At 72.0% G+C, this 56578-nt stretch carries 48 protein-coding genes, 1 pseudogene and 1 riboswitch (2 of these 50 running past the window's edge); of the genes and pseudogenes, 17 read left to right on the forward strand and 32 right to left on the reverse strand.

What is annotated here, in order from left to right; translation table 11 throughout:
* Positions 1-49, forward strand: a riboswitch (cyclic di-AMP (ydaO/yuaA leader); it begins 122 nt to the left of the window's first position.
* 7 nt (positions 50-56) lie between these two features.
* Both ACIRU3_RS01290 and ACIRU3_RS01295 read left to right on the forward strand, forming a co-directional pair.
* On the forward strand, positions 57-1160 hold the full coding sequence (locus tag ACIRU3_RS01290; RefSeq protein ID WP_404049687.1) for a C40 family peptidase: 1104 nt from the start codon (positions 57-59) through the stop codon (positions 1158-1160).
* A 71-nt stretch (positions 1161-1231) separates the two neighbouring features.
* The gene (locus ACIRU3_RS01295; RefSeq protein WP_404049689.1) at positions 1232-2200 is read left to right on the forward strand and encodes a tellurite resistance/C4-dicarboxylate transporter family protein; all 969 of its coding nucleotides are present in this window, start codon (positions 1232-1234) and stop codon (positions 2198-2200) included.
* 3 nt (positions 2201-2203) lie between these two features.
* Here the strand turns inward: ACIRU3_RS01295 and ACIRU3_RS01300 are convergent, their stop codons facing one another.
* Positions 2204-2557 carry a hypothetical protein gene (locus ACIRU3_RS01300; protein ID WP_404049692.1) on the reverse strand — a complete coding sequence of 118 codons (354 nt, stop codon included), beginning with the start codon at positions 2555-2557 and terminating at the stop codon, positions 2204-2206.
* A 417-nt stretch (positions 2558-2974) separates the two neighbouring features.
* Here ACIRU3_RS01300 and ACIRU3_RS01305 point away from each other — a divergent pair, with 417 nt between their 5' ends.
* A complete protein-coding gene (locus tag ACIRU3_RS01305) occupies positions 2975-4039 on the forward strand; it encodes an NlpC/P60 family protein (RefSeq protein ID WP_404050525.1) in 1065 nt (354 codons plus the stop codon).
* Positions 4040-4059: 20 nt separating this feature from the next.
* Here the strand turns inward: ACIRU3_RS01305 and ACIRU3_RS01310 are convergent, their stop codons facing one another.
* Together ACIRU3_RS01310 and ACIRU3_RS01315 are read right to left on the reverse strand one after the other, a co-directional pair.
* Positions 4060-4791: a LuxR C-terminal-related transcriptional regulator gene (locus tag ACIRU3_RS01310; RefSeq protein ID WP_404049696.1), complete on the reverse strand. Its 732-nt coding sequence runs from the start codon at positions 4789-4791 to the stop codon at positions 4060-4062.
* Positions 4788-6077 carry a PspC domain-containing protein gene (locus ACIRU3_RS01315; protein WP_404049699.1) on the reverse strand — a complete coding sequence of 430 codons (1290 nt, stop codon included), beginning with the start codon at positions 6075-6077 and terminating at the stop codon, positions 4788-4790. Before ACIRU3_RS01315 ends, ACIRU3_RS01310 begins: the two co-directional genes overlap by 4 nt.
* Positions 6078-6277: 200 nt before the next feature.
* Here ACIRU3_RS01315 and ACIRU3_RS01320 point away from each other — a divergent pair, with 200 nt between their 5' ends.
* Entirely contained in the window at positions 6278-7714 is a 1437-nt protein-coding gene (locus tag ACIRU3_RS01320) for a PspC domain-containing protein (protein ID WP_404049702.1), read from the forward strand.
* Positions 7701-7910 carry a hypothetical protein gene (locus ACIRU3_RS01325; RefSeq protein ID WP_404049704.1) on the forward strand — a complete coding sequence of 70 codons (210 nt, stop codon included), beginning with the start codon at positions 7701-7703 and terminating at the stop codon, positions 7908-7910. The genes ACIRU3_RS01320 and ACIRU3_RS01325 overlap by 14 nt, the downstream gene beginning before the upstream one ends.
* 11 nt (positions 7911-7921) lie before the next feature.
* On the opposite strand, the gene ACIRU3_RS01330 is transcribed toward ACIRU3_RS01325, so the two are convergent.
* Entirely contained in the window at positions 7922-8443 is a 522-nt protein-coding gene (locus ACIRU3_RS01330) for a DoxX family membrane protein (protein WP_404049707.1), read from the reverse strand.
* A 120-nt stretch (positions 8444-8563) separates the two neighbouring features.
* Positions 8564-9850, reverse strand: a complete 1287-nt coding sequence (locus ACIRU3_RS01335; RefSeq protein ID WP_404049709.1) for a hypothetical protein — start codon at positions 9848-9850, stop codon at positions 8564-8566.
* A gap of 190 nt (positions 9851-10040) precedes the next feature.
* On the opposite strand from ACIRU3_RS01335, the gene ACIRU3_RS01340 reads away from it, so the two are divergent.
* Positions 10041-10928: a DUF4429 domain-containing protein gene (locus tag ACIRU3_RS01340; protein ID WP_404049712.1), complete on the forward strand. Its 888-nt coding sequence runs from the start codon at positions 10041-10043 to the stop codon at positions 10926-10928.
* Here the strand turns inward: ACIRU3_RS01340 and ACIRU3_RS01345 are convergent.
* Positions 10921-11715, reverse strand: coding sequence for a class II aldolase/adducin family protein (locus ACIRU3_RS01345; RefSeq protein WP_404049715.1), 795 nt, complete (start codon positions 11713-11715; stop codon positions 10921-10923). The genes ACIRU3_RS01340 and ACIRU3_RS01345 overlap by 8 nt on opposite strands.
* A 140-nt stretch (positions 11716-11855) precedes the next feature.
* Here ACIRU3_RS01345 and ACIRU3_RS01350 point away from each other — a divergent pair, with 140 nt between their 5' ends.
* Positions 11856-12317, forward strand: a complete 462-nt coding sequence (locus ACIRU3_RS01350; RefSeq protein ID WP_404049718.1) for a pyridoxamine 5'-phosphate oxidase family protein — start codon at positions 11856-11858, stop codon at positions 12315-12317.
* 18 nt (positions 12318-12335) lie between these two features.
* Here ACIRU3_RS01350 and guaA read toward each other — a convergent pair whose 3' ends face one another.
* Positions 12336-13916 carry a glutamine-hydrolyzing GMP synthase gene (guaA, locus tag ACIRU3_RS01355; RefSeq protein ID WP_404049721.1) on the reverse strand — a complete coding sequence of 527 codons (1581 nt, stop codon included), beginning with the start codon at positions 13914-13916 and terminating at the stop codon, positions 12336-12338.
* A gap of 383 nt (positions 13917-14299) precedes the next feature.
* On the opposite strand from guaA, the gene ACIRU3_RS01360 reads away from it, so the two are divergent.
* Positions 14300-14566 (forward strand): chorismate mutase, encoded by a 267-nt coding sequence (locus ACIRU3_RS01360; protein WP_404049724.1) that lies wholly within the window; start codon positions 14300-14302, stop codon positions 14564-14566.
* Between the two features lie 697 nt (positions 14567-15263).
* On the opposite strand, the gene ACIRU3_RS01365 is transcribed toward ACIRU3_RS01360, so the two are convergent.
* From ACIRU3_RS01365 to ACIRU3_RS01380, 4 genes are all read right to left on the reverse strand, one after another.
* Positions 15264-17069, reverse strand: a complete 1806-nt coding sequence (locus tag ACIRU3_RS01365) for a GMC family oxidoreductase N-terminal domain-containing protein (RefSeq protein WP_404049727.1) — start codon at positions 17067-17069, stop codon at positions 15264-15266.
* Between the two features lie 42 nt (positions 17070-17111).
* Complete coding sequence (locus ACIRU3_RS01370; protein ID WP_404049730.1) at positions 17112-18725, reverse strand: succinic semialdehyde dehydrogenase; 1614 nt, start codon at positions 18723-18725, stop codon at positions 17112-17114.
* A gap of 126 nt (positions 18726-18851) precedes the next feature.
* Entirely contained in the window at positions 18852-19781 is a 930-nt protein-coding gene (locus tag ACIRU3_RS01375) for a serine/threonine-protein kinase (protein ID WP_404049733.1), read from the reverse strand.
* Positions 19782-19827: 46 nt separating this feature from the next.
* On the reverse strand, positions 19828-20730 hold the full coding sequence (locus ACIRU3_RS01380) for an MBL fold metallo-hydrolase (protein WP_404049736.1): 903 nt from the start codon (positions 20728-20730) through the stop codon (positions 19828-19830).
* A gap of 71 nt (positions 20731-20801) precedes the next feature.
* Here ACIRU3_RS01380 and ACIRU3_RS01385 point away from each other — a divergent pair, with 71 nt between their 5' ends.
* The gene (locus ACIRU3_RS01385; protein WP_404049739.1) at positions 20802-21737 is read left to right on the forward strand and encodes an AraC family transcriptional regulator; all 936 of its coding nucleotides are present in this window, start codon (positions 20802-20804) and stop codon (positions 21735-21737) included.
* Here ACIRU3_RS01385 and ACIRU3_RS01390 read toward each other — a convergent pair.
* The 5 genes from ACIRU3_RS01390 to ACIRU3_RS01410 form a co-directional block, all read right to left on the reverse strand.
* The gene (locus ACIRU3_RS01390) at positions 21724-23358 is read right to left on the reverse strand and encodes a serine/threonine-protein kinase (protein WP_404049742.1); all 1635 of its coding nucleotides are present in this window, start codon (positions 23356-23358) and stop codon (positions 21724-21726) included. The genes ACIRU3_RS01385 and ACIRU3_RS01390 overlap by 14 nt on opposite strands.
* Positions 23359-23411: 53 nt before the next feature.
* The gene (locus ACIRU3_RS01395) at positions 23412-25106 is read right to left on the reverse strand and encodes a serine/threonine-protein kinase (RefSeq protein ID WP_404049745.1); all 1695 of its coding nucleotides are present in this window, start codon (positions 25104-25106) and stop codon (positions 23412-23414) included.
* Between the two features lie 65 nt (positions 25107-25171).
* Positions 25172-26944 (reverse strand): serine/threonine-protein kinase, encoded by a 1773-nt coding sequence (locus tag ACIRU3_RS01400; protein ID WP_404049747.1) that lies wholly within the window; start codon positions 26942-26944, stop codon positions 25172-25174.
* A 162-nt stretch (positions 26945-27106) separates the two neighbouring features.
* Positions 27107-29905, reverse strand: a complete 2799-nt coding sequence (locus tag ACIRU3_RS01405; protein ID WP_404049750.1) for a protein kinase — start codon at positions 29903-29905, stop codon at positions 27107-27109.
* 134 nt (positions 29906-30039) lie between these two features.
* Positions 30040-32136 (reverse strand): serine/threonine-protein kinase, encoded by a 2097-nt coding sequence (locus tag ACIRU3_RS01410; protein ID WP_404050527.1) that lies wholly within the window; start codon positions 32134-32136, stop codon positions 30040-30042.
* Positions 32137-32305: 169 nt separating this feature from the next.
* On the opposite strand from ACIRU3_RS01410, the gene ACIRU3_RS01415 reads away from it, so the two are divergent.
* Entirely contained in the window at positions 32306-33400 is a 1095-nt protein-coding gene (locus tag ACIRU3_RS01415; protein ID WP_404049753.1) for a serine hydrolase domain-containing protein, read from the forward strand.
* A gap of 165 nt (positions 33401-33565) precedes the next feature.
* Here ACIRU3_RS01415 and ACIRU3_RS01420 read toward each other — a convergent pair whose 3' ends face one another.
* Positions 33566-35275, reverse strand: coding sequence for a glycerol-3-phosphate dehydrogenase/oxidase (locus ACIRU3_RS01420; protein ID WP_404049755.1), 1710 nt, complete (start codon positions 35273-35275; stop codon positions 33566-33568).
* A 280-nt stretch (positions 35276-35555) separates the two neighbouring features.
* Here ACIRU3_RS01420 and ACIRU3_RS01425 point away from each other — a divergent pair, with 280 nt between their 5' ends.
* Entirely contained in the window at positions 35556-36764 is a 1209-nt protein-coding gene (locus ACIRU3_RS01425; protein ID WP_404049758.1) for a nucleotide sugar dehydrogenase, read from the forward strand.
* 138 nt (positions 36765-36902) lie between these two features.
* Complete coding sequence (locus ACIRU3_RS01430; protein WP_404049761.1) at positions 36903-37466, forward strand: hypothetical protein; 564 nt, start codon at positions 36903-36905, stop codon at positions 37464-37466.
* A gap of 69 nt (positions 37467-37535) precedes the next feature.
* Here ACIRU3_RS01430 and ACIRU3_RS01435 read toward each other — a convergent pair whose 3' ends face one another.
* The 4 genes from ACIRU3_RS01435 to ACIRU3_RS01450 form a co-directional block, all read right to left on the reverse strand.
* Positions 37536-38660, reverse strand: coding sequence for a GuaB3 family IMP dehydrogenase-related protein (locus ACIRU3_RS01435; protein ID WP_404049764.1), 1125 nt, complete (start codon positions 38658-38660; stop codon positions 37536-37538).
* A gap of 116 nt (positions 38661-38776) precedes the next feature.
* Entirely contained in the window at positions 38777-40279 is a 1503-nt protein-coding gene (gene guaB, locus ACIRU3_RS01440; protein ID WP_404049767.1) for an IMP dehydrogenase, read from the reverse strand.
* A 163-nt stretch (positions 40280-40442) separates the two neighbouring features.
* A complete protein-coding gene (locus ACIRU3_RS01445; protein ID WP_030641278.1) occupies positions 40443-41030 on the reverse strand; it encodes a sigma-70 family RNA polymerase sigma factor in 588 nt (195 codons plus the stop codon).
* 682 nt (positions 41031-41712) lie between these two features.
* Positions 41713-42324, reverse strand: coding sequence for a response regulator transcription factor (locus tag ACIRU3_RS01450; protein ID WP_003948568.1), 612 nt, complete (start codon positions 42322-42324; stop codon positions 41713-41715).
* Positions 42325-42705: 381 nt separating this feature from the next.
* Between ACIRU3_RS01450 and ACIRU3_RS01455 the strand changes: the two genes are divergently transcribed.
* Entirely contained in the window at positions 42706-43035 is a 330-nt protein-coding gene (locus ACIRU3_RS01455) for a WhiB family transcriptional regulator (RefSeq protein WP_404049769.1), read from the forward strand.
* A 69-nt stretch (positions 43036-43104) separates the two neighbouring features.
* On the opposite strand, the gene ACIRU3_RS01460 is transcribed toward ACIRU3_RS01455, so the two are convergent.
* Entirely contained in the window at positions 43105-44013 is a 909-nt protein-coding gene (locus tag ACIRU3_RS01460) for a LysR family transcriptional regulator (RefSeq protein ID WP_404049772.1), read from the reverse strand.
* Positions 44014-44093: 80 nt separating this feature from the next.
* Here ACIRU3_RS01460 and ACIRU3_RS01465 point away from each other — a divergent pair, with 80 nt between their 5' ends.
* The 3 genes from ACIRU3_RS01465 to ACIRU3_RS01475 all read left to right on the forward strand — a co-directional run bounded on the left by ACIRU3_RS01465 (position 44094) and on the right by ACIRU3_RS01475 (position 46369).
* Positions 44094-44762 (forward strand): MOSC domain-containing protein, encoded by a 669-nt coding sequence (locus ACIRU3_RS01465; protein WP_404049775.1) that lies wholly within the window; start codon positions 44094-44096, stop codon positions 44760-44762.
* A 52-nt stretch (positions 44763-44814) separates the two neighbouring features.
* Positions 44815-45588, forward strand: coding sequence for an SDR family NAD(P)-dependent oxidoreductase (locus ACIRU3_RS01470; RefSeq protein WP_404049778.1), 774 nt, complete (start codon positions 44815-44817; stop codon positions 45586-45588).
* Positions 45589-45661: 73 nt separating this feature from the next.
* On the forward strand, positions 45662-46369 hold the full coding sequence (locus ACIRU3_RS01475) for an ester cyclase (protein WP_404049781.1): 708 nt from the start codon (positions 45662-45664) through the stop codon (positions 46367-46369).
* A 70-nt stretch (positions 46370-46439) separates the two neighbouring features.
* Here ACIRU3_RS01475 and groL read toward each other — a convergent pair whose 3' ends face one another.
* The 4 genes from groL to ACIRU3_RS01495 all read right to left on the reverse strand — a co-directional run bounded on the left by groL (position 46440) and on the right by ACIRU3_RS01495 (position 50497).
* Positions 46440-48062, reverse strand: coding sequence for a chaperonin GroEL (groL, locus tag ACIRU3_RS01480; protein WP_404049784.1), 1623 nt, complete (start codon positions 48060-48062; stop codon positions 46440-46442).
* Positions 48063-48183: 121 nt separating this feature from the next.
* A complete protein-coding gene (gene groES / locus ACIRU3_RS01485; protein ID WP_057584642.1) occupies positions 48184-48492 on the reverse strand; it encodes a co-chaperone GroES in 309 nt (102 codons plus the stop codon).
* A 215-nt stretch (positions 48493-48707) separates the two neighbouring features.
* On the reverse strand, positions 48708-49517 hold the full coding sequence (locus ACIRU3_RS01490; RefSeq protein WP_404049786.1) for a polysaccharide deacetylase family protein: 810 nt from the start codon (positions 49515-49517) through the stop codon (positions 48708-48710).
* A 47-nt stretch (positions 49518-49564) separates the two neighbouring features.
* Positions 49565-50497 (reverse strand): polysaccharide deacetylase family protein, encoded by a 933-nt coding sequence (locus ACIRU3_RS01495; RefSeq protein ID WP_404049789.1) that lies wholly within the window; start codon positions 50495-50497, stop codon positions 49565-49567.
* 90 nt (positions 50498-50587) lie between these two features.
* Here ACIRU3_RS01495 and ACIRU3_RS01500 point away from each other — a divergent pair, with 90 nt between their 5' ends.
* Positions 50588-51763 carry a methyltransferase domain-containing protein gene (locus tag ACIRU3_RS01500; RefSeq protein ID WP_404049792.1) on the forward strand — a complete coding sequence of 392 codons (1176 nt, stop codon included), beginning with the start codon at positions 50588-50590 and terminating at the stop codon, positions 51761-51763.
* 70 nt (positions 51764-51833) lie between these two features.
* On the opposite strand, the gene ACIRU3_RS01505 is transcribed toward ACIRU3_RS01500, so the two are convergent.
* The 6 genes and pseudogenes from ACIRU3_RS01505 to tsaD all read right to left on the reverse strand — a co-directional run.
* Positions 51834-53093 (reverse strand): RNA polymerase sigma factor, encoded by a 1260-nt coding sequence (locus tag ACIRU3_RS01505; RefSeq protein ID WP_404049795.1) that lies wholly within the window; start codon positions 53091-53093, stop codon positions 51834-51836.
* A 61-nt stretch (positions 53094-53154) separates the two neighbouring features.
* A complete protein-coding gene (locus tag ACIRU3_RS01510; protein WP_404049797.1) occupies positions 53155-53511 on the reverse strand; it encodes a YciI family protein in 357 nt (118 codons plus the stop codon).
* Between the two features lie 212 nt (positions 53512-53723).
* Positions 53724-54719, reverse strand: a complete 996-nt coding sequence (locus ACIRU3_RS01515) for an LCP family protein (RefSeq protein WP_404050530.1) — start codon at positions 54717-54719, stop codon at positions 53724-53726.
* A gap of 386 nt (positions 54720-55105) precedes the next feature.
* A pseudogene (locus tag ACIRU3_RS01520) lies at positions 55106-55657 on the reverse strand (substrate-binding domain-containing protein); the annotation flags it as partial.
* A 245-nt stretch (positions 55658-55902) separates the two neighbouring features.
* Positions 55903-56169 carry a hypothetical protein gene (locus tag ACIRU3_RS01525; protein WP_404049800.1) on the reverse strand — a complete coding sequence of 89 codons (267 nt, stop codon included), beginning with the start codon at positions 56167-56169 and terminating at the stop codon, positions 55903-55905.
* Positions 56166-56578 carry the final stretch of a tRNA (adenosine(37)-N6)-threonylcarbamoyltransferase complex transferase subunit TsaD gene (gene tsaD / locus ACIRU3_RS01530; protein ID WP_404049803.1) on the reverse strand. 673 nt of this gene lie beyond the right edge of the window, so only the last 413 of its 1086 coding nucleotides appear in the window; the start codon falls outside the window, past its right edge; it ends in the stop codon at positions 56166-56168. Before tsaD ends, ACIRU3_RS01525 begins: the two co-directional genes overlap by 4 nt.

Raw genomic sequence — 56578 nt, forward strand, 5'->3', positions numbered from 1 at the left:
CCGCCCGAACCCGACAGCTAACCCGGTAGGCGGCACATTGGAAGGAGTCGCCACCCTTGGCGTCGCACCGCAAGCCGCGCCCCGGCGGAACCGGGGGACCGGGCCTCCGCACGCCCGCTCTCGCCACCGCCGCCCTCACCTCCGTGGCCGTACTGTCCCAGACGGCCGGGACCGCCCACGCCGACGACGGCAGGCCGAGCCTGGAGGAGATCGAGAAGAAGGTCGACGAGCTCTATCGCCGGGCGGACTCGGCCACCGAGCGGCCCGAGGAGGCCACGGAGCGGGCCGACCGGCAGCGAGGGCGTCCGGACGCCCTCCGCGGGAAGGCCCTGTCCGCGGACGCCCCGCAGGAGCATGCGGAACGCCCGCCGGACTACTTCGCCCAGAACCGGCTGATGGACCGGCTGGCCTCGACCGTGAAGAAACGGCAGGAGACGACCAGGAGCCTGGAGACACCGGTCGCGCCGCCCGCCGTGCCGCCGGTTGCGACGACCCTCGTGCCGCCGGTCGCGCCGCCCGCCGTGCCGCCGGTTGCGACGACGCTCGTGCCGCCGGTTGCGACGACGCTCGTGCCGCCGGCCGCGACGGCCCCCGTGTCGCCGATCACGCCGCCGCTTGCGACGCCAGCCGCGACGCCGCACGACCCCAAGAGCGCCAAGGCAGCCGTCCAGAGGAAGCTCGCCTCCGCCCGTGAGCTGCTGTCCCGGCCGACCGCCCCGGAGCAGGTGCGGCAGTCCACGCTCGGGCAGTGGCCGCAGGAGGAGGCCGGTACGCCGTCGTACGGGTCCTCCGGCGCGCAGGCCACCAAGGCCGAGAAGGCGATCGCCTTCGCCCGCGCCCAGATCGGCAAGCCGTATGTGAACGGGGCCAGCGGCCCGGGCTCCTACGACTGCGCCGGCCTCATCCAGGCCGCCTGGAGGGCCGCCGGCGTCACCCTGCCGCGCACCGCGCGCGACCAGGCCGCCGCGGGCACCGCGGTCTCCCTCGCCGACGCGCACCCCGGTGACCTGGTCTTCTTCCATGACGACCACAGCCATGTCGGCCTCTGCACCGGCGACGGGATGATGATCCACTCACCGAGACCTGGCGCGTACATCCGCGAGGAGTCCGTCCACCACGGAGGAGAATCGATCATCCGCAGCGTGGTCCGGCCTGCCTGACGTGCTCTTTTCGAGCCCCACGCGCGCGTGCCCTGCGCGTGGGGCGCGCGGGGATACCTAGCATCGGGCGCATGCCCAGGATCTCGGCTCTGCGTGCGTGGTGGGTGGGGCGTCCGCCGGCGGCGGGGGCCGCCGTCATGGCGACCGGCATTGTGTCGGTCGGCCTGCATCTGACGGGTGCCGAAACGGTGTCCCTGGTCTTCCTGTGGCTGGCCTGTGTCGCCTGGCTGGCGCTGGCCGCCGACTTCCTCGTACGGCTGGTGACGCAGCGGCGGCGCTGGGTGGCCGAGGCGAAGAGCCCGGGCGCACTCACCGCCGTCGCCGCCACGGCGGTGCTGGGCACCCGGTTCTCGGCGCTGGGCCGGCAGACGCCGGCCGGGGCACTGCTGGCGCTGGCGGTGCTGTTGTGGCCGGTGCTGCTGTTCCTTGTCCTACGACACTGGGAGCGGCGCATGCCGGGGGCGGTGTTCCTGTGCTGTGTGGCCACACAGGCGCCGGCGGTGCTGGCGGCCACGCTGGCCGCGGCCGAGACGGTGGCATGGCTCGCGCGTGCGGCGCTGGTGCTGTTCTGGCTGGGCCTGGTGCTCTACTGCCTGGCCCTGCCGCGCTTCGATCCGCGGCAGGTCTTCGAGGGGGCCGGGGACCACTGGATCGCGGGCGGGGCGCTCGCCATCTCGGCGCTGGCCGGGGCGAAGCTGCTCTCCGCCGACAGTGCGCGGCTGTACCTGTGGAACGACGACGACCGGGGCGTGCTGCGCAACGTGACCGTCGCACTGCTCGTCCTGGACCTGGTCTGGTACGTGGTCCTGCTGGCCGCCGAGGTGGCCCGGCCGCGGCTGCGCTACGACCTGCGGCGGTGGGCCACGGTGTTCCCCCTGGGGATGACGGGGACGGCCACGCTGGCGGTCGCGGCCGCCCTGGGCGTCGGATGGCTGAAGGGGCCGGGGCAGGTGCTGGTGTGGGTGTCGGTGGCGGCGTGGCTCGCGGTCGCGGCCGGCGCGGTCCTCGCGACCCGCGCCGGGATCAGCGGACGGCGCTGAGCGTCACGTCCACAGCACGGCGATGAAGATGTTCGCGATGGTCAGCGCGCCGACCAGACCGAAGAGGCGCTTGTCCACCTGCTCCTCGTCGCGCTTCACGTACACCAGTCCGAGGATCACGATCAGCAGGGCCAGCTTCACGCCGATCTTGACGGTGTCGACGTGGTGGTCGTCGGCCTGGTTGAGCCCGACCAGGGCCACGCCGGTGACCAGCATGGTGAACGCGCCGTGCAGCATCCCGGGGACGAAGCGGGCCGTGCCCTGGCCCATCGCCTTCATCTGAGTGAGGAAACCGCCGAGCAGCGCGGCGATGCCGATGATGTGCAGGCCGACGAAGAGATGGATGAGTACGTCCATGAGCCCGGAGCCTAACGAGGGGCTCCGGGGGCTCCTGTCACCGGGACCGCCCACAGCAGGCATGGATCTTGCATATATGCGCCCCATAGCACTACCCGACTTCCGCGTCCCCCGCATTCCGCGCATCGGTCACCACGCTGCGTGAAGGCGACGACTCCGGATCCGTAATCCGGTCGCATGTGGTCACTGCTCGATCCGTCTGAGCCAGTTCCGTACTCCGCGTTACCTTCCTGTCACAGACGGGCCTAGCGTCCTCCCCCAGGTGACCGGCTCCCCACCGCCGCCCGGGCCAGGGGCGGCAGTCGGCCACCACCGCCGAGAAAGGCCCGGTGGCGGCCCGCTCCCCCTGTGCGGGCCGCCACCGGACGCTCCGACCGCTCGGTCGCAGGAGCCCTAGGGAAGGACGTGACGGTCCAGGTGGCAGCGCACCGCAAGCCCCGAGAGCGCTCGCTCGGCGGCACCACGGCCCGGACGGCCGCCACCCTCGCTCTGGCGGGCGCGGCCACCGCGACGGCCTTCGACGGGACGGGCAACGCCGAGCCGCAGCTGACACCGGCGCAGGTGAAGGCCAAGGTGGACAAGCTGTACCAGGAGGCGGAGGCCGCCACCGAGACGTACAACGGAGCCAAGGAGAAGGCGGATGCGGCCCAGCGACGGCTGCACTCGCTGCAGGACGAGACCGCCCGCAGGCAGCAGAAGCTCAACGCGGCCCGGGACGCGCTGGGTTCCTTCGCCGCTGCGCAGTACCGCGAGGGCGGGATCGACTCCGCCTGGCAGCTCGCCCTGTCCAGCGACCCCGACCGGTACCTGGACAGTGCCGCGTTCGTGGAGCGGGCCGGCGCACGGCAGGCAGGGGCGGTGGCACGGGTACGCGAACAGCTGCGGGAGATCGAGCAGTTGCGCGGTGCCTCCCGCATCGAGCTGAAGTCACTGCGGTCGCGGCAGGCTGAGCTGAAGCGGCAGAAGAAGACCATCACCGGGAAGCTGGCGGAGGCACGCGGGCTGCTGGCACGGCTCACTCCGCCGGAGCGGGCGCAGGTCACCGGCGACGGCAGCGCGCAGGGGCGCGCCTCACGGTCGGCGTCGGACACGCGGGCGGCCCTGGAGCAGGCTGGATCCGTCGCGGCCCCCGGCTCCCGCGCGTCGGCGGCCATCGGCTACGCCTACCAGAAGCTCGGCAGCCCCTATGTGTGGGGCGCGACCGGCCCGGACGCCTTCGACTGCTCGGGCCTGGTCCAGGCCGCCTACCGCTCCGCCGGCATCTCCCTGCCCCGCACCACCTACGCCCAGATCAACGCGGGCCGACGGGTCACCCGCTCCGAACTCCAGCCCGGCGACCTGGTGTTCTTCTACTCCGGCATCAGTCATGTCGGCATCTACGTCGGCAACGGCCAGATGATCCACGCCCCGAACCCGTCGGCACCGGTCCGTCTGGCCCCCATCGACCAGATGCCGTTCGCGGGAGCCACCCGGGTGGTGTGAGGACGGCCCCCGGGCAGGGGTCAGACCAGGCGGCGGGCCGTGGCCCAGCGGGTCAGCTCGTGGCGGTTGGACAGCTGGAGCTTGCGCAGGACCGCCGAGACATGGGACTCGACCGTCTTCACCGAGATGAACAGCTGCTTGGCGATCTCCTTGTACGCATAGCCGCGGGCGATCAGCCGCAGCACCTCCCGCTCGCGCTGGGTGAGACGGTCCAGGTCCTCGTCGACCGGCGGCGCGTCGGTGGAGGCGAAGGCGTCCAGGACGAACCCGGCCAGGCGTGGGGAGAAGACGGCGTCGCCCTCCTGGACGCGGAAGATCGAGTCGACCAGATCGGTGCCGGTGATGGTCTTGGTGACATAGCCGCGGGCGCCGCCGCGGATCACACCGATCACGTCCTCCGCCGCGTCCGACACGGACAGCGCGAGGAAGCGGACGGGCTGCTCGGCGTCCGCCATCATCCCGGCGCACCTGCGCAGCACTTCGACACCGCCGCCGCCCGGCAGGTGGACGTCGAGCAGGACCACCTCGGGACGGGTCGCGGTGATGACCGTGACCGCCTGGTCGACGTCGGCGGCCTCCCCGACCACCTCCACCCCGGTCTCGGCGGTCTGCCCGATCTCGGCCTGCACACCCGTGCGGAACATCCGGTGGTCGTCGACGAGCACCACGCGCACGTGCCGCTTCCCGGCGGGGCCGGACCCGGCCGGCTCCGCCGCTCCCGCCGTACCGCTCGCCTCGGTCGCGTCGCTCATGACGTCTTCTCCGCCCTCTCCATCTCCAGCTCGACCTCCGTGCCGCCGTCCGGCACCGCCCGCAGCCGGGCCGTGCCGCCGTGACGCTCCATACGGCCGATGATCGATTCTCTAACGCCCATACGGTCGGCGGGTATCGAGTCGAGGTCGAAGCCCGGGCCGCGGTCGCGGACCGACACGAACACCGTCCTCCCCTCGACTTCGGCGTAGACCTGTACGGCACCGCCCTCGCCACCGTACTTGGCCGCGTTCACCATCGCCTCGCGCGCGGCCTGCATCTGCGCGCCCGTCCGCTCGTCGAGCGGGCAGTCGCCGACCACGACCACCTCGATGGGTACGCCGTGCTTGTCCTCGACCTCGGCCGCGTTGCGCCGCACCGCCTCGGCGACCGTGTCCGGCTCGTCGGCCTCGTCCTTGCCGGTGCCCTCCGGCTTGTACAGCCAGGTACGCAGGTCCCGCTCCTGGGCACGGGCCAGGCGACGCACCTCACCGGCGTTGTCCGCGTTGCGCTGGATCAGGGTGAGGGTGTGCAGCACCGAGTCGTGGACGTGGGCGGCGACCTCGGCGCGCTCCTGGGCGCGGATGCGCATCAGGCGTTCCTCGGACAGGTCCTGGGTCATCCGGACCAGATAGGGGCCGGCGAGCAGCGTGATGCCGACGAGGACGACGAGCGCGGCCTGCAGGACCGCGCCGAGATGGGCGGCCGAGCCCTGCATGACGAAGACGGCCGAGACACCGGTGGTGACCAGCAGGACGCCGGCACCCGCCCGCAGCAGGGTGAGGGTGCGCCGGCGGCTGCCGACCTCGACCCAGCGGGCCCTGCGGGCGTTGTCGGCCTGGCGCCAGACGAGGGCGACACCGGCCGCGACCAGGACGGTGGGCAGGAGATACGCCTTGGCCGCGCTGCTCAGGTTGACGCTGCCCACGAAGACCATGGACACGATGACCATGAGGAGCAGGGCGACGATCTGCCCCCGGTCCGGCTTGCGGGCCACGAGCCGACGGCGGCCGCCCGGCCCGGTCTCGGCGGCGACCAGTGGCGGTTTCTGCCCGCCGACCCCGCCGACGCCGAGCGGGACGAAGAACCAGAACGCCGCGTAGAGCAGCGCGCCGAGTCCGTTGGCCATGAACAGGCCGACGAAGGCGAGCCGGACCCAGATCACGGGCAGCCCGAGGTGCCCCGCGAGGCCTCGCGCCACTCCGCCGAGCCAGCGGCCGTCGCTGCTGCGGTAGAGCTTGCGCGGTGGCCGCGGTTCGTCGAGGGGCAGTGCTGCGGCTTCCGGCATGGCATCGATGGTCACACGGCCACGGGTGCGGGGCATCAGGGTCGGCCCCCTAGAGTCCCCTGATCTTCGGGACGGCCCGTCCGAGAACGGGGCCGGCCGGGCGTCGAACAGCTCCCGGCCCCCGCCTCAGGGCCGATCTCAGGGTTCGTCCAGGGTCATCCCGACTGCCGTCGCGGCGGCCGGGCCGTCACCATGGACGCATGACGGATCACGAGCACGCCGCGACGGGTCCGGGACCCGGTCCCGGCCCGCGCCCGGCCCCGGGCACCGGACCGACGGACACCGCGCGCGCCGCGACGGGAGGGACGGGAGCGACTGGAGCGACTGGAGAGACAGGATCGGCACCGGAGCAGGACACCGCCGAGGCACCCCACCGGTTCAGGCGCGACCGCCGGCACAAGATGATCGCCGGGGTGTGTGCCGGGCTCGGGCGGCGGACCGACATGGACCCGGTGATCTTCCGGATCACCCTGGCCGTGCTGGCCGCGACGGGCGGCATCGGCCTCATCTTCTACGGCTTCGCCTGGCTCCTCGTGCCCTACGAGGAGGAAGAGGAGAACGAGGTTCGCAGGCTGCTGACGGGACGGGTCGACGGCCAGGCGCTGGCCGCCGTGCTGTTCGCCCTGGTCGGCTGCGGGATCTTCCTGACCATGCTGAGAAACGGCGGAGTGCTGGCCTTCGCCGTGGTGCTCTCGCTGCTGCTGGCCGGCGCCGGGTACTGGTCGCGGCGGCGCGGTGCCGCCGACCCCGATCCGCTCGCCGCGCAGGCCGCCGCGGACGCCCCGCCGGAGGCCCAGGCGCCGCCGGTCGTCACCACCTATCCCTCCTGGTGGCGGGACCCGATCGTCAAGGACGGCACCCATGTCGGTGGCACCGGCTATCTCTGGGGCCCCGGCGACACCCACGACCGGGACCTCGGCCCGGCCGTCGACGTCGGCATCGCCACCCCCTGGGCCCACCAGGGCCCGACGCAGCCGCCGCGCACCGCACCCCCGAGACCGCGCGGCCCGCGCTGGATCGGCGGCTGGATATTCCTGCTCGCCCTGCTGGCCGGGGGCCTGGGCACGGGGCTGACCTGGGACACGCACCCGCTGGGCACCAGCCTGCAGGCCGGCCTGGCCTGTGCGCTCGCGGTGTTCGGCCTGGGCATCACGTTCAGTGCGTTCCTCGGGCGGACAGGGGCCGGGTCGGTGTTCCTGGCGCTCGTCACGGCGGCCCTGCTCGCGATCGCCACGGCCCTGCCCAAGGACATCACGACCCACTGGAGAGAGACGTCCTGGAAGCCGGCCGCGACGGCGGACGTGCGGTCCGCGTACGACCTCGGTACCGGCGTCGGCACCCTGGACCTGACCGGAGTGCGCCTCTCCAAGGGACAGACGGTGGGCACGGACGCCGAGGTGGGTGCGGGGCAGCTGAAGGTGATCGTGCCGGCGGACGCGACGGTGAGGCTGAGCATCGAAGTGGGGATGGGCGACATCCGGTTGCCCGGCGACAACAGGAAGGACGTGGACGTGGAGCCCGGCAGGCACAAGACCGTGACGCTGTATCCGGTCAAGGGCGGCAAGGACGCCGGCACGCTGGACCTCGGTCTGCGGGTGGGCGTCGGACAGGTGGAGGTCAGCCGTGCTGCGTCATGAGTTCCAGCCCGGACGGCTGGTCGCCGGACTCTTCCTCACCGCCGCCGGAGCCGCCTACGCCGGTGACGCGGCCGGCCTGTGGGACACCCCCTGGTTCGCGGTGATCCCACTGGTGGCCGTCGGGCTTTTCCTGGCCGGTGTCACGGCGGCCGTGACCCGGGGCATACGCAGACGGCGCGGGGCCGAGAGCGGTTAGCTGCCGAGCGGTCAGCGGTAACCGCCCGCCGGTTGCCTCCGCCGCTGCCAGACCGCGTCCAGGGAGAGATAGGGGGCGCCGGCGAGGACCAGGGGGAGCCAGGCCATCAGGTAGGCGAGGTCGTTGCCGTAGTAGTAGGGCGTCGAGGCCCAGCTGACGGTCAGCCACAGGCTGAGCGAGATCAGTGCACCGCCGAGGGCGGCCAGTCGGCCGAGCAGGCCGAGCAGGGTGCCGATGCCGACGGCCAGCTCGCCGAGGGCGATGGCGGAGCCGAAGCCGACCGGATTTTTCAGGGCCAGGTCGACCAGGGCCGGGATGGCGGCGGAGTCGCGGGCAGCACGCATCGTGTCACCGATCGAGCCGGCGCCGCCGGACTTCATGAAGGCGCTGTCGGTGAGCTTGTCCAGGCCGGCGTAGATGAAGGTGACACCGAGGAAGACACGGAGCGGAAGGAGGGCGTAGCGGGTCGCGGTGTCCCGCCAGCCGCGGTTCGGATAGGCCGTGTGCGTGTCCGTCCGAATGCCGTGAGTCATCACTGTCAGCCGCCTCTCACCCGCCGTACCGACCCCTCACCCGACGATACGTACGACGAACGCGGTCGGTTCAATCCTCGCCCGGCGTTTTTCCGGATTTCGGGTCGGCGTATGGCGCCCTCACTCCGTGACCTGGACTATGCACCGGTTCGTCGCCACTCCGGCCGCGGTGACCACCTGCACCTCCGCCGACCCGGGCTCCACCTCGGCGGGTACGGGCACGGTCAGGACGGTGTCCGTGGGATTGCGGAAACCGCCGGAGACGGGGACCAGCGGGACGTGGACGTCGACAGCGCCGATGCGCACGACCATCCGGGAGAGGCGGTCGGCGCTCCGGGCACCGGGCGGGACGAAGCCGGTGCCGCGGATCTCGATGTCGTCGCCGGTGCGGATCGGCCCGTCCAGGTCGCCGGGCTCGCGGGCGCGGACGACGGAGAGGATCACCGGCCGGCCGCCCTCGGCGTACTTGCCGGCCAGATAGGTCGCGGCTGAGATCAGCACCACGACGGCGAGCCCCCAGGGCAGGTCGGGCAGCTGGTCGGGGCGGCGGGCCAGCCGTACGGCGGCGAAGAGCACGGCGACGGCGCTGACGACGACGTACTGGATGTCGGCGAAGGCGCCCCGGCCGGAGTCGTCGGTCAGCAGGTCGGCGGCGCGCGGCCGGTGGGCCGGTACCTTCTGCAGGCGCAGGCCGAGGATGCGCAGACCGACCACCCGGCGGACCAGCACGGCGATGCCGCACACCACGGCGAGGACGGTCACCGTGCCCGCCCCGCGCGCGAGGTCGAGGCCGGCGAGCAGCACGTCGCGTTCGGCGTGGTCGGAGGCGGCGGCCAGCCGGCCCGCCAGCAGCAGGACCGCGTAGGCGACGAAGAGCACCCACCCGGCGGCCACCGTACGCGAGGTGGACATCCGGTTGTCCTCGCCGACCACCGGGGCCAGGGCTCCGCCGCGCGCCCGGTGGAACCAGGAGGCGGCGGTCAGCACTCCGGCGACGACGAGCGCGGCGAGCAGTGCGGCGGTTCGGGCACTGCTCCAGCCCGCGCCGACCGCGGTGAACGACTCGGCGAGCAGCAGGACGACGACCGCGCCCCACACCGTGCACGCGGTGCGCAGCCACAGCCGGGCGAGCCATGCCTCGCCCTCCTCCCGGCCCCGTTCGGCGACAGCCTCCGCCTGCTGGGTCAGCTCCTCGGACACCCACTGCCGGGAGGCGGAGGCCGAATGCGCCACGGCCGGGGGCAGTCCCTGCCCGGCCGCGAACTCGTCGCGGGCGCGCAGGAACGCGGCGACGGCCCGCCGGTGCCCCTCGCGGGCCCCGTGCGGACAGTCCCCGCAGGCGCAGCCGCCTCCGTGTGCCCCGTGGGCCGCTGTTGCCGCGCCCTGTCTCGCCTCCTGCACCGCCACGCCCGACGCCCGCCTTCCCCAGACCCGAGACACGGCCGGCGGGTCCCTGGTACGGGCCGTTCCGCTGCCGTGCAACTCCCCTGTGACGAGAGCGAATTGTGCCCTACGCAAGCCCCTCAGGGCTCGCCGGGCGGGGTCACGGCGGGTGAAGTTCGGGCCGCTGTGTTGACCCGGCTGCGAGAATCTCCCCATGGCCGAGATCATCCAGCGGGACGGCACCTGGGCGTTCGACGGCAGCACGATCCGGATCACCCCCGGGCTCCACCGTTCCGTGCCGCTGTTCCGGCAGACGTACGGGGAGATCGCCGTACCGCTGGAAGCGGTCTCCGGCGTCGTCTACGAACCCGAGCGCAAGCGGGGCCGGCTGCGGATGCGGCTGCGCGAGGGCGCCGATCCGCTGCTGCAGGCCACCGGCGGCCGGCTGCCGGAGGCGGCCGATCCCTACCGGCTGACCGTGGACGCGGACCGCGGCGGGGTGGCCGAGTTCGTCGCCGAGGAGATCCGGCACGCGCTGCTGCTCGACCAGGTCCCCAAGGAGCCGACGGCGGCCTATCTGCTGCCGGGGCCGCCGGTGCCGGTCTCGGTGCGGTCCTCGGACGGCACGGTGTCCTTCGACGGCGCCCAGGTGCGCATCGACTGGGCCGACACCTCCGACCGGGTCAAACGTGCGACGGGCCCGCGGATCATCGACCGCGCCGACCTGGTCCAGGTCGAGTGGCTGCCCAATTCCGGCTTCGAGGACGGATTCCTGCGGTTCGTGACCCGGGAGACGGCGTTCTCCAAGCTGCCGCCCGAGCGGGACCCCTACACCCTCGACCTGTGGGGCAGCGTCCGGCGCGACCTGCTGACCGCGCTGGTCGCGGCGGCCGTCACCGCCCGGCTGCCGCATCCCTCCACCCGCACCGGGGGCGCCTTCGCGGACCGGGAGACGCCGCCGGCCGCCGTACCGGCGCAGGCCGGCCACCATGACGTCCTGCTGCGCCGGCTGCGGGAACTGGGCGAACTGCACCGCGACGGGGTGCTCACGGATGAGGAGTTCGCGACGACCAAGGCGGCGGTGCTGAGGGGGTTCAGCTGAGCAGGTCCGGTTCGCTGCGGCTGATGTCCTGCCACAGCGGCTGGTAGTTGATCCAGGCCACCAGGTCGCCGCCGAGCTGTTCGCGGGTGGCGACGGCCAGTTTGTGGTCGATGAGGACCGGCCGCCCGGCCGCCCTGGCCATCAGCTGCACCTGACAGGACCGCTCCATCGACAGGAACCACCAGGCCGCCGCGTCCACCGAGTCCCCGACGGTGAGCAGCCCGTGGTTGCGCAGCACGAGCGCCTTGCGGGAGCCGAGCGCGGCGGCGATACGGCGGCCTTCCTCGGCGTCGACGCTGACGCCGGTGTAGGCGTCGTAGAGCGCCACGTCCTCGTAGAAGGCGCAGCTCTCCTGGGTGATGGGGTCGATGAGGTCGCCGAGCGCGGCGACGGCCCGGCCGTGCACGGAGTGGCAGTGGGCGACGGCGACGACATCGGGGCGGGCGGCGTGGACCTGGGCGTGCACGGTGAACGCGGCCTGGTTGATGTGGTAGCGGCCCTCGACGACCTGTCCGTCCTGGTTGGTGAGGACCAGGTCGCTCACGGTGACGTGCTTGAACGGCATCCCGAACGGGTTGACCCAGAAGCAGTCGGTGAACTCCGGGTCGCGCGCGGTGATGTGTCCCGACACCCCGTCCTCCAGCCCGGTGCGTCCGAAGATCCGCAGTGCGCCGGCGAGCCGCTCCTTGCGGTGCCGGCGTTCGTCCTCGACGGAGTCGTACATCGGCGGCATGGCGAACTGCAGCTGGTCGGTGGGCAGCGGCAGGGGCGGGGTGGGCCCGTGCATAGGTCCTCCAGCGTGGGGTTTGCTGTACGGGCCGGAAGTTACCGCCGGTCAGCGCAAAAGGGCAGAGCTGTTTTGTAAAGATGACGTACGCAGTGAATACCCGACAGAGGATGTCCGGTTTGCCCGTGAGACTGACGCGTATGAACTGGGCAGCCCTCACCACCGCAGCACCCGAACTGGCAGCGATCGCCGAGAAGCGTTTCGGCGCCCACCGCCATCACGTCCTCGCGACCCTGCGCAGGGACGGATCCCCCCGGACCTCCGGCCTGGAGGTGCGTTTTTTGGGCGGAGAGCTGTGGCTCGGCATGATGCCGAACTCCCTCAAGGCCCTCGACCTGCTCCGCGACCCGCGCTTCGCGCTCCAGGCGAATCCGGGCGCCGGCGTGGACAGCGGGGACGTGCGTGTCGGCGGGCGTGCGTTCGAGGTCCTCGACCCGGCGGTGAAGGGGGTGTACGTCGAAGAGGTGGAACCGCCGCAGCCGTTCCACCTCTTCCGCACCGAACTGACGGAGGTCGTACTGACCTACGTCGAGGACGAGAAGTACCTGGTCACCCAGGTCTGGAAGCCCGGAGAGCCGGTGCGCACCCTCAAGCGGACATGACCTTCGACAACGGCGGGACTACTCCCACTCGATGGTGCCCGGCGGCTTCGACGTCACGTCGAGGACGACCCGGTTGACGTCCCGGACCTCGTTGGTGATCCGGGTCGAGATACGGGCGAGGACCTCGTACGGCAGTCGCGACCAGTCGGCGGTCATGGCGTCCTCGGAGGAGACCGGGCGCAGGACGATCGGGTGGCCGTAGGTGCGGCCGTCGCCCTGGACGCCGACGGAGCGGACGTCGGCGAGCAGGACCACCGGGCACTGCCAGATGTCCCGGTCGAGGCCGGCCGCGGTCAGCTCCTCGCGGGCGATGGCGTCGGCGTCCCGGAGCAGGTCCAGACGCTCCTTGGTGACCTCGCCGACGATACGGATGCCGAGGCCGGGGCCCGGGAAGGGCTGGCGCTGGACGATCTCCTCCGGCAGGCCCAGCTCCTGGCCGACCATCCGGACCTCGTCCTTGAACAGCTTGCGCAGCGGCTCGATCAGCTGGAACTCGAGGTCCTCGGGCAGGCCGCCGACGTTGTGGTGCGACTTGATGTTGGCGGTGCCGGTGCCGCCGCCGGACTCGACCACGTCCGGGTACAGGGTGCCCTGGACCAGGAACTCCACGGCCGGGCCCTCGTCGGCGATGATCTCGGCCTGCGCCTGCTCGAAGACGCGGATGAACTCGCGCCCGATGATCTTGCGCTTCTCCTCGGGCTCGCTGACCCCCTTGAGCGCGGTCAGGAAGCGCTCCTCGGCGTCGACGACGACCAGCTTGACGCCGGTCGCGGCCACGAAGTCCTTCTCGACCTGCTCGGTCTCGCCCTTGCGCATCAGACCGTGGTCGACGTACACGCAGGTCAGCTGGTCGCCGATGGCCCGCGCGACGAGGGCGGCGGCGACGGCGGAGTCCACGCCGCCGGACAGACCGCAGATCGCGCGCTTGTCGCCGACCTGCTCACGGATCGCGGCGACCTGCTCCTCGATCACGTTGCCGGTGGTCCAGGACGGGGTCAGGCCCGCGCCGCGGTACAGGAAGTGCTCCAGCACCTGCTGGCCGTGCGTGGAGTGCATGACCTCGGGGTGGTACTGGACGCCGTAGAGCTTCTTCTCGTCGTCCTCGAAAGCGGCGACCGGGACCACGTCCGTGGACGCGGTGACGGTGAAGCCCTCGGGGGCGGCGGAGCAGGCGTCGCCGTGCGACATCCACACGTGCTGCTCGGCCGGGGTGCCCTCGAACAGGGTGGAGGACGTCCGGGAGACGTGCAGGTCGGTACGGCCGTACTCGCGGGCGCCGGTGTTGTCGACGGTGCCGCCGAGGGTCTGCGCCATCAGCTGGAAGCCGTAGCACATGCCGAAGACGGGGACGCCGGCCTCGAAGAGCGCGCGGTCCAGGCGGGGGGCGCCCGCCTCGTACACGGACGAGGGGCCGCCGGAGAGGATGATCGCCGCGGGGTTCTTGGCGAGCATCTCCGCGACCGGCATGCTGCTCGGCACGATCTCGCTGTAGACCCGCGCCTCGCGGACGCGACGGGCGATGAGCTGGGCGTACTGCGCGCCGAAGTCGACGACCAGAACGGTGTCGGGGGTGGCGGCAGCGGGAGTCGCTGATGACACGGGGTGCCTTCCGGCGGTGGGGCGGGGGTCTTGTGCTGACGATTCTACCGGGGTGGCCGTGGGCGACCTCCCCCTCGTCCTGGGGGCTGCCGCACCCAGACCCCTGCTTCGGCCTGGACGGCCTCGTCCTCAAACGCCGGACAGGCTGGATGACCCCGGCCGGCACCCAGAGGTCCCGTGCCATACTGACCCCATGCTCACGCAGACGACCCGATTCTTTACCTATGGCACCCGGCCCGCCGGCTGCCATGGTCGTCCTGCTTGAGCCAACCGCCAAGCGACTTCCCAGGCGCCCCGGGCCGACAAGGCCCGGGGCGCCTGTCGTTTTCCGGGTTCTGCCGTTCCGGGGCATCCACCAGCCACCTTCACAAGGAGCCCCCAGCATGACCGCCGCCACCACGACCAGCCCGGAACAGACCATCGCCGACGCCCGCGAGCGCATCGACACGCTCGACGACCGGATCATCGGCCTCATCCAGGAGCGGATGGCCGTCTCCGGCGTCGTCCAGGAGACCCGTATCGCCTCCGGCGGCCGGCGCGTGAACCTCTCCCGCGAGATGGAGATCCTCGGCCGCTACCGCGAGGCCCTCGGCAAGCCGGGCACCTCCCTGGCGATGACCCTGCTGGAGCTGTGCCGGGGTCGCATCTGAGTTCGGTCCGGCTCTCACCCGTTAGGCGCGTGACCGGCCCGCGCCCCGCTTCGTTGAGCCCGTTGTCCGTGCCAGCCAGGGGCGGGCCCGACAGAACCACGCGTGGCTCGCTGGAGCGATGAGGCGTACGGGTCGTGCCGTGCACCGTGGGACCTCGCTCCGGAGAAGTGACCGGACGGCAGGGGACAGCAGCCCGGTCACCCAAGAGAACGGTCGGCCCCGGGGACGCCCGGGGCCGACCGGCGGAAAATTGCAAAAATGCACCAGTGCCGGGTCAAACGGTTGCGGATGCCTCGCTCATCCAGCACGATGCGTAGAAAGCCCCAAGTCCCCTCGCAGACAACGGCATTGTCCTGACCAGCCTGTCCGCCCGAGGTCGAGACCACACCACAAGCGGCGCAACCCCCCGGCGCCGCTCCCAGGCACCGGCGCTGCCCTGACGTCGGTGCTGACGAAAGAAGGGCCCCGCGGCTCAAGTCCCGCGGGGCCCTTCGTCGTGTTCCCGCATCCCACTCCGCTCACCGGCCCCACCCGCTCCACCCTCCACCTGTGACCCACCCCACACAGAAATCCCGTGAGGCGACGCAACCGTTCGGGGGCCTCGCTGATCAAACCTGCTGCCGGACTCAAGAAGACGGTAAGAAGCGAGGGACCTGCGTTCGGAGGGGGATGCAGGTCCCTCGCTTCTCGAATTCCGCTACTTCTTCGGCGGTACCGCCGGCATCCCCAGGAACGGCAGCTTCAGCGCACCGAACGCGTCCGCGGGGACCGCCGCGTTGCCCGGCTCCACCGGCTTCAGCCGCTCGTACGCCGCTCCCGATGCCGGCCGGGGATCCTCCTCGCCCTTGTTCGGCCAGTACGACATGGCCCGCTCGGCCTGGGCGGTGATCGTCAGCGACGGGTTCACGCCCAGGTTCGCCGAGACCGCGGCGCCGTCCACCACCGAGATGCCGGGGTGACCGTAGAGCCGGTGGTAGGGGTCGATCACGCCCGTCTCCGGGGAGTCGCCGATGGGGCAGCCGCCCAGGAAGTGCGCGGTCAGCGGGGTGCCCATCAGCTCGCCGACATTGCTGCCGGCGAAGCCGTTGATCTCGGTCGCGAGCGCCGACGCGGCCTCGGAGGCGGCCTTGATCTGCTTGGGGTTGGGGGCTCCGTGCCCCTGCCTGGCGGTGAGCAGGCCCTTGCCGACGCCGCCGGGCTTCAGATACGTCGTCAGCGAGTTGTCCAGCGACTGCATCACCAGGCCGATGATGGTCCGCTCCGACCAGCGCCGGTTGGACAGGGAGCGGGCGACCAGCACGGGGTGGCGGGCCGCGTTCGCCAGCCAGGCCAGGACCGGAGAGGAGCCCTCGGCGTAGGGGACCTGGAGGATCGACAGGCCGCCCATCGAGTTCGAGCCCTTGCCGTAGCGGACCGGCTCGATGTGGGTGTTCTCGTCGGGGTGGATGGAGGACGTGATGGCGACCCCGCGGGTGAAGTCGGCCCGCTGCTCTCCGGTGGCCTTGCGGTAGCGCCGGTTGTCGGTCTGCGCGCCGACCACTGCCTCGGAGTTGGTGCGGGTCAGGTCGCCCAGCCGTGCGGAGAGGTGGGGCAGCTGGCCGCCCGACTTCATGCGGTGCAGCAGCGTCTGGGTGCCGTACGTACCGGCCGCGATCACGACCTGCCGCGCGGTGAAGAGCCGCCCCTTGCCCTTCTTCTTCTCGTCGGTCGGCAGCGTCGCCACCGCGTAGCCGCCCCGCGAGTCGTCGGTGACGGACACGACCGTCGTCATGGGGTGGACCACCGCGCCCGCCTTCTCGGCGAGGTACAGGTAGTTCTCGTTGAGGGTGTTCTTGGCGCCGTGCCGGCAGCCGGTCATGCACTCGCCGCACTCGGTGCAGGCCTTGCGGGACGGTCCGGCCCCGCCGAAGTACGGGTCCGCGACCTCCCCGCCCGGCTTCGCCTTCGCCTTCCCGTCGGCGTCCTCGCCGTCGCCGAAGAACACGCCGACCGGCGCGAGGTGGAAGGTGTCGCCGACGCCCATCCGCTGCGCCGCGGCCTTCAGGTGCACGTCGGAGGGGGTCATGGTGGGGTTGAGCCGTACACCGAGCATGCGCCGCGCCTGGTCGTAGTACGGCTTCAGCTCCTCCTGCCAGTCGGTGATGCCCCGCCACTGGGGGTCGTCGAAGAAGGCCTTGGGCGGTACATAGAGGGTGTTGGCGTAGTTGAGCGAGCCGCCGCCCACCCCGGCGCCCGCCAGCACCATCACGTTGCCCAGCAGATGGATGCGCTGGATGCCGTACATACCGAACTTGGGCGCCCAGAGGTAGTTCTTCAGGTCCCAGGAGTTCCTGGGGAGCGTGTCGCGGGTGAAGCGGCGGCCGGCCTCCAGGACGCCCACCTTGTAGCCCTTCTCGGTGAGGCGCAGGGCGGACACGGAACCGCCGAACCCCGAACCGATCACGACGACGTCGTAGTCGTACCCGTCCTCGTCCCGGGTCTGGACAGACTTCTCCTGCGGCACGTGCTCTCCTCGTTGAGAACCGGGTTGTCCGAACTCGGTTGGCTAGCGGAAACGGAACGCCTTCATCAGGCGCAGGCTGCGGCTCATGAAGGCCGCGTACTTCTCGTCGTCCATCCCCAGCGACGGCGCCATCGGCAGCAGCCGCTGCTCGGCCACCGTCTGGGCCTCGGTGTACTTGAGGATGCCCTCGGAGCCGTGGCGCCGGCCGAGGCCGGAGTCCTTCATGCCGCCCATCGGGGACTGGACGCTGCCGTAGGCCGGCGCGTAGCCCTCGTTGACGTTGACCGTGCCGGTGCGCAGCCGGGAGGCGACGTCCTGGCCGCGGCGGGTGCTCTTGGTCCACACGGACGCGTTCAGGCCGTACGGCGTGGAGTTGGCCCGCTCGACCGCCTCGTCGTCGGTCTTGAAGCGGTAGACGGACACGACCGGTCCGAAGGTCTCCTCCTCGCACACGGCCATGGAGTCCTCGACACCGTCGAGGACGGTCGGCTCGAAGAAGTACGGGCCGATGTCCGGGCGGGACACACCGCCCGCGACCACCTTCGCGCCCTTGGCGACCGCCTCCTCCACATGCCGTTCGACGGTCTTCAGCTGCCGCTCCCCGACCAGCGAGCCCATGTCGGCGCCGTAGGCGAGGGAGTTGCCGAGCCGCATGGCCCTGGTGCGGGCGGCGAAGCGCTCCAGGAAGGCGTCGGCGACGGACTCGTGGACGTACAACCGCTCGATGGAGATGCAGAGCTGTCCGGCGGAGGAGAAGCAGGCGCGTACGGCACCGGCGGCGGCCTTCTCGATGTCGGCGTCGTCGAGCACCAGCATGGCGTTCTTGCCGCCGAGTTCGAGGGAGACGCCGACCAGGCGGGCGGCGGCACCCTGGGCGACCTCGCGGCCGGTGCGGGTGGAGCCGGTGAAGGAGACGTAGTCCGCGTGCCTGACGACCTCGGGGCCGACGACGGGGCCCTCGCCGAGCACGACCTGGAAGACGTCGGCGGGCAGTCCGGCCTCGATGAGCAGGTCACGCGCCCACAGAGCCGTGAGGCAGGTCTCGGTGTCCGGCTTCATCACGACCGCGTTGCCGGCCACGAAGGCGGGCAGCGCGTCGCCGACGGACAGCTCCAGGGGGTAGTTCCAGGGGGCGATCTGGCCGACGACCCCGCGCGGGTGGCGGAGTTCGGTGACCTTCGTCAGGGTCGGCATGGCGCCGGCGTGCCGCTTGGGCCGCAGATAGGCGGGGGCCTTGCGGCCGTAGTGGCGGGCCGCCACGGCGACGGCCTGCACCTCCTCGTGCGCGTGCAGCCGCGCCTTGCCGGTCTCCAGCTGGATCAGGTCGAGGACCTCGGCCTGGCGGGCGAGCACCAGGTCGTGGAAGCGGAGCAGCACGGCGGCCCGCTGCCGCACCGGCGTCCTCTCCCACACCGCCTGTGCGGCGCGGGCGGCCTGGAAGGCCCCCCGCACGTCCTCGGGCGTGGACTCGGGCAGGTCGGCCAGCTTCTCGCCGGTGAAGGGGGTGTGGTTGGCGGTGCGGCCGGAGCCGACGACGCCCTTGGTCAGCTGGGCCACCAGCTCCGGGGTGACCACATCGGCGGCGGTGCGGGCGCCTTCGGGAGCGGGCGCGAGGGGGTTGGTACCGGTGAGTGCCGGGGCCTGCGAGTCCGTCATGAGGCGCAGGGTATGCCGCGGCGGAGGCTTTGGGTACCCGTCGGTAACGGAGATTCACGGAGTGCTCACACGACGCCAGTGATCACTGGCAGCGAATGTGCTGATCAGGGCGTTGTCGGGTGACGATCATTCGGTTCCGGGTTTTTTCGTGAGGAGGAGACCGAGGGCGGCGAGCGGGGTGCGTCGGCGCGGGCCGGGAGTGGGGGCAGGGGCGGAAGGGGCAGACACGGGCCGGGGCGCCGGCTCGGGCCCGGGTGCCGGCTCCGGTACGGGCTCGGGTGCCGCCTCCGGTACGGGTGCCGGCTCCGGTACGGGCGGCACTCCCCCGCAGGCCGCCAGCGCCGCCGCGACCTCCGCCGCGCCCGGCCGTGCCTCCGGCTCCGGCGCGTGCAGCCGGGTGAGCAGCGGGCCGAGCGGACCGGCCTCCCCGCCCTCGACGGCGGCGGCGAGCAGCGCCCCGAGGGACCACAGGTCGGAGGCGGGCCCGGCACCGGGCCCCGACGCCCGCTCCGGGGCGACGAATCCGGCGGGGGCCGCTTCGGTGTGCCCGTCCCCGATCCCGAAGTCGGTGACGACGACCCGCCCGGTGCCGGCCTCGATCAGGACGTTGGCGGGCTTGATGTCCCGGTGCACGATCCCCACGGCATGCGCGGCCCTGAGCGCGCCGAGCACGGCGAGCCCGACGCGGGCGGCCTCGGCGGGCTCCAGGGGCCCGCGCCGGACGGCCTCCCGCAGCGACTCGCCCTCGACCAGTTCCATGACGATCCAGGGGAGTCCGTCCTCCGTGACGACGTCGTACAGGGTGACGGCCGAGGGATGCCGCACCCGGGCGGCGGCCCGCGCCTCCCGGTAGCGCCGGTGCGCGATCCGCCGGCTCTCCTCGTCGTCGGCCGGATCCCCGGGCAGTTCGGGCTCCTTGACGGCGACGTCCCGCTGGTCGTGCTCGTCCCACGCCCGCCAGACGGTCCCGGACGGCCCGGCGCCGAGGGGCTCGACGAGCCGGTAGCGCCCCCCGATCAACCGTCCGTCGGGCGGGTGTTCGCCGTCTCGAGTCATGTCACATGAGTACCGTGCGCACCACGCCCTTGTCGAAGCCGGGCGGTCAGACGGCCCAGCGGTGCAGGGTGAACCCCCCGCGCCCCTTGCGCACTTCCACCGCGCCCCCGCCGCCGAAGTGGGCGGGAACGACCAAGGACCGTTCGTCGGCGGCGCGTTCGAGCACCCGGAGCCGGGTCTCGGCCGCCTGCCGGGGGTCGAGGCAGAAGCAGCTGCTGCACTCGGGGTGCAGGATCTGTACCGGACTGTGCAGGAGGTCACCGGCGAACACGGCCCGCTCGCCCCGCGATTCGAGGCGCAGGACGGAGGATCCCGGGGTGTGGCCGGGGGCGGCCTCCAGGACGAGGTGCTCGTCGATGCGGTACTCGCCGTCCCACACCACCGCCTGCCCGGCCCGGTGCACGGGCGCGATGCTGTCCTCGTAGAGGAGCCGGTCGTCCACGCGCACCCCGCCCCCGTAGCCGCCCTCGGGACCGAAGTGGTGGGCGTCGGCGGCCGGCACGAGGTACCGGGCACCCGGGAAAGTGGGCGCCCACTCGCCATCGGCGTCGTGGGTGTTCCAGCCGACGTGGTCGGCGTGGATGTGGGTGTTCACCACGACGTCGACCTCCCGGGGATCCACGCCGGCCCGCAGCAGCCGCCCCGGAAGATCGCTCTGCCGCCGGTGGAACAGCGGATTGCCCGGCCGTTCGCGGTCCCTGCCCACCCCGGTGTCCACGAGAACGGTCCGCCCTGCACTGCGCACCACCCAGGTCTGCAGTGCCATCACGGCCATGCCGCCGTCGGGCTCCCAGTGACCGGGGACGAGCTGCTCCTCGTCCTCCTTCCACACCTCGGGACCGCAGCCCGGGACGAGCTGCCGGGCCGGTACGAACGCCCCCTGCCATTCCATGATGCGAAGGACCTCGACGTCCCCGATCACGAAGCTCTGCACGTTGTCGTCAGTCATGGACACGACTCTAGGCATCGAGGATGAGCATCCCAATGCTCATCCGGCTCGATTGGATACGCTCACGTCTCATGGATGTGGTGAGCGATGCGATCGCCGCGGTCCGGGTGGGCCGGCCCTCCTCGAACCGGCTCCGTGTGAGCGGCCGCTGGTGCGTGCGGCTGTCGCGGTACGAGGGCGCGGGCTTCCATGTCGTCCTCGGCGGGTCCTGCCGGCTCCTGCCGGACGGGGGCGGTGAGCCGGTGGACCTGGGCCCCGGCGATGTGGTGCTGCTGCCGCACGGGGCGAGTCATGTGCTGGGGCACAGGGCAGCGGAGCCGGCCGAGGCACGGCGGGCGGTGCCGTTCGAGGAGGTGCGGGACACGGACGTACGGCTCCCCGGGGACGGACCCGAGGTGGAGCTGCTGTGCGGCAAGTACCGTCTGGACCGCAGCCGGGCGCACCCCCTGATGGCGGAGCTGCCGCAGGTGGTGCACCTGCGCAACCGGGTGGGTGCCCACCCCGGACTGCGCTCGGCGGTGGATCTGCTGGCCGGGGAACTGACCGGTCCGCGCCCGGGGTCGGCCCTCGCCGTCCCGGGCCTGCTGGACCTCCTGCTGATCTATCTGATCCGGGCCTGGATGACGGAGGCGGCGACGGGCGTGTGGCCCACGGCCCTGACCGACCCGGTGACGACGGCAGCCCTGCGCGCCCTGCATGCCGCCCCCGCGGACCCCTGGACGAACGACAGCCTGGCCGCCGCGGCGGGCGTCTCCCGCGCCACCCTGTCCCGCCGCTTCACGTCCCTGGTGGGCCGGCCGCCGATGGCGTATCTCACCTGGTGGCGGCTGACCCTGGCGGCCACCCGCCTGCGCGACTCGGAGGTGCCGCTGGCGACGGTGGCCCGCGAGTGCGGCTACGGCAGCCCGTACGCCCTCTCGCACGCGTTCAGCCGGGAGTTCGGGACCACGCCCGGCAGATACCGGGAGAAGGCGCGGGCCGCCGGGCCCGCCCTCAGAGCTTCTTGATGTCCAGGTTCGCGATCGCCGCCTTCGCCACCTCCCGGCCCCGGGCCGTGAAGTCGCCCTTGCCGGGATAGCCGACGGTCAGTCGGTACAGGTCACCGGACTTGCTGCGGTAGTAGAAGATCTGGAGTTCGCGCGGGCGCGGGTCCTGGCTGTCGTCCGTCGTGTAGGCGACGGTGTTCCGGGCGGCCTGTCTGCCGTGGTAGGTGGCGTTTCGGTCCGGGTCCGTCTTCGCGCCCTTGGGCATGTCGACGTTGTAGTCGCCCTGGTTCTTGAACTTCTCGTTGTCGTCCAGCATCTGGGCCAACGCGTTGCTCTTGATCTCGTCGAGCGAGTCCTCCGACTTCCTGGTCAGGTCCAGGACGATCGAGATGCCGCCGCTCCAGTCCGTGTACGACACCCAGCTCCGGTCGCTGGCGTTCTTGTCCGGGTGACCCACCTGGTAGGTCTCGGGGACGGCGAGGGTCACCCCCAGCCCGGGATCCGTCCGCTCGGCCCAGCCGCCGGGCAGCGGCCCGGCGAAGGGGTCGGCGAGGACGAGGTATCCGGCCACCGCGGCCGCGACCACGGCGGCGCCCGCCCCGAGCCAGACCTTCCGGCCCGGCCGCGCGCCGCGGCCGCGGGGCGCGGTGACCTGCACCCGCTGGGTGGGCTCGGGCGCCGGGGGGTTCGCGGCCGTCTCCAGCAGGGCCCGGACCTGCGCTGCCGTCGGGCGGCGGCCCGGGTCCTTCTGGAGCAGGCTGTTGATGGCCTCGGCCAGCGGACCCGGCGCGGCGGCGGGCGCGGCCGGCGCGGCGTTGAGGACGGACTGGAGGGTGGCCGGGGTGTTGCTGCGGCGGAACGGGGAGACGCCCTCGGTGGCCGTGTAGAGGACCACACCGAGGGACCACAGGTCGCTCGCCGGGCCGGGGCGCTGCCCGAGCACGCGTTCCGGCGCGATGTATTCGGGAGAGCCGACGAAGCCGCCGGTGTCCGTCAGATTCGTCTCGCCCTCGATCTGCGCGATGCCGAAGTCAGTGAGGACGACCCGGTCGTAACGGCCCAGAAGTACGTTGTCCGGTTTCACGTCGCGGTGCAGGACGCCCGCCGCGTGCGCCGCCTCCAGCGCGCCGAGCACCTGGAGACCGACTCGGGCCGCCTCGCGCGCGTCCAGCGTGCCCTCCTGGAGCGCTCCGCCCAGTGAGCGCCCGTGGACCAGCTCCATCACGATCCACGGCCGGCCGTCGACGACCGCCACGTCGTACACGTCGACCACCGCCGGGTGGTCGAGCCGGGCCGCCGCGCGTGCCTCGCGGCGCATCCGCTCGAAGGCGTTGGCCCGTTCACGCTCGGGGAGATGGTCCGGTACCCGGGGCTCCTTGACGGCGACCTCGCGGTCCACCATCTCGTCCTTGGCCCGCCACACGGTGCCCATCCCGCCGTGGCCGAGCTTGGCGAGCAGCCGGTACCGCCCGGCGATCAGCCGCCCGGTCCCCGTGGCCGCCGCGTCGTGGGCCGTCTGCGCGGGCACCGCAGGGGACTGCGGGCTCGGCTGCGGACTCACCTGCCGGCCGTGGTGGGGCGGTTGCAGAACAAAACTCGTCGTGTCGTCGGCCGCGCGGCCGGCTCCCCCGTCACTGCTCATGTGTCATCCATATCGCGCCATGAGCGTGCTGAGCCACAGGGAACACAAACCGGTCACAGAGCCGTGACCGAGAACGTGTCCACGGCCACGTCGAAATACTCCCGGGCCTCCCGCACCTTCCCGACCGGCGCCGACACCCAGACGTCGTACATCCGGCCGCCCTCCTCCCAGCACAGGTCGTAGGTGTGGCGCGGGCCCTCCGCGGCGCTGAAGCCGTCCCAGGTGAACTCCCAGAGCGCGGCCGGGTGTCCGGCGTGCGTGGTCTCGGTGACCCTGCCGTCGTGGTAACCGGGGTTGGTGCCGGGCCCCTTGGCCGCCGCACGGTTCATCACCCCGGCGGGGCCGCCCGCCGCGGGTCCGGCGACCTTGATGCCGAGCCGGAAGGTCTGCCCCGGGGAGAGATAGAAGACCCGCTCGCCCTGCTGTTCGCGGGTGAAGTCCTGCGGTACGGCCAGGGAGAAGCCGGCCGGGTCCTTGGCGGTGCGGTAGCCGGAGGGTGCGGTGTGGGTGCGGGAGGCCGCGGGTGCGCTGCTCGCGGTGGCCGTCGGTGACGACGGGGCCGTGGCGGACGGGGCGGACGAGGCGGTGCCGGACCGGGAGTTGCCCGTCGGCGTCGCCGGGCTGGTCGCCGTGCCGCCCGGTGTGCCGCCGCCCTCGCCGCCCTGGTTCAGCAGCAGCGCCGCCGCCGACACGCCCGCCCCGGCCACGGCGGCCACGAGCAGCGCGGCGACCAGCACGCCGCGCGCGGACTGGCGTGCGGGCGGGGGCGGTTCGGCAGTGGGCGCCGGCATGCCGTCGGACCGGTGCGGCACGTCGTGCTCGGTCGGTGTGTAGGGGGACACGGGCGTACGGCCCCTGGAGTCACCGGTCCTGGATGTGCGGAGCGGGCCCGGCGCGCCCGGCGCGGCCGGGGTACGGCCCGTCTCCAGGAACGTCCGCAGCATCCGCTCGGCCTCCGCCGCGCCCAGCCGCCGGTCGGGATCGCGCTCCAGCAGACCCCGCACGACGGGCAGCAGCGGCTCGGCCTGCGCGGGTGGCCGGATCTCGGCGGCGACGACGGCGTGCAGGATGCCGCCGAGCGAGTCGCGCCGGAACGGCGACTCGCCGCTGAGCACCGCGCACAGCAGCGCGCCGACCGACCACAGGTCGGACTCCGGCCCGGTACGCACCCCGGACATCCGCTCCGGAGCGGTGTACTCGGGCGAACCGACGAAGGAACCGGTCTCGGTGAGTGTCGTGGCGCCCGCGACCTGCGCGATGCCGAAGTCGGTGAGCACCACCCGGTCGGTGCCGGACTCCACCAGCACGTTCGCGGGTTTGATGTCCCGGTGCAGCACCCCGGCCGCGTGCGCGGTGCGCAGCGCGCTCAGCAGGCCGATGCCGATCCGGGCGGCCTCCTCCGCGTCCACCGGGCCGCGCGTGGCGACACGGTCGGCGAGCGAACCGCCGTCGATCAACTCCATGACGATGTAAGGCCGTTCGTCCTGCTCGACCACGTCGTGCACGACGATGATGTGCGGGTGCCGCAACTGCGCGACCGCCCGTGCCTCACGGAAGGTGCGTTCACGACGGCGACGGACGTCGTCGTCCGCGAGAGAGTCGTCCGGGGCCAGCTCCTTGACCGCCACCAGCCGGCCCAGCACCTGGTCGTCGGCCCGCCATACGACGCCCATCCCGCCGCGCCCGATCCGCGCCTGAAGACGGTAACGGCCCGCGATCACACGGAAGTCGTCCCCCTCGGATCCCATGAGCCCCATCATGCCGCACGGGTGGCACACCCTCCGGGGCGCTCATCGGCCAAGCCTCGCGCGTGTCAGCCTGAGCCGGGCTGCCAGCCCTGCAGCACCCACTTGAACTGTTTGCTCGTCTTCGCCCAGTCCTCGGCGGGCGAGGACATGTAGATCGCGTACTCGACGCCCTCGCGCGAGAAGTACGTCTCCTCGATGGCGCGCCGCGGGCCGGCCACGTAGGGCGGGACCGTCTTCTGCGCGGTCCAGGTGTACTCCCACAGCGAGCCCTTGCAGTCGCGGTAGGTGTTGTCGCGCAGGGTCAGGACCTGGTAGTCGATCAGCTTCTGGAGCTGCTGACTCAGGTCCTTCTGGTGCTCGTAGGCGTTGGCGAAGTCCGGATCGGCGTCGACCGCGATGCGGACGAAGTGCTTGCCGCCGTCGGGCGTGTAATCGATCTGCTCAAGGCCGTCGTGGGTGCTGTACACCTTGCGCGTCCAGTCCTTGGGCAGGAAGAGGCTGAAGCCCAGCGGGTCATCGTGGCGCACCCAGCTGGCCGGGACCGAGCCCTCCGGGCCCGGGGTGCCCTTGCCCGGGGTACTCGTGCCCGAGTTCGCCGGCGCCGGGGTCGCCCCACCCTTCTGGGCGTCCCGCTGGAACCCGCCCCACTGCTGGAAGCCCACCGCGGCGCCGCCGCCGAGCACGGCCGCGACGGCGACGACGAGGGCGAGGGTGCGCAGGCGGCGCCGCCGGCGGGGGCGGGCCGGTGCAGGGCGTTCGGCGGGTCCCAAGATGGTCGGGCCCATCCCGTTGGAGCCCACCGCCGTCGGACCGGTGACGGAACGTCCCGGGCCGCCCGGCCCGGGGCCGTAGCCCTGAGCCGCGGCACCGGAGCCGTATCCGGAGGCCGCCGTCCCGGAGCCGTGGCCCGAGGTGCCCCCACCGGAGGTGTACGACCCCTCGGCATACCGGCCGGACGAGTACGAGCCGCCGGTGTCCACGCCCGCGCCCTGGGTCGGCACGAACGCCTGCGCGACGCTCGGCCGGCGGCCTTCCGCCGCCTCCGCGAGCATCTGTTCCGTCTCGTCCACGCCCGGCCGCTGGACCGGCTCCTTGCGCAGCAGCGCGGAGATCACCGGGGCGAGCGGACCGGCGTGGCGGGGCTCCTCCGCCGCCTCCTCGACGACCGCCTGCATGGTGCTCAGCGGCGAGGTGCGGCGGAACGGCGAGCGGCCCTCGACCGCGGTGTACAGCGTGGCGCCCAGTGCCCACAGGTCCGAGGACGGGCCCGGGTCATGGCCGCGCACCCGCTCGGGCGCGAGGTAGTCGACCGAGCCGACGACCTCTCCGGTGCGGGTGATGGTGGTGTCGCCCTCGATCTGGGCGATGCCGAAGTCGGTGAGCAGGACCCGGCCGTCACTGCCGAGCAGTACGTTGCCGGGCTTGACGTCCCGGTGCAGCACACCGGCGGAGTGCGCGGCGCGCAGCGCCCGCAGCACCCACAGGCCGATCCGGGCGGCCTCGCCCGCCTCGATGCGGCCGCGGTCCTTGACCGCGTCGGCCAGCGAGCGGCCCTCCACCAGCTCCATCACGATCCACGGGCGGCCGTCGTGTTCGAGCACGTCATGGACGGTGACGACGGCGGAGTGGTTGATACGCGCGGCGGCGCGGGCCTCGGCCCGGGTGCGGGCGAGCAGTACGGCCTGGTCACTCTCGGAGACGTAGAGCGCTGCGGTCAACTCCTTGACTGCGACCGTCCGGTGCAGCACCTCGTCGTGGGCGCGCCACACCCGGCCCATGCCCCCGCTGCCGATGGAATCGGCAAGCCGGTAGCGGCCCGCTATCAGCAGGCCCTGCATCTGATTCACGTTGCCCCGCAATGCTCTTGACAGGGTCAGACTAAGGACCCCCTTCGCTTCAGGGAACAAGCGGGGGGCCAAGGAGACCGCACTGTGACGGTTGTCGCTTCTCCGCGCGAACGGGAACCGAACCCTGGGCCGCTCAACCGGTATACAGGGCGCTCAACCCGTGTAGCGGTACGTCGCGGTGGCTTGCTCGTACAACCGCGTCACCTCGTCCCGCTCGGCCTCCGGACCCCGGACCTGGACGATGTGGTAGCGGCCGTTCAGCAGGATCGCCATGTTGCGCACATACAGGTCGCGCCCCTGCCCGTCGGTCCAGGTGAACTGGCCCTCGGCCATGGTCCGTCCGCCCACCTCGATGGTTCTCAGGCCGGTGGCGGTGGCCCAGCTGGAGTCCCGGTACGGCTGCAGTTCGCGCTCCTTGTCCCGCTGGTAGACCATCGGATCGCTGCCGTAGCCCGAAGCGCCGTCCCGGCCCGGTACGACCAGCAGCTCGAAGTCCCCGTGCGAGTAGACCACCTGGCCGCTGCCGTTCTTGGGCGTGCGGTCCCAGCCCTTGGCCACGGCGACCTGGAAACCGGCCGAGTCGGTTCGCAGGGTGAAGCCGTCCGCGACCGCGCTGCCGCCGTCGGTCTGGGTCTCGGTGGCGGGCGCCGACGCCGAGGGGCCCGAGGGGCTGCCGCCGTCCGCGGACTGCCCGGACGACGGTTGCGGTGTGCCGGAGGGCGCGGGGCTCGCCTGCCCCGCGGTGCCGGTGTGCTCGCTGCCCGCCGCGCCGCTCTCCCCCTGCTTCGGCATGAACAGCATCGCGTACGCCACCGCGCCGGCCAGCAGGAGCAGTATCAGCACGAGCAGCATCCGGCCCAGGCTGCGCGGGGAACGGGCCTCCTGCCGGGCGCGCTTGTGCCGACCGTGCGGATGGGGCGCGGGCAGCCCGGCCCGCCGGCGCCGCACCAGCTCACCGCGGCGCCGGACGATCGGCAGCCGGCTCGGGTCGGCGGGCGGGACGGTGACGACGTCGGTGCCGGCGTCGGGCTCGGGCGCGGAGCGCACCAGCGAGCGCAGCCAGCCGCTCAGCTCCTCGAAGTCCAGCCGGTCGGTGGGGTCCTGGCGCAGCAGCGACTCCACGACCGGGCGCAGCGGGCCGCACTCCTCGGCGAACGCGGGTGGCTCCGCGCACACCAGCTGCACCAGCTCGGCCGTGGACTCCTCGGGGTAGGGCGCGTGTCCCTGGACGGCCCGGAAGAGCAGCGCGCCGAGGGCCCAGAGGTCGGTGGCGGGCCCGATCGGCGCCGCCAGCTGCCAGTTCTCGTGCACGGGCCCGGCCTGCTCCGGAGCCCACCGCTCGGTGACCGGACCCACGACGGTCATGCGCACCTGCCGTGCCCGCTCGGCGGCGAGCGCGGTCCCGGGACCACGCCGCACGGCACCGCCGACGTCGGGCTCGTCCCAGCGGGAGCCTTCGCCGGCCGGGAGGCCGGGGGGGCGGCCGGGGACGGAGAGGGCGCCACCGCCGGCTCCATGGGCTGCGTAGCCGGAACCGGCCGTCCGGCCGGAGGCCGCCTCCCCGACACCGCGCGGAGGACCGGCGGGCGACGCCTGGCCGGGTACGGGCAGGTGGCCGGAGCCGGATGCTGTGCCGGGGTGGGCTTCTCCGGGCTGTGCTTCTCCGGGGGGCAGTCCCGGTCGCTGCCGGTCGGCGCCCGGGGTGCCCGTGGGGGCGGTGGGGCCGGTGCGCGGTGAGGCGCCGTGCCAGGGGGCGCCGTGCACGCCGTAGGGGTCGGCGATCCGGCCGGACGGTGGGGTGGCCCGGCCCGAGGAGTACGGCGGCTGCGCCGTGCCGTTGGCCCCGGTGTCGCCCTCGGCGGACGGCCGGGCCCCGGGCAGGGCGGCACGGCCGCTCTGCTGGGCCTCCTGCACCCGGGCGGCGGCCCGGGCGCCCGCACGGTAGGCGGCGATGGCCCCGGCCCGCGCGGCACGGATGTCGTCACCGCTCTCCAGGGCCCGTCGCCCCGGCGCTTCGGGAGCCGGAGCCCCTGCGGACACGCCGTTCGTGCCCGGCACCGGCAGCCCGCCGGCCGCCCGCGCCTGGATCGCGGCCCGCCGCGCGGCCTCGGGATCGACATCGGGGGAAGGAACCGGGCCCGCGGCGGCGCCCGGGCCGCTCACCGCAGCGACCGGACCACCGGCACCCGAAGCACCCTGCCCGCCGGGACCGCCGAAGCTGCCCCGAGCACCCGCGCCCACGCCTTCACCGACGGACCTGCCACCCGGTCCGACGACACCAGCCGGCCCTTCCGGACCGTCCTGGCCCGGCACCGGGTCGTACCCGCACAGTGCCTCCTCCGCCGCGCCGACCGCGAGTCCGGTCAGCATCACGCGGCCGTCGTCGCAGACGAGGACCGTGCGGGCGGTGATGTTGCGGTGCACCCAGCCGTGGCCGTGCAGGACGCGCAGCGCCATGAGGACGTCGGAGGCGACCTCGGCCGCCCGGTACGGCGCCAGCGGCTGCTCGGCCAGCAGCGCGGACAGCGGACGTGCGGCCACGCACTCGCTGACGATCCACAGCGAGCCGCCCTCGGCGAACACGTCGAAGACCTGGTCGAGGCGCGGATGGTCGGGGATGCGGGCCGCAGCCTGCGCGGCCTCGACGGCACGCCGCACCGCGGGATCCGACGGGCGTCGGGTGGCGGTACGGGCCGCCGGGGCGCGGCGGGCCCCGCGCTCACGGGCGGTGAACCCCTCGGGCAGCCCCTCCGCGTCGAGCACCTCGGCCTCGACGACCTCCGGCAACGGCAGCTGACGGACCAGCACTTCCTGGCCGCTGTAGGTGTCGAAGGCCCGGGTCTCGGTCAGTTCGTACTCGTCGGAGGGCGGCAGCGGCAGGCGGTAGCGGTCGGCGAGCACCCGACCCGCATAGTCGTCCACGTTGCCTCCCCCGGCCGCCTGGTCGTTCACATCCGTTCCCCGACGGCCCGTTCCGCATCCACATCCGGCTCCGTACGGTCCGCAACCATTCACGATACGTGCCGGAGGCAACCCGCATTGAGGGGATGACTGATTCTCACCGCCCCAAACAGGGCTCGTTCACATCACGACTTGGGCTCGAAGGACTTCGTCAGTGTCCTCCAGGTGTCCTTGCGCAGGTCGCTGTGCCAGGCCGCGTCCTTCGCGGAGTACATCAGCCCGTAACCGAGGTGGTCGTTCACCACGAACCCCCGGTCGATCGAGCGGTACTTGGTGCCGCCGTCCACGTAGGTGAACTCCCAGTCGGCCGTGTTCCAGCCGCGGTAATCCACCTCCTCTATGCGGATCTTCTGGTACTGGGAACGCACCATGCCGTGTTCCTGGTTCTTCCAGTCCGCCACCGGGTCGTCCTTGGGCGCGCTGGTCCAGCCGACGAGCAGCCTCTGCCCGTCGGGCCCGGCGTAGCGGTCTCCGGCCGAATCGGTGGACCGGTACGTCCAGCCCTTGGGCAGCCCGATCGCGTACCCCTGGCCGCCCTTGTGGGTCGACTGCGCCGGCGCGCTGCCGTCGTCGTCCTTCGCGCCGGACGACCCGGAGTCGTCGCTGCCGGACGGGCCGGTGTTCTTCTCGGGCTGCGAGCCCTTGGTGGCGGGCGCCGAAGTGTCCCCGTCCGTCCGCTCGCCGCTGCTCCCCTTGCCGCCCGTGCCCTTGTCCTGCTTGAGGGAAGGCCCGGCGCTCGCGGGCGCCTTGGCGCCGCTCTTCCTGCCGCCCCCGTCGTCGTCCCCGCCGAGCGTGAGGGCCAGCACGGTGCCGATGACCGCGAGCACGACCAGCACCGCGATGATCACCAGCGTCCGCCTGGGCACCACGTCGGTGAGCGGCGCCCTCGGTACCGGCCGCGGCGGCAGGTCGAGGTCCGGCGGCGGCACCACGGGCCACCCCGAACTCGGCTTGTTCGCGCTGGAGTTCGGCACGGCCGCGGAACCCTGGGACGAGCCGGCCGGCCGTCCCGCCGCGCCGCCGCCCGGCGCCGCGGACGAGGCCTGGCCCGAGGAGACCCGCCCGGAGGAGGTCTGACGGGAGGGGGTCTGACCGGAGGAGGTCCGGCCCTGGGCGGTCGCCCCACCGGCGCTGCCGCCGGCCGCCCCCGAGGCGTTACCGGAGGGCGCGTCCGCCGTACCGCTCCCGCTCTTCGCCCGCGCGACGGCTGCCGCGCCGGCCACCCCGGCCGCCTTGCGGACCGAACGCAGCGCCCCGCGCAGCTTCTCCGCGGCCTCCTCGCCCCGCTTGCCCTCGGCCCCGCCGGGCTGCGCCGGCAGCGGAACCACGCGCGTGGCGTCCATCGGCTCCGGCTCGGGCGCGTGGATCACCGCGTCGAGCATGGCCCGGGCGGCGGCGTCGTCGATCCGCTGGGCGGGGTCCTTGGTGAGCAGGCCGTAGATGACGTCCCTGAGCGGACCCGCGTTCTTGGGCTCCTCCAGCGGCTCGGTCATCACCGCGGTCAGCGTGGCGATCGCCGAACCCTTGTCGTACGGCGGCACGCCCTCGACCGACGCGTAGAGCAGGCCGCCCAGCGACCACAGGTCGGCCGCGGGGCCCGGCTTGTGCCCGCGGGCACGCTCCGGGGAGATGTAGGAGGGGGCGCCGACGAGCATGCCGGTGGAGGTGATGGACGGGTCGCCCTCGACCTGTGCGATCCCGAAGTCGGTGAGCACGACCCGGCCGTCCTCGGCGATGAGCACGTTGGACGGCTTCACGTCACGGTGCAGGATGCCCTCGCGGTGCGCGGAGCGCAGCACGTCGAGGACGGCCAGCCCGACCTCGGCCGCGCGCTTGGGCTCCAGCAGGCCGTCCTCGCGGATGGCCTCGGCGAGGGACTTGCCCTCGACCAACTCCATGACGATCCATGGCCGGTCGTCCTCGTCGACCACGTCGAAGACCGTCACGGCGCTGTTGTTGCGGATCCGGGCGATCGCCTTGGCCTCGCGCAGGGTGCGCGTGATCAGGCGCCGCTTCTCCTCCTCGTCGATGTTCGACGGGAACCGCAGCTCCTTGACGGCGACCGTCCGGCCGAGGGTCTCGTCCTCGGCGCGCCACACCGTGCCCATGCCGCCGCGGCCCAGTACGTCTCCCAGCCGGTACCGCCCGGCGAGAAGACGACGCTCGCTCTTGCCCTGACGAGTCTCCTGACGAGATGTCCCCGCCCGCTCCGCCTCCGACATGCGTCCCCTCATGCAACCCGCCCTGACAGAGCCTCCATTGTCCCTCACCCGACAAGTGGCCGACGCCCAGGGTGTCCCGGACGCCGCCCCGGGCCGCGCGCACCGGGCGACCCGCTGAATAGGAACTTCCGTTTACCGGGATGATGGGCCGGAAGGGAAGGGAGCCCGGATGCCGGCGCTTCGGGCACTCCTGTCCATACCGGTGGCCCTGGCCCTGGCCCTGCTCCTCGCTCCCACCGCCGTCCGTGCCGGCCCCGCCTCCGGGGCCCCGGAGGCGGTCCTCCCCCTGCTGGTCACCGAGGGCAGGGCACCCGCCGCCGCCCTGCTGAGCCGGGAGATGAACCGCTCCCGCTACAGGGCCGCCGGCCGGGGTATCGCGCGGGCCGACCACTTCCGTGCAGGCAGCATCACCAAGACGTTCGTCGCGACGGTCGTGCTGCAACTGGCGGCGGAACACCGGCTGTCCCTGTCCGACACCGTGGAACGGCATCTTCCGGGGCTGCTTCGCGGACAGGGCACCGACGGACGGCACACCACCCTGCGGGCACTGCTCACCCACACCAGCGGGCTCGCCGACTTCACCCGGGTCACCCATGGGGTCGTCCCTCTGACCCCGCTTCAGGCCGTGGACATCGCTCTCGCCCTCCCTCCGGCCCGCCCGGGTCCCTGCCCCTGCTCCTGCTCCTGCTCCAGCTCCAGCTCCAGCTCCAGCTCCAGCTCCAGCTCCAGCACCAACTACGTCCTGCCCGGCATGGTGGTCCGGCAGGTCACCGGCCGTTCGTACGCCACCGAGGTGCGGCGCCGGATCATCGCCCCACTCGGTCTTGCGGGCACCTCCTTTCCCGGATCCCGCAGTTCGCTTCCTCCGCCGCACGGCCGGGCCCACGCGGCCGACGGCTCGGACGCCACCGAGCTCGACCCGCGCGTGGCCGGTGCGGCGGGTGAGCTGGTGACCACGCTCGACGACAGGGACCGCTTCTACGCGGCCCTGCTGGGCGGCAAGCCGCTGCCCCCGCGCCGGCTGCGCGAGATGCTCCACGTCCATGCCGCGCACGGCTCGTACGGCATGGGGATCTTTCCGGCAAAGCTCCCGTGCGGTATCACGGTGTGGGGGCACAACGGCCGGATGTCCGGCAGCTACGTGCGCACCGCAGCCACCGTCGACGGCCGTCCCGTCCTCACCTCCCGGGTGAACACGGACGCGATCGCAGATCCCCGGCTGGAACCGGCCTTGCTCGCCGCCGAGTTCTGCCCTCGCATCTGACAGAACGCACGGGCCCCGAACGAAGATCCCGGTTCACTACACCCGTTCGAGTGAAAGCCGGAGGTGAGACCGGCTCAGCCCGCCTCAGCCCAAGCCCAGCCCGGCTTGACTCATCCAAGCCCGGCTCAGCTCACCTCGGCTGACCTCGGCTCGGTGCGGCTCAGCTCAGCTCAGCGGCACGATGTCCGGCGCCCCCAGCCGTGCCGCGTCCGCCGTCTGGTCGTCGGGCTGGAGCTGGGACTCCCGCTCGGCCTCGACCCGCTTCTCGTAGTGCTCCACCTCGCGCTCGATCTGGTCCTTGTCCCAGCCGAGGACGGGCGCCATCAGTTCGGCGGCCTCGCGGGCGCTGCGGGTGCCCCGGTCGAAGGTCTCGATGGAGATACGGGTGCGGCGGGTGAGCACGTCGTCCAGGTGCCGGGCACCCTCGTGCGAGGCGGCGTACACGACCTCGGCGCGCAGGTAGTCGTCGGCGGCCTGCAGCGGCTCGCCCAGGGCGGGGTCGGCGGCGATGAGGTCCAGGATCTCCTCGGCCATCGCGCCGTATCGGTTCAGCAGGTGTTCGACGCGGACCACGTGGATTCCGGTGCGGGCGGCGATCCGTGCCCGCGCGTTCCACAGCGCCCGGTAGCCCTCCGCGCCCAGCAGCGGGATGTCCTCGGTGACGCAGTCGGCGACGCGCATGTCGAGGCCGTGCACCGCCTCGTCGACGGCGTCCTTCGCCATCACCCGGTACGTCGTGTACTTGCCGCCCGCCACGACCACGAGTCCCGGCGCCGGATGCGCCACCGTATGTTCGCGGGACAGCTTGCTGGTGGCGTCGGACTCACCGGCCAGCAGCGGACGCAGCCCCGCGTACACGCCCTGCACGTCGTCGCGGCTGAGCGGGACGGCGAGCACCGAGTTGACGTGCTCCAGCAGGTAGTCGATGTCGGCGCTGGAGGCGGCCGGGTGGGCCTTGTCCAGGTCCCAGTCGGTGTCGGTGGTGCCCACGATCCAGTGCCGGCCCCAGGGGATGACGAACAGGACCGACTTCTCGGTGCGCAGGATCAGGCCGGTGGTGGAGTGAATGCGGTCCTTGGGCACGACCAGGTGGATGCCTTTGGAGGCGCGGACGTGGAACTGGCCGCGCTCCCCCACCATGGCCTGGGTGTCGTCGGTCCACACTCCGGTGGCGTTGACGATCTGCTTCGCGCGGATCTCGTACTCCCCGCCGCCCTCCACGTCCTGCACCCGGGCGCCGACGACACGCTCGCCCTCGCGCAGGAATCCGGTCACGCGCGCGCGGTTGGCCACCTTCGCGCCGTACGACGCCGCCGTGCGCACCAGGGTCGCCACGAACCGGGCGTCGTCCATCTGGGCGTCGTAGTACTGCAGGGCGCCGACCAGCGCGTCCTTCTTCAGGCAGGGGGCCACGCGCAGGGCGTGACCGCGGGTCAGGTGGCGGTGCAGGGGCAGGCCCCTGCCGTGTCCGCGGGCCATGGACATCGCGTCGTACAAGGCCACGCCCGAGCCTGCGTACAGGCGCTCCCAGCCCTTGTGCTGGAGCGGGTAGAGGAACGCCACCGGTTTGACCAGGTGCGGGGCGAGCCGCTCCAGAAGCAGGCCGCGCTCCTTCAGGGCCTCGCGGACCAGGGCGAAGTCGAGCATCTCCAGATAGCGCAGGCCGCCGTGGATGAGCTTGCTGGATCGGCTGGAGGTGCCCGACGCCCAGTCGCGGGCCTCGACCAGGCCGGTGGACAGACCGCGGGTGACGGCGTCCAGTGCGGTGCCGGCGCCGACCACTCCACCGCCGACCACCAGTACGTCCAGCTCGCGCTCCGCCATCGCCGCCAGTGCCTCGGCGCGCTGCGCCGGACCCAGAGTCGCTGTCCTCACCGCTGCCTCCCGCTGTCGAACAACTCGCTCGCGTCGGCCGCACCCGGTGGGCGAAGCCCGGTTCATCCCCTCCTCATGCCCAAATTCTGACCGGGTTGCCCGGCTTCAGCCACCACGGGCCCCCAACCTGTGGACAACACACGCGCAACCCACGGAAGACACACGAACACAATCACACAGAACAGTCATATGTGTACCTAGTCTGACAGTGCGCTCGCTCATCCTGTCCACAGCGGTTGCGCATCGGTCCCGCTTCGGTTCCTGGGAAGGACGGCCACGCATGCCCGCAGACCTCGCCGTGATCGGACTCGGTCCCCACGGCCTGCCGCTCGCCCAGGCCGCAGTCGCCGCAGGCATCCCGACCATCGGGTACGCCACCGGCCCCGAGGCGGGTTCGCTCAGTCCCGCCGAGCTGCGCCGGATGCATGCCGCGGGCTTCCGGCCCGGCACCGACCCGGCCCAGCTCGGCCGGGTGCGCACCGCCGTGATCTGCGCGTCCACCCCGCGCGGCGCCGACGGCGGGCTCGACCTCGGCCAGGTCGAGGCGGCCGCCCGCACCCTGGCCGAACGGCTGCGCCCGCACACCACCGTCATCCTGGAGTCACCGGTGCTGCCCGGGACCACGGAGGAGTTCCTGCGCCCCCTGCTGGAGAAGGGCTCCGGGCTGCGCGCCGGCCGCGACTTCCACCTCGCCTACTCGCCCAGCCGGGTCGACCCCGGCAACCGCGACCACACCCCCGCCGGCACACCCAAGGTCATCGGGGGTCTCACCTCCGCCTGCACCGAGTCCGCGGCCGCCTTCTACGGGCGGCTCACCGACAAGGTGGTGCGCGCGCGTGGGCTGCGCGAGGCGGAGACCGTGCAGCTGCTGGAGACCAATTTCCGGCACGTCAACATCGCACTCGTCAACGAGATGGCCGTCCTCTGCCACGAGCTGGGCGTCGATCTGTGGGACGTCATCCGCTGCGCGGAGACCAAGCCCTTCGGTTTCCAGGCGTTCCGGCCGGGCCCGGGCGTCGGCGGACACGGCGTCGCCCAGGACCTCACCGGCCACGCGACCCGCACGCTGCGCATGGTGGAGCTGGCCCAGCAGGTCAACCACCGCATGCCCCGGTACGTCGTCCAGCGCGCCGCCACCCTCCTCAACGAGCACGGCAAGTCCGCGCGCGGCGCCCGCGTGCTGCTCCTCGGCGTCACCTACAAGCCCGACCTCGCCGACCTGCAGGGCACGCCCGCCCAGGAGATCGCCGTCCGGCTGATGGAGCTGGGCGCCTCGGTCAGCTACCACGACCCCCTGGTGGCGTCCTGGAGCGTCCTGGACCGCCCGGTCCCGCGCGCGGACTCCCTCTACGAGGCGGCCGCCGACGCCGATCTGACGATCCTGCTCCAGCAGCACCGCACCTACGACCTCCAGGGTCTGTCGGTGAAGGCCCAGCTGCTCCTGGACACCCGCGGGGCCACGCCCACGGGGGCGGCGCACCGGCTCTGAGACCGGTCACGAACGGAAAACAGCCGGGGGCGTTGTCGTCCCCGGCTGTTAATCTCCCCCGGACTCGTCGCACACACGTGCGCGTACGTCGTCCGTCTTCGTCATCCAGTTGTGTCACCACACCGGGGGATTTCTGTCATGAGCCAGTCACCACCACCACCGCCGCAGCAGCCGTACGGGCCGGCCGACGGCAACCCGTACGCCCAGCAGGCGCCCGTCGGCGCTCCGGGCGCGCCCCAGGCGCCGTACCCGCCGCAGCCGGGCGCGTTCGCCCCGCCGCCCCCGCCGCCCGCCCCGAGCCGCGGCAACCTCGCCCTCGGCCTGGTCGCGGCCCTGGTCGCCGCCCTGGTGGCCGGCGCCCTCTACGGCGTCATCATCGGTGCCACCGAGCACGAGATCGGCTGGGCGGCCGTCGGCGTCGGCTTCGTCATCGGCCTCGCGGGCGGCAAGGCCGGCGGCCGCAGTCCCGTCGTGCCGATCGTCGGCGCCGTCCTCGCGCTCGCCTCGGTCTACCTCGGCCAGCTGGTCGGCGAGGCGATGATGATCGCGGACTATGTGCACGCGGACTTCTCCGAGGTGTTCTTCGACCATCTCGACGTGGTCCAGGAGGCCTGGAAGAAGGAAGCCGACCCGCTCACCTTCCTCTTCTTCGCCATCGCCGCGTTCGCCGCCTTCTCGGGTGCCAAGAAGGCCGCCGCGTAACGCCTCGCCGCACGGGAAAGGGCCCGACCACCTCGCAGGTGGCCGGGCCCTTCGCGTCGTACGGCCGGGTCAGCGCTTGTGCTGGCTGTCCGCGACGGTGACCTCGACCCGCTGGAACTCCTTCAGCTCGCTGTAGCCGGTGGTGGCCATGGCGCGGCGCAGGGCGCCGAAGAAGTTCATGGAGCCGTCGGGGGTGTGGGACGGGCCGGTGAGGATCTCCTCGATCGTGCCGACCGTGCCCAGGTCGACCTTCTTGCCGCGGGGCAGCTCCTCGTTGACCGCCTCCATGCCCCAGTGGTGGCCCTTGCCGGGCGCGTCCGTGCCCCGGGCGAGCGGGGAGCCCATCATCACCGAGTCGGCGCCGCAGGCGATCGCCTTCGGCAGGTCGCCGGACCAGCCGACACCCCCGTCCGCGATCACGTGCACGTACCGGCCACCGGACTCGTCCATGTAGTCGCGGCGGGCGGCGGCCACGTCGGCGACCGCGGTGGCCATCGGGACCTGGATGCCGAGCACGTTGCGCGTGGTGTGCGCGGCGCCGCCGCCGAAGCCGACCAGGACGCCGGCCGCGCCGGTGCGCATCAGGTGCAGGGCGGCGGTGTAGGTGGCACAGCCGCCGACGATCACCGGGACGTCCAGCTCGTAGATGAACTGCTTCAGGTTCAGCGGCTCGTGCGCGCCGGAGACGTGCTCGGCCGAGACCGTCGTACCGCGGATGACGAAGATGTCCACGCCCGCGTCCACGACCGCCTTGGAGAACTGGGCGGTGCGCTGCGGGGAGAGCGCGGCCGCCGTGACCACACCGGAGTCGCGCACCTCCTTGATGCGCGCGCCGATCAGCTCCTCCTTGATGGGAGCCGCGTAGATCTCCTGGAGCCGGCGGGTCGCCTGCTCGGCGGGCAGCTCGGCGATCTCGTCCAGCAGCGGCTGCGGGTCCTCGTACCGCGTCCACAGGCCTTCCAGGTTCAGGACGCCGAGGCCGCCCAGCTCGCCGATGCGAATGGCGGTGGCCGGGGAGACGACCGAGTCCATGGGGGCGGCCAGGAAGGGCAGCTCGAATCGGTAGGCGTCGATCTGCCAGGCGATCGAGACCTCCTTCGGGTCCCGCGTACGGCGGCTGGGGACGACGGCGATGTCGTCGAAGGCGTACGCCCTGCGGCCGCGCTTGCCGCGCCCGATCTCGATCTCAGTCACGTCTGTGGCCTTTCCCTGATGCGTTTCAGCGTCTTCCAGTATCGCCGACAGGTACGGCAAGGGCGGCCCCGGATGCTCCGGAGCCGCCCTGGATGCGCTTCACGCGCGCGTGCGTGTCACTTGCTGCTGTAGTTCGGCGCCTCGACCGTCATCTGGATGTCGTGCGGGTGGCTCTCCTTGAGGCCCGCGGAGGTGATCCGCACGAAGCGGCCCTTGGACTCCATCTCGTCGATGGTGGCCGCGCCCACGTAGCCCATGGTCTGGCGCAGACCGCCGACGAGCTGGTGCAGGACGCTGGCCAACGGGCCGCGGTAGGGCACCTGGCCCTCGATGCCCTCGGGCACGAGCTTGTCGTCGGAGGCGACCTCGGCCTGGAAGTAGCGGTCCTTGGAGTACGACTTGCCCTGGCCCCGGGACTGCATGGCACCGAGCGAGCCCATGCCGCGGTACGACTTGAACTGCTTGCCGTTGATGAACTGCAGCTCGCCGGGCGACTCCTCACAGCCCGCGAGCAGCGAACCGAGCATCACCGTGTCGGCGCCGGCCGCGAGCGCCTTGCCGATGTCGCCGGAGTACTGCAGGCCGCCGTCGCCGATCAGCGGGATGCCGGCCGGGCGGGCGGCGAGGGAGGCCTCGTAGATGGCGGTGACCTGCGGGACGCCGATGCCGGCGACCACGCGCGTCGTACAGATCGAGCCGGGGCCCACGCCCACCTTGATGCCGTCGACACCGGCGTCGATCAGGGCCTGCGCGCCGTCGCGCGTGGCGACGTTGCCGCCGATCACGTCGACGGAGACGCTCGACTTGATCTTCGACATCCAGCTGAGAGCGTTGCTGTTGTGGCCGTGCGAGGTGTCGACGACCAGGAAGTCCACCCCGGCCTCGGCCAGCGCCTGGGCGCGCTCCAGGGCCTCGGGGCTCGCGCCCACGGCGGCGCCGACGAGCAGGCGGCCCTCGGCGTCCTTGGCGGCGCTCGGGTACTTCTCGGCCTTGACGAAGTCCTTGACCGTGATGAGGCCCTTGAGGACGCCGGTGTCGTCGACCAGCGGAAGCTTCTCGATCTTGTGGCGGCGCAGCAGCTCCATGGCGTCCACGCCGGAGATGCCGACCTGGCCGGTGACCAGCGGCATCGGCGTCATGACCTCGCGCACCTGACGGCTGCGGTCGCTCTCGAAGGCCATGTCGCGGTTGGTGACGATGCCGAGCAGCTTGCCGGCCGGGTCGGTGACGGGGACGCCGCTGATGCGGAACTTGGCGCACAGTGCGTCCGCCTCGGCGAGCGTCGCCTCCGGGTGCACCGTGATGGGGTCGGTGACCATGCCGGACTCGGACCGCTTGACCAGGTCGACCTGGTTGACCTGGTCCTCGACGGACAGGTTGCGGTGCAGGACGCCGACGCCGCCGAGGCGGGCCATCGCGATCGCCATGCGGGACTCGGTCACCTTGTCCATCGCCGCAGAGAGCAGCGGGATGTTGACCCGGACGTTGCGCGAGATGCGGGACGAGGTGTCGACCGCGCCGGGGAGCACCTCGGAGGCGCCCGGCAGCAGCAGCACGTCGTCGTAGGTCAGCCCGAGTGTCGCGAATTTACCGGGCACTCCGTCGACGTTCGCAGTCATGACACCTTCCCCAAATGGCCTTGATCGGTGCGGATGTCCATGCTAACGGGAAGCACGGCTAGCAAATTCCACGGTGTGGAGCGACTTCAGGCTTCGTATGTTCGTACGGGAACGAACGCGCGCCTGTTCACGAGGGGAGCTACGGAGGCTCCGCGCAGGGCTGTTACTGCTCGGCGAGCGCGCGCAGGCGGCTCAGCGCCCGATGCTGGGCCACCCGTACCGCGCCGGGTGACATTCCCAACATCTGCCCCGTCTCCTCCGCGGTCAAGCCCACGGCGATGCGCAGCAGGAGCAGTTCTCGCTGGTTCTCGGGCAGGTTGGCCAGCAGCTTCTTGGCCCACTCCGCGTCGCTGCTGAGCAGGGCGCGCTCCTCGGGGCCGAGGGAGTCGTCGGGGCGCTCCGGCATCTCGTCCGAGGGGACGGCGGTGGAGCCCGGGTGGCGCATCGCGGCGCGCTGGAGGTCGGCGACCTTGTGCGAGGCGATGGCGAAGACGAAGGCCTCGAAGGGGCGGCCCGTGTCCCGGTAGCGCGGCAGGGCGAGGAGGACGGCGACACAGACCTCCTGGGCGAGGTCCTCCACGAAGTGGCGCGCGTCGCCGGGGAGCCGGGACAGCCGGGTGCGGCAGTAGCGCAGCGCCAAGGGGTGCACATGGGCGAGCAGATCGTGCGTGGCCTGCTCGTCCCCGTCGACGGCACGATGCACGAGCGCACCGATCGCCCCGTGGGCCGTGCCCGCCTCGTCGTCGCGCATCGGTCCATGGTGCCTTGCGGCCGTCCGGTCCGTCGCATCGTGCTCGTGGTTGTGCACCGAAGCGTTATGAGCAGGTGCGCCGGCACTCATTCCCTGCGCCCTCCCCTTCCGCTCGACCGACTCGTCCCCGAGAGACTCCACACCTCAAGGATGCGGCATCCGCGGCGAAACGAGCAGCGGGCATCCGGCGGGTCGCCTTGCACAGCCCCCGCCGACCCCCACGACAAGCCCGCACGCCCGCGCAATCGCCCCGCCCCGGGAGGGGGCCGCAGGGCGTCCGCGGTGCGTTCAATGGTGCCTTCGTCCCAGCGGCAGGAGGGCAAAGCAGCAGGTCAGACGGATGCGCCGGGACTCCGGGTGGGTCAGGTGCACTGTCGACGGCCGTCAGGACGGACGCATTCATCACAGCCGTCATGACGGATGCGCCACAGATGGCCGTCACGACGGATGCACCACAGACGGCGGCCACAGCGGACGCACCACAGACGGCGGCCACAAGGGCTGCACCACTGATGGTCGCCACGACAGATCCGCCACCCACTGCCCCAGCAACGGATCCTTCACCTACGGTCCCCGCGGGGAAAGCCGCCCCCGCGGTGCCTGCCCGCCACTCGGCCCCGCCTGCCCCGGGGCAGGCGGGAATCCCAAGGTGGCGGACCGCAGCCCCGCCGCGGCCCACGTCCTACCGGACCAGTCCCCAGCGGAAGCCGAGCGCCACCGCGTGGGCCCGGTCCGAGGCGCCGAGCTTCTTGAACAGGCGGCGGGCGTGCGTCTTCACGGTGTCCTCGGAGAGGAACAGCTCGCGGCCGATCTCGGCGTTGGAGCGGCCGTGACTCATGCCCTCCAGCACCTGGATCTCGCGCGCGGTGAGGGTGGGCGCGGCGCCCATCTCGGCCGAGCGGAGGCGACGCGGGGCCAGACGCCAGGTCGGATCGGCGAGGGCCTGGGTCACGGTGGCCCGCAGCTCCGCGCGCGAGGCGTCCTTGTGCAGATAGCCTCGGGCGCCGGCGGCGACCGCGAGGGCCACGCCGTCGAGGTCCTCGGCGACAGTGAGCATGATGATGCGCGCGCCAGGGTCGGCGGACAGCAGCCGGCGCACGGTCTCGACGCCGCCCAGGCCGGGCATGCGTACGTCCATCAGGATGAGGTCGGAGCGGTCGGCGCCCCAGCGGCGGAGGACTTCCTCGCCGTTGGCCGCCGTCGTCACACGCTCGACGCCGGGCACGGTCGCGACCGCGCGGCGGAGCGCCTCTCGGGCAAGCGGGGAGTCGTCGCAGACGAGGACGGATGTCATGACCGCCCTCCGCAGCTGATGCGCGTCACCTTGAGCCTCCAGGCTGGTACGGAATCGTCACCTGTGCGGTCGACCGTCTCGGACGCCTGCCCGAGCGCTTGTGTTTTCAACCGCCTCCGCACTCTCAACGACGGTCACTCGAAAGAGTTACGGGGCTGCGTGCCGTCTTCGGCACTCTACGTGAGGGCGCCGACACGGTGCAGACATGCCCGAAGGACCCTCAACTTTTCATCACAACCTATGCCCCATTTAGCCGTTTTTGCTCCCGTTTCTCAGTGTCTGGAGCTAGATTCGCAATGAGTCATATTTTCATCTCCTTAGACCGGAGATGTACGGTCGATGGCACCGTATCCGCCCAGAACGGCCACAAGGGGTCACGTAATGGCAGATTTCTCCCGCCTTCCCGGACCGAACGCGGACCTGTGGGACTGGCAGCTGCTCGCTGCCTGCCGCGGCGTGGACAGTTCGCTCTTCTTCCACCCGGAGGGCGAGCGCGGGGCGGCTCGGAGCGCTCGCGAGAACTCGGCCAAGGAGGTCTGCATGAGGTGCCCGGTCCGTGCGGAGTGCGCGGCGCACGCGCTGGCCGTACGCGAGCCGTACGGAGTCTGGGGCGGCCTGACCGAGGACGAGCGCGAAGAGTTGATGGGGCGGGCGCGCAACCGCCTGGTGTCGGCGTCGACCACCAGCGCGGGCACCGCCCCGCACGCCTGAAGGAACGTTTCTGCAGCGGCATCGCACCCGGGTACGCACACGCATGCCCGTCTTCTTCGAGGGAACCTCTCACGCGCCTTGCTGACGCCCGGCCGCCCTGGCCAGCTGTTCCAGCGTCGCCGCCACGGCCGGCACCTGAGCCAGGTCGGGCAGGGTGAGGGCGACGATCTGCCGTCGTACCGCCGGTTCCAGCGCCACCGTGCGCACCCCCCGGGGCCGTACCGACTCCACCGCGAGCTGCGGCAGTACGGCCACCCCGAGGCCCGCGCCCACCAGTCCGACCACCGCCGGGTAATCGTCGGTGGCGAAGTCGATGCGCGGTGTGAAGCCCGCGCTCTCGCACACCTCGACCAGTTGGCCGCGGCAGCGCGGGCAGCCCGCGATCCAGGGCTCGCGGGCCAGTTCCCCGATGCCCACGGACTGCGCGCGCGCGAGCCGGTGGCGTTCGGGCACCAGGGCGACCAGACGGTCGGCCAGCAGGGGCCGGACGACGAGGTCGTCCCACTCCTCGGCGACCGCCGCCCCCTCGTAGCGGAAGGCGAGCGCCAGGTCGCAGTCGCCCTCGCGCAGCAGTTCGACGGACTTCGGGGGCTCCGCCTCCTCCAGGGAGACACGGGTGCCGGGGTGTGCGGCGCGCAGGGCGGCCAGGGCGGTGGGGACCAGGGTGGAGCTGCCGCTGGGGAAGGAGACCAGCCGGACCCTGCCCGCCCTGAGGCCCGCGATGGCAGCGACCTCCTCCTCGGCAGCGGTGAGCCCGGCGAGGATCCCGGAGGCGTGCCGGACGAGGGCCTCGCCGGCCTGGGTCAGGCGCATCTCGCGGCCGCTGCGGATCAGCAGCGGGGTGCCGACCGAGGTCTCCAGGGCCTTCATCTGCTGGCTGACGGCAGGCTGGGTGCAGCCCAGCTCGCGCCCCGCCGCCGAGAAGGAACCGGTGGTGGCGACGGCACGCAGGACGCGGAGATGACGAGCCTCGATCACCCTCCGAGCATAAGCCCGACTTGGGTACAGTGCCCAATATCGCGTCGACGCTTTGGGATGTGGTCCCGTACCGTTTGAACATGAAGCTTCTCTTGGTCAACCTCGGCCACCGTCGTCCGGTGCCGTACACGGACCAGCCGGAGGGCGTGACGGGCATCGACAAACGACCCGCCGACGGACCGGTGCGGGTGGCGGCTCCGGGGCCCAAGGGGGTCGGTGCGAGCGGTGTCGCCGGGGACGCGGTGTGCGACCTGCGCCACCACGGCGGCGACGACCAGGCGGTGTACGCCTTCGCGCGCGAGGACCTCGACGACTGGGAGCGGGAGCTGGGCCGATCGCTGGCCAATGGCTGCTTCGGCGAGAACCTGACGACGGAGGGCCTCGACGTGTCCGGGGCGCTGATCGGCGAGCGCTGGCGGATCGGGTCCGAGGTGGTGCTGGAGGTGACCGCGGGGCGGATTCCGTGCCGTACGTTCCAGGGCCATTTGGACGAGCGGGGATGGGTGAAGAGGTTCACCCGGAAGGGCGCGACGGGGGCCTACCTGCGAGTGATCGAACCAGGTGAGATCCGGGCGGGCGATCCGATCGAGATCGTGCACCGGCCGGAGCACGACGTGACGGTGGCGATGCAGTTCCGCGCGGTGACCACGGAGCGGGAACTGCTGCCGCGGCTGCTCGCGGCGGGCGAGGCGCTGCACGGCGAGACGCTGGCCGCGGCCCGCAAGTACGTCGCCGGACAGGCCCGCTGAGGGCACGTCACCGATAGCGGACGCTGTCGGTCCGGGTCACTACCCTTGGGCCATGACAACGGCTCTGATTACGGGATCGACCGCGGGCATCGGTGCCGCGTTCGCGCGGCGCCTGGCCGCTGACGGGCATGACCTCGTCCTGGTGGCGCGAGACGCCAAACGGCTGCGCGAGCAGGCGACCGAGTTGCACGACCGGCACGGCATCGAGGCGGAGGTGCTGTCCGCCGATCTCGCCGAGGACAAGGGCATCGAGACGGTGGCCGACCGGCTCGGCGACCGGAAGAACCCGGTCGACCTCCTGGTCAACAACGCCGGCTTCGGCAACAAGGGCCGCTATCTCGACGTACCCATGGCCGACGAGCTGAAGATGCTCAAGGTGCACTGCGAGGCGGTGCTGCGGCTGACCTCCGCGGCGGCCGAGGCGATGCGGGAGCGCGGGCGCGGCGGGGTGGTGAACGTGGCCTCGGTGGCGGCCTTCGTGCCCCGGGGGAGCTACGGCGCCTCGAAGGCCTGGGTCGTGCAGTTCACCCAGGGCGCGGCGAAGGACCTGGCCGGCAGCGGGGTGCGGCTGATGGCTCTGTGCCCCGGCTTCGTGCGCACCGAGTTCCACCAGCGGGCCGGCATGGGCACGGACAACATCCCGGGCTGGATGTGGCTGGACGCGGACAAGCTGGTCGCGGCCGCCCTGGCCGACCTCGCGCGCGGGAAGACGCTGTCCATCCCGGATCCCCGGTACAAGGCGCTGATGGGACTGGTGAAGGTCACCCCGCGAGGGCTGCTGGGCGGAATCAGCTCGAAGACGGGACGCAAGTACGGGCCCCAGTAGGACGGGTGGCGTCCGCGTTCCGGTGGGAAAATGGACCTGACGGATCCGGACCCAGGGGCCGGGAGGCGGCGCCATGACGTTCGTACAGCTCATCGACTGCAAGACCAGCCGGCTCGACGAGATGAACCGGCTGCTGGACCAGTGGGTCGAACAGACCAGGGGGACGCGGACCGCGACGCACGCGGTGGTCGGCAAGGACCGCTCGGATGCGACCCACGTCATCGAGATCGTGGAGTTCCCGTCGTACGAGGAGGCGATGCGGAACTCGAACCTGCCGGCGACCGACCGGATCTACCGCGAGATGATCGCGCTGTGCGACGAGATGCCGACGTTCACGGACCTGGACGTGGTCCGTGACGAGCCGTTGTACGCCGACCAGGCGCGCCGCTTCTTCGACACGATCGCGGTACAGGGGCCGTTGCCACCGCTGAACAACCTGCTCGCGGAGAACTACCACGACCACGATCCGGCCAACCAGCAGGACAATCTCGGGCTGGAGAACATGCGCCGCGAGATCGAGATGTGGCGGGAGGCCTTCAGCTTCACGTTCACGGTCGAGGACCAGATCACCGAGGGGGACCGGGTCTGCACCCGGTGGTCCTGGAACGCCATCCAGCAGGGCGAGTTCCTGGGTCTGCCCAACACCGGCCGGCAGGTGTCGAGGACCGGCATGACGATCTTCCGGTTCGACAGCGAGGGCAAGATCCACGAGGGCTGGTGGCAGTACGACCGGCTGGGGCTGATGGAGCAGTTGGGCGCGCTGGACGCGCTGGAGAACTAGGTCGGGGCCCGGGGGGCAGAGCGAAGGCCCGGCACCCCGAGGGGGTGCCGGGCCTCAGTGCTGAGGTGCCTCAGTGGGAGTGGCCGTGACCGTGGCCCGCCTCGGCCGGCTCCTCTTCCTTCTTCTCGACGACCAGGGTCTCGGTCGTGAGCAGCAGGGAGGCGATGGAGGCGGCGTTCTCCAGGGCGGAGCGGGTGACCTTGACCGGGTCGATGACGCCGGCCTTGACCAGGTCGCCGTACTCGCCGGAGGCGGCGTTGTAGCCGCTGCCCTTCTCCAGCTCCGCCACCTTGGAGACGATGACGTAGCCCTCGAGGCCGGCGTTCTCGGCGATCCAGCGCAGCGGCTCGACGGCGGCGCGGCGGACGACCGCGACACCCGTGGCCTCGTCGCCGGTCTTGCCGAGGTTGCCCTCCAGGACCTTGACGGCGTGGACCAGCGCGGAGCCACCACCGGAGACGATGCCCTCCTCGACCGCGGCGCGGGTCGCGGAGATGGCGTCCTCCAGACGGTGCTTCTTCTCCTTCAGCTCCACCTCGGTGGCGGCGCCGACCTTGATCACGCACACGCCGCCGGCCAGCTTCGCGAGGCGCTCCTGGAGCTTCTCGCGGTCCCAGTCGGAGTCGGTGTTCTCGATCTCGGCCTTGATCTGGGCGACGCGGCCGTGCACGTCCTCGGAGTTGCCGGCACCGTCGACGAGGGTCGTGTCGTCCTTGGTGACCGTCACGCGGCGGGCGGAGCCCAGCACGTCCAGGCCGACCTGGTCGAGCTTGAGGCCGACCTCCTCGGAGATGACGGTGGCGCCGGTGAGGACGGCCATGTCCTGCAGCATCGCCTTGCGGCGGTCGCCGAAGCCGGGGGCCTTGACCGCGACCGCGTTGAAGGTGCCGCGGATCTTGTTGACGACCAGGGTCGACAGGGCCTCGCCCTCGACGTCCTCGGCGATGATCAGCAGCGGCTTGGAGGCGCCCGCCTGGATGACCTTCTCCAGCAGCGGCAGCAGGTCGGCGATGGAGCCGATCTTGCCCTGCGTGATCAGGATGTACGGGTCTTCGAGGACGGCCTCCATGCGCTCCTGGTCCGTCACGAAGTACGGCGACAGGTAGCCCTTGTCGAAGGCCATGCCCTCGGTGAAGTCCAGCTCCAGACCGAAGGTGTTGGACTCCTCGACGGTGATGACACCGTCCTTGCCGACCTTGTCCATGGCCTCGGCGATCAGCTCGCCGACCTGCTGGTCCTGGGCGGACAGCGCGGCCACGGCGGCGATGTCGGACTTCTCGTCGATCGGGCGGGCCGAGGCCAGCAGCTCGTCGGAGACGGCCTTGACCGCGGCGTCGATGCCCTTCTTCAGGGCGGCCGGGGAGGCGCCGGCGGCGACGTTCTTCAGGCCCTCGCGCACCAGCGCCTGGGCGAGCACGGTGGCGGTGGTGGTGCCGTCACCAGCGATGTCGTTGGTCTTGGTCGCCACCTCCTTCACCAGCTGGGCGCCGAGGTTCTCGTACGGGTCCTCGATCTCGACCTCGCGGGCGATCGTGACACCGTCGTTGGTGATGGTGGGGGCGCCGAACTTCTTGTCGATGACGACGTTGCGGCCCTTGGGGCCGATCGTCACCTTCACCGTGTCGGCCAGCTTGTTGACGCCGCGCTCGAGGGCGCGACGGGCGTCCTCGTCGAACTTCAGGATCTTCGCCATGACAGCGGGAGCCCTCTCGGAGATCTGATGGATGAAAAAAGAACTGCGCCCCGGCGCCCGGCTTCTTAGGTGGTCGCGGGTGCCAGGGGCGCAGCTGAAAGCAACTGAGTGCTCGAGGTGACTACTTCTCGATGATCGCGAGGACGTCGCGAGCCGAGAGGACGAGGAACTCCTCGCCGTTGTACTTCACCTCGGTGCCGCCGTACTTGCTGTACAGGACGACGTCGCCGACCTTGACGTCGAGCGGCAGGCGCTCACCGTTCTCGAAACGGCCCGGACCCACGGCGAGGACGGCGCCCTCCTGGGGCTTCTCCTTCGCGGTGTCCGGGATGACCAGGCCAGAGGCGGTGGTCTGCTCGGCGTCGAGCGGCTGGACCACAATGCGGTCCTCGAGCGGCTTGATGGCAACCTTGGAGCTGGTGGTCGTCACGATCCGACCTCCCCCTTCGGAGATCTCACGGGGTTAACTGTCTGAGGTGGCGACCAGGTCGATCCGTCGTCGCGGGTGCCGGACCTGCCCGTCGCGTGTTTGGCACTCTCATCTGCCGAGTGCCAGAGCCGAGACTATGACTGCAATTAGCACTCGGTCAAGCGGAGTGCCAATGCCGTGCGGCGCGTCGGCCTGGTTCGTGCCTGACGGGCCGCCTAGTGCAGGTAGTCCTCGAGGCGTCCCACCGTCAGTCCCCTGGCCTGCACCCGGCGCAGCAGGCGCGTCGTGCGCTGCTTCAGGGTGGGGCCGGTGGCCTCGTCGGGACCGACCAGGACGATGTCGCCCGGACACAGGTGCCGTTCACCCCGGCCGTAGCTGATGCCGTCGGAGGTCATCGCGGCGCGCCACAGGACGAGCGTGGAGATGCCGCAGTCGGCCGCCGCGCGCAGGGTGGTGGTGTCGTAGGTGCCGTAGGGCGGGCGGAAGAGGCGGGGGCGGACCCCGAAGCGGGACTTGAGTTTGTCCTGCTGGCCGCAGATCTCGGCGCGCTGGCCGGCGTACGGCAGTCCGGGCATCGCCGGGTGGTCGAGGGTGTGGTTCTCGATGTCGGCACCGACCGCGCGGAGGCGGGCGAAATGGCCGTACCCGGGTCCCACGACGCTGTCGGTGAGGAAGAAGCTGACCGGCAGCCGCAGTTCGCGGACCATGTCGACGAATCGCGGGTCCCTTTCGGCGCCGTCGTCGTAGGTGAGGAAGACGACCTTGTCGGTGGTGGCGACGTGGTCCACGACCCGGGGCGGGGAACCGTCCGCCCGATGGGTCGTCAGGGGCCGGACCGGGTGGCTGGGCGGCGCGGCGAGCGGGGCGGTCAGGCCCCAGCGGCGGTAGGCCTCGTTTCCGGCCCGGCCGGGCGGCCGCACCCCTTGGGCCGCCCGTTTGCCGAGGCGTTCGATGGGGTCGACGGACTGGGCGCAGCCCGCGAGGAGAAGGGCCGAGGCGAGTGCGGCGGCCAGCCCGGCCCGCACCCGTCCCTGACCGTTCCCCGGGCCGCGCCCCGGTCGCCCCCGGTGCCTCACAGGTAGTCCTCCAGGCGCGCCACGGCGTACCCCTCGCGCGTGACCTTGTTCAGGAACCTGCGCATGTCGTCGACCATGGTGCCGTCCCAGTCGTCGCGGCCGCGGAAGTGGGTGAGCACGATGTCGCCGGGGTGCAGGCCGCGGTCCCACTCGCGGTACTCCCAGTGGTCGACGAAGACCTCCTCGTCCCAGATCGGCGCGTATCTGATCCCGCAGGCCTTGGCGGCGCGCAGGGTGTCGCCGTTGTAGTTGCCGTAGGGCGGGCGGAAGACGGTCGGCGCCTTGCCGAACTGCTTCTTCATGATGTCCTGCATGCCGCAGATCTCGTCCTTCTGCTCCTCGTAGGACAGGCCGGGCAGATAGGGGTGGGTGAGGGTGTGGTTGTTGAGGGTGTGGCCCTGGGACTGCATCGTGCGGAAATAGTTGTAGTCGTCCTTGACCAGGTAGTTGCTGAGGAACGCCGTGTAGGGGATCTTCAGGTCGCTCATCATGCGCAGGAACGCCGGGTCCTTCTCGGCGCCGTCGTCGATGGTGAGGAAGACGACCTTCTGCCTGGTGGGGACGGAGGTGAAGACCGGCGGCAGGTTCTCCTCCTGCTGGCCGTCCACCTCGAAGCCGTCGCGCGGGGTGATCTTCGGCTTTCTGGCCGGCGGCGCGGGGGGCGTCAGCGGCACCTGCTTCAGGTTCCAGTGCTGGGCGGCGGCGACCAGCCGGGCGTGTTCGGCGGCGCGACGGGCCCGGGGGTCCAGCGCCTGGCCGGGGCCGCCCTGGCCGGACTGCCGTCCGGGGGTGCCCCCGGCGCCGGAGTCGGCGTCCTGGGCGGCGCAGCCGGAGAGCACGGCGGCGGAGGCCAGTGCGGCCGCCCCGCAGCGGAGGGCGGCCCCGCGGAACCCTGCCCGACTTTTGTCATTTTGTACTACTAGTCGCATGGCGTCGGATCCTCCCAGGCCCCGGCCCCGAACCCGGCCCGACACCGCGGCCGGAGGCGAACCATCCACCGACTGGCCCACAATGACCCGGTGAACGACCTCGCCCCTCTCCTCACCCCCGAAGGCCGCGCCCTCCTCGACGAGGTGCGCGACACCGACCCCGCACAGGAGCTGGCCGTCGCCACCCGGCTGCGGCGCGAGCACCCCGCCGAGCTGGTGTCGGCGGCGCTGGGGCAGGCACGGCTGCGGCAGCGGGCGGCGGCGAAGTTCGGGGCCGAGGACGCGCGGCGGATGTTCTTCACACCGAACGGGGTCGAGCAGTCGACCCGGGCGAGCGTGGCGGCGTACCGGGCGGAGCGCATGAAGGAGCTGGGCGTGACCTCGGTCGCCGACCTGTGCTGCGGGATCGGCGGCGACGCGATCACGCTGGCCCGGGCCGGGATCAGAGTGCTCGCCGTGGACCGGGACCCGCTGACGGCGGCCGCGGCACGGGCGAACGCCGAGGCGCTGGGGCTCACGGAGCTGATCGAGGTACGGGAGGCGGACGTCACGGAGGTGAGCACGGCGGGCTACGACGCCGTGTTCGTGGATCCGGCGCGACGGGGCGGGCGGGGCCGGATCTTCGACCCGGAGGCGTACTCGCCACCCCTGTCCTGGGCGGTCGCCACCGCCCTCGGGGCTCCCCGCGCCGCCCTGAAGATCGCACCCGGCATTCCGCACGAGGCGATCCCCGTCGAGGCCGAGGCCGAGTGGATCTCGGACGGCGGGGACGTGAAGGAGGCGGTGCTGTGGTTCGGGACCGAGCCCGGACTGGTCCGGGCCACCCTGCTGCCGGGACCGCGCACCCTCCGCTCCCGGGGCCTGCCCGATCCCCATGTCAGGTCCGTGGGGCGGTACTTGTACGAGCCCGACGGCGCTGTCATCCGCGCCCATCTGGTCGCGGACGTGGCCGAAGAGGTCGGCGGCGGCCTCGTCGACGAGACCATCGCGTATGTCACGGCCGACGAACTGCGCCCCACCGCGTACGCCGTCGCCTACGAGATCACGGATCAACTCCACTTCAGCGTAAAGAAGTTGAAGGCCCTGCTGCGCGAGCGCGAGGTCGGCACGCTGACCGTGAAGAAGCGGGGGTCGGCGGTGGAGCCGGAGGAACTGCGCAAGAAGGTCAAGCCACAGGGGCCGGGCGCGGCGACGGTGTTCCTCACCCGGGTCGCGGGGGCCCCGACCATGCTGATCGGGGCCCCCGCGAGGCCGGTTGCCGGCTGACCGTCGTACGCGAACGGCGCGCGGTCCGGGCGTGCTCAGGCGCCCGCGGAGCCCGCGGAGCCCGGCAGGTTCACCGACCGGGCAGGGAATGCAGTCTCGCGAGCAGCAGCTGCCGCTCGCGTTCGTTGCGCGTCAGCCCCGCCGCCCGCACGAACTCCGCGCGTGCCTCGGCGGTACGCCCCAGCCGCGCCAGCAGGTCGCCCCGCACGCTGGGCAGCAGGTGGTAGTCCCGCAGGGCGGGTTCGGCGGCCAGGGCGTCCACCAGCTTCAGTCCCTCGGCCGGGCCCTCGGCCATCGACACGGCGACGGCACGGTTCAGTTCCACGACCGGGGACGGGGAGCGGGCCGCGAGCAGGCCGTACAGAGTGGCGATGGTCCGCCAGTCGGTCTCCTCGTAGGTGTACACGTGCGCGTGGCAGGCGGCGATGGCCGCCTGGAGGGCGTAGGGGCCGGGGGCGCCGGTGGCGGTGGCGTCGGCGCGGCCGAGGGCCTGGATGCCGCGGGCGATGAGCATCCGGTTCCAGCGGCGGCGGTTCTGGTCCTTCAGGAGCACCGGTGTGCCGTCGGGTCCGGTGCGGGCGGCCGTGCGGGAGGCCTGGAACTCCAGGAGCGAGGTCAGGGCGTGCACCTCGGGCTCCTCGGGCATCAGCGAGGAGAGCACCCGGGCCAGGCGCAGGGCGTCCTCGCACAGACCCGGACGCAGCAGGTCGTCTCCGGCGGTGGCCGCGTATCCCTCGTTGAAGATCAGGTAGATGACGTCCAGGACGGAGCCGAGGCGGGCCTCGCGGTCGGGGCCGTACGGCACCTCGAAAGCGACGTTCCGCGTGGCCAGGGTGCGCTTGGCACGGACGATGCGCTGGGCGATCGTCGCCTCCGGCACGAGGTGGGCACGGGCGATCTCGGCCGTGCTCAGGCCGCCGAGCAGGCGCAGGGTGAGCGCGGTGCGGGCCTCGCGGGACAGCACCGGGTGGCAGGTGGTGAAGACGAGCCGCAGCAGGTCGTCGTCGATGTCGTCCGGGTCGGCGGGCTCCTCCGGCAGAGCCGTGGTCTCCAGGTCCCGGCCGATCTCGGAGAGCTTGCGGGCGTAGTTCTCACGGCGCCGGACCAGGTCGACGGCGCGGTGCCGGGCGGTGGCCATGAGCCAGGCGCCGGGGTTGTCGGGCACACCGTCCCTGGGCCATCGCTCCAGCGCCGCCACCAGCGCGTCCTGCGCCAGCTCCTCGGCGATGCCGACGTCCCGCACGATCCGGGCGACGCCGGCGACGACCCGCGGGGACTCCAGCCGGAAGACGGTCTCGATCGCGTGCGCCGCGGTGGGCTGTGGTTCCACAGCCCACCATGCAACACCCCCGGGCGGCCCGGGGCCAAGGCGGACCCGGCCCGCGGCGGGCTCAGCCCTCGGCGATCTCCCGCACCTCGCAGGTCACGGTCCAGAACTCCTCGTGGACCTGCAGGAACCGCTTGGTCCACTCCAGGGCCTCGGCCCTGTCCTTGCACTGCATGATCGCGTAGCCGCCGATGACCTCCTTGGACTCGGTGAACGGCCCGTCGGTGACGGAGATCCTCCCGCCCTCCCAACGCACCCGGGTGCCCTGGGCGGAGGGGGTCAGACCGGCGGTGTCGAGCATGACGCCGGCCTTGGTGACCTCCTCGATCAGCTCGCCCATCCGCTGCATCAGGCCCTCACTGGGACCCTCGGCGGGAGCGGAGGCCTCGTCGATGCGCACGAGCGACAGGTAGCGGGGCATGGTGACTCCTCGGGTAGGAGCGGCAGGGCCGGTCCCCGCCGCTCACCCATGCGTCGATCGGGAGACACCCGCATCGACACGCTCGCGAAGATTCCCCGAAGAATTTCTTTCCGGAGCCGTACGGTGGCCGGGTCGGCGTGTCCGTCGCCGTTGCTGTGCGGGTCGCACCGTCGGCCGTGCCGCCGGTCGTGCCTCTCGGCCGGCCTCGCCGCTCAGCGCAGCGAGTCCCACAGCGCGCTCGCCGCCGGTTCTCTCGCCACCACCCGGTTGTGGTCGGAGGGTGCCGCGACGACCGGCATCATGACCGTCTTCACATGGCCGGCCGTGAGGCCCTTCAGGCTCTGGCCGAGCTTCATCAGCTCGCCCAGGGAGTCCAGGCCGGTGTCCGTGGTGAGGCTGGCGGTGACCGCGTCGGCGACCCGGTAGAGCTTGGTGGGGTCGGTGAGGAGACTGGTCGTGGCCATCTGTTCCAGCAGGGCCTTCACCAGCTTCTGCTGGAGGCCTATGCGGCCCAGGTCGCTGCCGCCGCCTATGCCGTACCGGGTGCGGGCGAGGGCCAGGGCCCGGGTGCCGTTCAGATGGTGGGTGCCGGCCCCGAGGTGGAGATGGCTCTTGTCGTCGTCGATGTCCTGGTCGGTGGTGACCGTGACCCCGCCTAGTGCGTTCACCAGCTTGGCGAAGCCGGAGAAGTCGATCTCGATGTAGTGGTCCATGCGGACGTCCGTGATCGATTCGACGGTCTTCACCGCGCACACCGGTCCGCCCATCGCGTAGGCGCTGTTGAACATCGTGTTGTACGACACCGCCGTCGAGCCCCCGGAGGACAGCGGGCAGGACGGGCGGGTGACGAGGGTGTCGCGCGGGATGCTGACGACGGTCGCCCTCGTCCGGCCGGCGTCGATGTGCACCACCATCGCCGTGTCGGAACGGGCGCCGGAGCTGTCGCCCCCGCCCAGCTCCTGGTTGGCCCTGCCGCTGCGCGAGTCGGAGCCGAGGACCAGGATGTTCAGGGCCCCGGTCGGCAGCGGGGTGGCGCCGGCCGAGGCGGACGCGGCCGGGGTGACCTGGGCCTTCGCCGGACGGTTGTCGCCGAGCGCGCTGTCGATGTCGACGCTCTTGATGTTGTCGTCGAGGCGCCAGTACGCATAGCCGGCGCCGGCCAGGCCCAGCACCAGGGCACCCGCCAGGGCCAGGCCGACGGCCCTCATCGCTCCCGACCGCCGGCCCGCCCGTACGCCCGCGTCGCCTTGCTCCTCGTGTCGCGTCACGGGCAGGAACGTAAGTCCGAATTATTAGCGGACTGTTAGGGGAGACCGTAGGAGTCGGATTTCTCGGGAAATTCTCATCCCGACGTCATCGTGAGGGCTTCGGCAGCGGCACGACGGACTCGAAGTCGGCGGCCCGCCGGGCGAGTTCGGCGCTGATGGCGTTCTGCTCAGGAGAGACCACATCACCGTAGGCGTCTTCGAAAGTTTCGAGTGAACAACCGACTTGCTTCGGGGCGGTGCGGGACGAGGCAGGGCAGAGTGAGGTGGGCCGGAAGCGGCCGGCCCCCGGCACCCGTCGGCACCCGTCGGCACCCGGACCGCTGGACCGCCGGAGGCGCTCCCGTGCTGGACCGCACCACCAGGCTCGTCGCCAGCTCCACCCGGGTCGCCGCCCGCTCCTCCCGCGCGCGCCCCAGCTCCAGCACCAGCCGGGCCGCCGCCTCCGCCATCTCCGTGAGCGGCTGCCGTACGGTCGTCAGCGGCGGGCCCACCCAGCGGGCCACCGGCAGATCGTCGAAGCCGACCACACTCAGGTCCTCCGGGATGCGCAGGCCCAGCTCGCGCGCGGCCTCGTACAGACCCAGCGCCTGCAGGTCGTTGCCCGCGAAGACGGCGGTGGGCCGGTCGGGGCCGTCCAGCAGCTCCAGGCCCAGGCGGTGGCCGGAGTCGTGGTGGAAGTCCCCGGTCCTGATCAGCCCCGGGTCGACGGGGAGCCCCGCGGTCTCCAGGGCGGCCCGGTAGCCGTCGAGACGGGCGCGGCTGCACATCATCCGGGAGGGTCCGCTGATCGCGCCGATCCGGCTGTGCCCGAGTTCCACCAGGTGACGGGTGGCCGCGAGGCCGCCCTGCCAGTTGGTGGCGCCGATGGAGGGGACGTCCGGGCGAGCGGCGGCTGCGGTGCGAGACGGCGACAGAACCCGCACCCTGACGTGATCACAAAAGCGCCCCGCCCCCGGATACCCGGGGGCGGGGCGTCATGGAGCACCGGGCAGGCCTTGCACCTGCATCTCCCCGCAGGAAGCGGGACGTCTTTCCTTGGACCACCAACGCACTGCGTCCGGACCGGTGTTCCGGTCGTTCGCTATGTGATGATCATAGCGGATGGACGGGCTCTCGCGCCACTTCAGCGTTCCGGTTCCGCGTCGACCGTCTCGAAGCGCCACCGGTGCACCACCCGCGTCACCAACTCCCCCGTCGGCTCGGGAAGTTCCGGAAGCTCGGCGTCGTACGCCGCGTCCCACCACGTGATGACCAGCACCCGGTCCTGCGGGGCACGGAAGGTCTCGCGGCGCAGGGGCTCCCGGGCGAGCCGCCGGGTCCGGGCCCAGGCGAGCAGTTCCTCGCCGCGGCCCGCTGCGGCCCGGGCCTCCCACATCAGGGCGACCGTCACGAGTACAGGTTCTCCTTGCTGACCTCGTGCACATGGTCGTGGCCCGGGACGTGCGGGTCCGTCACCGGCAGGGAGGAGTCGGCGGACAGGTCCCAGCTGGAGGCGGACCGGTTGCGGGAGACCATCTCGGCGCCGAGGGCCGCGACCATCGCACCGTTGTCCGTGCACAGCTTGGGGCGCGGGACGCGCAGCCGGATGCCGGCCGCCTCGCAGCGCTCCTGGGCGAGGACGCGCAGGCGGGAGTTGGCGGCGACACCGCCGCCGATCATCAGGTGGTCGACACCCTGGTCCTTGCAGGCGCGGACCGCCTTGCGGGTGAGGACGTCGACCACGGCCTCCTGGAAGGAGGCGGCCACGTCACGGACCGGCACCTCCTCGCCGGCGGCGCGCTTGGCCTCGATCCAGCGGG

The sequence above is a fragment of the Streptomyces sp. NPDC101151 genome (assembly GCF_044768335.1).
Classification (GTDB): domain Bacteria; phylum Actinomycetota; class Actinomycetes; order Streptomycetales; family Streptomycetaceae; genus Streptomyces.

Coding starts and splice junctions, on each gene's coding strand:
- ACIRU3_RS01330 (WP_404049707.1), bottom strand. CDS start 8,443: ATGACTCACGGCATTCGGACGGACACGCACACGGCCTATCCGAACCGC.
- ACIRU3_RS01515 (WP_404050530.1), bottom strand. CDS start 54,719: ATGAGGGCCGTCGGCCTGGCCCTGGCGGGTGCCCTGGTGCTGGGCCTG.
- ACIRU3_RS01430 (WP_404049761.1), top strand. CDS start 36,903: ATGAGCCAGTCACCACCACCACCGCCGCAGCAGCCGTACGGGCCGGCC.
- ACIRU3_RS01315 (WP_404049699.1), bottom strand. CDS start 6,077: ATGCCGGAAGCCGCAGCACTGCCCCTCGACGAACCGCGGCCACCGCGC.
- ACIRU3_RS01345 (WP_404049715.1), bottom strand. CDS start 11,715: ATGCACGGGCCCACCCCGCCCCTGCCGCTGCCCACCGACCAGCTGCAG.
- ACIRU3_RS01300 (WP_404049692.1), bottom strand. CDS start 2,557: ATGGACGTACTCATCCATCTCTTCGTCGGCCTGCACATCATCGGCATC.
- guaB (WP_404049767.1), bottom strand. CDS start 40,279: ATGACTGCGAACGTCGACGGAGTGCCCGGTAAATTCGCGACACTCGGG.
- ACIRU3_RS01350 (WP_404049718.1), top strand. CDS start 11,856: ATGAACTGGGCAGCCCTCACCACCGCAGCACCCGAACTGGCAGCGATC.
- ACIRU3_RS01465 (WP_404049775.1), top strand. CDS start 44,094: ATGAAGCTTCTCTTGGTCAACCTCGGCCACCGTCGTCCGGTGCCGTAC.
- ACIRU3_RS01445 (WP_030641278.1), bottom strand. CDS start 41,030: ATGCGCGACGACGAGGCGGGCACGGCCCACGGGGCGATCGGTGCGCTC.
- ACIRU3_RS01385 (WP_404049739.1), top strand. CDS start 20,802: ATGGATGTGGTGAGCGATGCGATCGCCGCGGTCCGGGTGGGCCGGCCC.
- ACIRU3_RS01390 (WP_404049742.1), bottom strand. CDS start 23,358: ATGAGCAGTGACGGGGGAGCCGGCCGCGCGGCCGACGACACGACGAGT.
- ACIRU3_RS01425 (WP_404049758.1), top strand. CDS start 35,556: ATGCCCGCAGACCTCGCCGTGATCGGACTCGGTCCCCACGGCCTGCCG.
- ACIRU3_RS01310 (WP_404049696.1), bottom strand. CDS start 4,791: ATGAGCGACGCGACCGAGGCGAGCGGTACGGCGGGAGCGGCGGAGCCG.
- ACIRU3_RS01475 (WP_404049781.1), top strand. CDS start 45,662: ATGACGTTCGTACAGCTCATCGACTGCAAGACCAGCCGGCTCGACGAG.
- ACIRU3_RS01415 (WP_404049753.1), top strand. CDS start 32,306: ATGCCGGCGCTTCGGGCACTCCTGTCCATACCGGTGGCCCTGGCCCTG.
- ACIRU3_RS01400 (WP_404049747.1), bottom strand. CDS start 26,944: ATGCAGGGCCTGCTGATAGCGGGCCGCTACCGGCTTGCCGATTCCATC.
- ACIRU3_RS01320 (WP_404049702.1), top strand. CDS start 6,278: ATGACGGATCACGAGCACGCCGCGACGGGTCCGGGACCCGGTCCCGGC.
- ACIRU3_RS01370 (WP_404049730.1), bottom strand. CDS start 18,725: ATGACGGACTCGCAGGCCCCGGCACTCACCGGTACCAACCCCCTCGCG.
- ACIRU3_RS01395 (WP_404049745.1), bottom strand. CDS start 25,106: ATGGGATCCGAGGGGGACGACTTCCGTGTGATCGCGGGCCGTTACCGT.
- ACIRU3_RS01360 (WP_404049724.1), top strand. CDS start 14,300: ATGACCGCCGCCACCACGACCAGCCCGGAACAGACCATCGCCGACGCC.
- ACIRU3_RS01455 (WP_404049769.1), top strand. CDS start 42,706: ATGGCAGATTTCTCCCGCCTTCCCGGACCGAACGCGGACCTGTGGGAC.
- ACIRU3_RS01470 (WP_404049778.1), top strand. CDS start 44,815: ATGACAACGGCTCTGATTACGGGATCGACCGCGGGCATCGGTGCCGCG.
- ACIRU3_RS01450 (WP_003948568.1), bottom strand. CDS start 42,324: ATGACATCCGTCCTCGTCTGCGACGACTCCCCGCTTGCCCGAGAGGCG.
- groL (WP_404049784.1), bottom strand. CDS start 48,062: ATGGCGAAGATCCTGAAGTTCGACGAGGACGCCCGTCGCGCCCTCGAG.
- ACIRU3_RS01375 (WP_404049733.1), bottom strand. CDS start 19,781: ATGACTCGAGACGGCGAACACCCGCCCGACGGACGGTTGATCGGGGGG.
- ACIRU3_RS01295 (WP_404049689.1), top strand. CDS start 1,232: ATGCCCAGGATCTCGGCTCTGCGTGCGTGGTGGGTGGGGCGTCCGCCG.
- ACIRU3_RS01340 (WP_404049712.1), top strand. CDS start 10,041: ATGGCCGAGATCATCCAGCGGGACGGCACCTGGGCGTTCGACGGCAGC.
- ACIRU3_RS01410 (WP_404050527.1), bottom strand. CDS start 32,136: ATGTCGGAGGCGGAGCGGGCGGGGACATCTCGTCAGGAGACTCGTCAG.
- ACIRU3_RS01495 (WP_404049789.1), bottom strand. CDS start 50,497: ATGCGACTAGTAGTACAAAATGACAAAAGTCGGGCAGGGTTCCGCGGG.
- ACIRU3_RS01510 (WP_404049797.1), bottom strand. CDS start 53,511: ATGCCCCGCTACCTGTCGCTCGTGCGCATCGACGAGGCCTCCGCTCCC.
- ACIRU3_RS01380 (WP_404049736.1), bottom strand. CDS start 20,730: ATGACTGACGACAACGTGCAGAGCTTCGTGATCGGGGACGTCGAGGTC.